The sequence below is a fragment of the Streptomyces sp. NPDC032822 genome (genome assembly GCF_055578825.1).
Map to the genome: position 1 here is coordinate 277,951 of NZ_JBVIOL010000008.1, position 56,134 is coordinate 334,084.

Below are 56,134 nucleotides of genomic sequence, written 5' to 3' on the forward strand. Positions count from 1 at the left end.
ACCGCGCAACCGTCCGGGGTGATGGCTCCCGGCCCCGTCCCCTGATGTCCCGTTCGCATTTTCAGCTCCATGCCCGCCCAACGGACCGCGCCCGCACACCCGTTCCCACCCGGCACAGGTTCACCCGTTCGAGCTACTCCGCAACTCGACAGCGCCCAAAGGGACTTCAGCCGCGGCCGGTGGAACCCCGCCGCGCCCAGGGGGCTCGGCACCGCCCTGCGGCCGGGGAGTCCACCCCCGCCGGCCTACAGCGGGAACCAGCCGTGCCCGATGTACCAGTGCCGGCCCGCTCGCAGGTGATCGCCCACCGCCCGCTCCACCGAGGTGCGCCGCGGCAGGTCCGCCACGGGCAACTCCGGGTCGCCGAACACGAACTGGACCGGCTCGGTGTCGGCCGGTTCCGTGTCCTCGCGGGCGACCCGGAAGCGCTCCTGGAACCGGACGATGTGGGAGTCGGCCGCCAGATACTCCTTCAACTGCGGGTCGAGCAGCCAGGAGTGGCAGAGCGCGGACCGGTACTTCTCCTCGGGGAAGTGGCGCGCGAAGAACTCGTCGGCCAGTGCCAGCGAGCGGTCGCAGGCGGCCGGCAGCAGCGGGCCGAGGAAGTCGGGGATGTGGATGTTCAGACAGGGCGTACCGCGGGCCACGTCCAGCCCGGCCGCCGCGAGGACCCGCGCGGTCCGCTCGCCGTGCCGCGCCCGCTCGAACTGCAGCCGGCCCAGTTGGTACAGCTCGCCCCGGAAGTGGTGGGTGAGCCAGAACGGGGACTGCACCCCTGTGATGCCGTGCCGTCTGCGGTACACGGCCACGTTCCGTCCGAGGTCGGCGAGGGTGCGCCGGGAGACGTCGGCCGGGATTCCGCGCTCGCGGTGGTACGCGCGGGTGTGGGGCAGCGCCGCCACGAACACGTACACGGGGAAACACCGCTGCAGGGCGCCCGTGGCCCAGTCGAGTTCGAGCAGGTCGACCGCGGCGCCCACCTCGCCCATCCCCTGGACCAGCTCCTCGACCGAGGCCTCCAGCAGTCTCAGCAGTTCCGGGTCGTCCATGACCCGTCTGCCCATCCGCACGAGTGCGTTGATGTCCTCGTGCGGCACGGCCAGGTCCAGCAGAACCTCGGCCAGCTCATCGGCATCCGGAAGCACGCCCGCCCCCTCTGTTCGGACTTCTTTGATGAACGTCCGCCCTGAAGGGTACGTTCCAAGGAGGAGTCGTGATCCCGATGCGTACCGGCAGTGAACCGACGACAGCGCGCAGTGCTCTGCGGGTGCGGTTCTGGCTGAGCGTGTGGGGGCTGGTCTGGTCGGTCTTCGGGACGGCCGCCTTCGCACTGGCCGGACGGCCGGGGTGGGCGATCGCCTGCGGGGTGCTGTGGCTGGTGGTCACCGTGGACATGGCCATGATCCTCAGGCACCTCCGCCAGGGCCCCCACTATCAGCCGGGCCCCGACATCCCGCCCTACCGCCCCCCGGAGGACCGTCGGCCTTAGGACTGTCGGCCTCAGGGCCGCCGGGCCCGCCCACCGCCGCCCCGCGACCGCTGTCCCGGCCCGACCCTCACGACTCGAAGCGGGCGGCCCGCAGGTACTGCGGGTTCGGGTCCAGTGCCGCCGCCAGGCGGAAGTGGCGCCTGGCCTGTTCGGGCCGGGCCTGCCGCTCATAGGTCCGGGCGAGCGCGAAGTGTGCGAACGCGTTGTCCGGCTCCCGCTCCAGGACGATGGTGAACTCCAGCTCGGCGGGCCTCAGTTGCGCGGCGGCGAAGAACGCGCGGGCACGCAGCAGCCGGGCGGCGGTGTTCTCCGGGTGTACGGCGATCACCGCGTCGAGCAGTTTCACCGCGCCCCGCGGGTCCCGTGCGGCGAGCAGGTGCTCGGCGGCACGGAAGTCGATGACATGCGTCTCCGGAGTACGTCCGGTCGAACCGCTGGTGTCGGGCACGGCAGAGTCCTTCCCTCACTCAGCGGGTTCAACGCCCGGACCGGGGGCGCTATTCCTGAGGCTGCCGGGGCGAGGGCCCTCGCGTGTGGGCTCGGTGCACGAGGTCGGCCCAGACCTCCTTGACCCGCTGCTCCAGCTGCTCCAGCGGTACGTCGTTGTCGACGACGATGTCCGCGATCTCCAGGCGCTGGTCGCGGGTCGCCTGCGCGGCCATGCGGGCGCGGGCGTCCGCCTCGGTCATCCCGCGCCGCCCGACCAGGCGGTCGAGCTGGGTCTCGGGGGGCGCGTCGACGACGATCACGACGTCGTACAGCGGCGCGAGGCCGTTCTCGGTGAGGAGGGGGACGTCATGGATGACGACGGCGTCCTCGGCGGCGGCCGATTCGAGCTCGCGGGAGCGGGTGCCCACCAGGGGGTGCACGATCGAGTTCAGGACGGCGAGCTTCTCGGGGTCGGCGAAGACGATGGAGCCGAGCCGGGGGCGGTCCAGTGTTCCGTCGGCGGCGAGCACCTCCGCGCCGAAGGCCTCGACGACCGCGGCGAGCCCGGCCGTACCCGGCGCGACCACCTCGCGCGCGATCCGGTCCGCGTCGACCAGCACGGCACCGCACGCGACGAGCAGCCGTGACACCTCACTCTTACCGGCACCGATGCCGCCGGTCAGGCCCACCTTCAGCATGAGCCGAAGCTTAGGGCCTGCCACCGACAACGCACCCGGCGGGAGGCAAGAGAGCGGCTAGCCCTCGCCCTCCCGCTCCGCCAGGAACTTCTCGAACTCCAGCCCGATCTCGTCCGCCGACGGGATGTCGACGGGCTCGGCGAGCATGTTGCCGCGGGTCTCGGCGCCCGCGGCGGCGTCGTACTGGTGCTCCAGGCCCTGGACGAGGGCGACGAGTTCCTCGTCGCCCTCCTGGATCTGGCGGTCGATCTCGGTCTGGGTGCGGTGCGCGTCCGTGCGCAGGGCGTGCGCGATGCCGGGCAGGACCAGCCCGGTGGCGGCCGTGATGGCCTCCAGGACGGTCAGCGCCGCGTCCGGGTACGGGGAGCGGGCGATGTAGTGCGGGACGTGCGCGGCGACGCCCAGCACCTCGTGTCCGGCCTCCATGAGGCGGTACTCGACCAGGGCCTCGGCGCTGCCGGGCACCTGGGCCTCGTCGAAGGGGCTGCGGTGGCCCGGGACGAGGTCGTTGCGGTTGCCGTGCGGGGTGAGGCCCACGGGGCGGGTGTGCGGGACACCCATGGGGATGCCGTGGAAGTTCACCGCCAGGCGGACGCCGAGGCGCTCCACGATCTGTTGGACGGCCGCGGCGAAGCGCTCCCACTCCACGTCGGGCTCGGGCCCGGCGAGCAGCAGGAAGGGTGCCCCGGTGGCGTCCTGGACGAGGTGCACCTCGATGGTGGGCTCCTCGTACTCGACCCAGCGGTCGCGCTTGAACGTCAGCAACGGGCGGCGGGCACGGTAGTCCACCAGCCGGTCGTGGTCGAAGCGGGCGACGACCTGGTGCGGCAGCGTGTCGAGGATCCGGTCGACGATCTGGTCGCCGGTCTCGCCCGCGTCGATGTAGCCGTCGAAGTGGTAGAGCATGACAAGACCGGCCGACTCCTGGGCGAGCGCCATGTCGACCACGGCGAGGCCCTTCGGCTCCCATGCGTACAAACCCTGCGGATCAAGCACTGTGACCGCTCCTCCTCGTGTTCGTACTGCACAACGCGGTGCAGAGCGTGGGCATTCCCGCCCGCGCCCCTGATCAGGCACCTCTTACAGCCTTTTCATGTGCCACTGCGGTGTGTCACCGCCTCAAGAGGGCTCCACGCGCGCGTGGAGTGCGGTCACGGCCTTCCGCGCGGAGGTGAATGGCCCCGGTGCTGCCGGGCGTCGGTGTGGACGCATCTCGAACGGCCGGATACGGCCCGGCGGTTACGCGTGTGCCGCGCAGGTATCCGCACGGGTGGCGGCGCACGCACCGAGGGCCCGTATCCCAGTGGGATACGGGCCCTCGGCTATGAAGAGCTACTCCGAAGAGCTACTGCTCGGTGATCAGCTCTGGCCGCCGGCCAGCTTCTCACGCAGAGCGGCAAGCGCCTCGTCCGAAGCAAGCGCGCCGGAGTTGTCCGGACCCTCGGAGGAGTACGAACCGCCGCCGCCGCCACCGCCGCTGCCACCGGCCGCGGCCGGAGCCGCAGCCTCGCTGCCGCCCTCGGCGGCAGCGGCCTCGTCCGCCTCGCGGGACTTGATGACCTGAGCCTGGTGCTGCTCGAAGCGCGTCTGCGCCTCGGCGTACTGGGTCTCCCAGACCTCACGCTGCGACTCGAAGCCTTCGAGCCAGTCGTTGGTCTCGGGGTCGAAGCCCTCGGGGTAGATGTAGTTGCCCTGGTCGTCGTACGACGCGGCCATGCCGTACAGCGTCGGGTCGAAGTCGACCGCGGACGGGTCGGCACCGAAGGCCTCGTTGGCCTGCTTCAGCGAGAGGCTGATGCGACGGCGTTCGAGGTCGATGTCGATGACCTTGACGAAGATCTCGTCGTTGACCTGGACGACCTGCTCCGGGATCTCCACGTGGCGCTCGGCCAGCTCGGAGATGTGGACCAGACCCTCGATGCCCTCGTCCACGCGGACGAACGCACCGAACGGAACCAGCTTCGTGACCTTGCCGGGCACGACCTGGCCGATCTGGTGGGTCCGGGCGAACTGCTGCCACGGGTCTTCCTGCGTCGCCTTCAGTGACAGGGAGACACGCTCGCGGTCCATGTCGACGTCGAGAACCTCGACGGTGACTTCCTGGCCGACCTCGACAACCTCGGAGGGGTGGTCGATGTGCTTCCAGGAAAGCTCGGAGACGTGCACGAGACCGTCGACGCCACCCAGGTCCACGAAGGCACCGAAGTTGACGATCGAGGAGACCACGCCGGAGCGGACCTGACCCTTCTGCAGGGTCGTGAGGAACGTCTGGCGGACCTCGGACTGGGTCTGCTCCAGCCAGGCACGGCGGGACAGGACCACGTTGTTGCGGTTCTTGTCCAGCTCGATGATCTTGGCCTCGAGCTCCTTGCCCACGTAGGGCTGGAGGTCGCGGACACGGCGCATCTCGACGAGAGAAGCCGGCAGGAAGCCACGGAGGCCGATGTCGAGGATGAGACCACCCTTGACGACCTCGATGACGGTACCGGTGACGATGCCGTCTTCTTCCTTGATCTTCTCGATGGTGCCCCAGGCGCGCTCGTACTGGGCGCGCTTCTTCGAGAGGATCAGGCGGCCTTCCTTGTCCTCCTTCTGGAGAACAAGGGCTTCGATCTCGTCGCCGACCTTGACGACCTCGTTCGGGTCGACGTCGTGCTTGATCGAGAGCTCGCGGCTCGGGATCACGCCTTCGGTCTTGTAACCGATGTCGAGCAGGACCTCGTCCCGGTCGACCTTCACGATGACGCCGTCGACGATGTCGCCGTCGTTGAAGTACTTGATCGTCTCGTCGATCGCGGCGAGGAATGCTTCCTCGTTACCGATGTCGTTGACCGCTACCTGCGGAGTGGTAGAGGTGGTCTCGGTGCTGCTCGTCATGTGGGAAAGGGCTCCGGTACGGACGGTGAGTCGTAGGTACTGCTCACGCCGGGAGCCCGTTTCGCACTGTAGAAGGCCGGACAGCCAAGGAAGCGCGCCTCCGGCAGAACCGGTGATACGCCTCAAGAACCGAGGGGACATACATACAGATGCGAGCGCGACCTGCTACGTCTGAGGTGCGCAAGCCCGCAGCGCAACTTGTAGCATACGGGGGCAGCCGAGCAGGGTCAATGCGCGAAGGCGCACACCCGGGGCGGATCGCCGCATACCCGGCACAAAACCAGTCTCACGAGGCCACAGGGGCCCTTCGGGGTCCCCTTCGTGACGCCCGCCGGGACAGGTTGGGCGGAAGAGGCCGCAGACTAATACGACAGGAGCCGATCATCCAAGAGCCCGAAGCCACCGAGCGCGAAGCCACCGAGCCGGAAGAGGCCGAGCCCGAGGCCACCCGGCGTTCGGCCGATGTCACGGAGAGCTCCCGGGCCAACCGGGGCTGGTGGGACCGCAACGCGGACGACTACCAGGTCGAGCACGGCACGTTCCTCGGCGACGACCGCTTCGTGTGGTGTCCCGAGGGCCTCGACGAGGTGGAGGCCGAGCTGCTCGGCCCGCCCGAGGAGCTGAAGGGCCGGGACGTCCTGGAGATCGGCGCCGGCGCGGCCCAGTGCGCGCGCTGGCTGGCCGCTCAGGGTGCCCGGCCGGTGGCCCTGGATCTCTCCCACCGCCAGCTCCAGCACGCGCTGCGCATCGGCGGATCGTTCCCGCTGGTGTGCGCCGACGCGGGCGCGCTGCCGTTCGCGGACGGCTCCTTCGACCTGGCCTGCTCGGCGTACGGCGCGCTGCCCTTCGTCGCCGACCCGGTGCTGGTCCTGAAGGAGGTGCGCCGGGTCCTGCGACCCGGTGGCCGTTTCGTGTTCTCGGTGACGCACCCGGTCCGCTGGGCGTTCCCGGACGAGCCGGGCCCGGAGGGACTGTCGGTCTCCGCCTCGTACTTCGACCGCACGCCGTACGTCGAGCAGGACGACGACGGCCGCGCGGTGTACGTCGAGCACCACCGGACGGTCGGCGACCGGGTGCGGGACGTGGTGGCCGGGGGGTTCCGTCTGGTGGACCTGGTCGAGCCGGAGTGGCCGGCCTGGAACACCGCCGAGTGGGGCGGCTGGTCCCCGCTGCGCGGGAATCTGATCCCGGGGACGGCGATCTTCGTGTGCGAGCGGGACTGATCCTCGTGTGCGAGCGCGACTGAGGGAACACACGCGCGCGGGGAGGCCGTCCTCCCGGACGTACGACACTGGGGGCGTGATCCGTTACGACGCTCTCGACGCCCTGCCCGTACGCGGTGCCCTGTCCGCTCTGGACGAGGCCCTGGACGGGCACGGCACCGCCGTGCTTGTCGCGCCGCCCGGCACCGGCAAGACGACGCTGGTGCCGCTGGCCCTGGCAGGCCTGCTGGGTGAAGGGCCGGCGCGGCGGGTGGTGGTGGCGGAGCCGCGGCGGATCGCGGCGCGGGCGGCGGCCCGGCGGATGGCGTGGCTGCTGGGCGAGAAGGTCGGCCGGAGCGTCGGCTACACCGTGCGCGGTGAGCGGGTCGTGGGGCCACGCGCGCGCGTGGAGGTCGTCACGACCGGTGTGCTGTTGCAGCGGTTGCAGCGGGACCAGGAGCTGGCCGGGGTCGATGTGGTGGTGCTCGACGAGTGTCACGAGCGGCATCTGGACGCGGACACGGTGGCGGCGTTCCTGTGGGACGTGCGCGAGACGCTGCGGCCGGAGCTGCGGCTCGTGGCGGCGTCCGCGACGACCGACGCGCAGGGGTGGGCGCGGCTGCTGGGCGGGGCTCCGGTGGTCGAGGCGGCGGGGATCTCGTACCCGGTGGAGGTGGTGTGGGCGCCGCCGGTGCGTCCGGTACGGCCGCCGCACGGCATGCGGGTCGATCCCGTGCTGCTGACCCATGTGGCGTCGCTGGTGCGGCGGGCGCTGGCCGAGCGTGCGGGGGACGTGCTGTGTTTCCTGCCGGGGGTCGGCGAGATCGCGCGGGTCGCCGGGCAGCTCGGCGACCTCGGCGCGGTGGACGTGTTGCAGGTGCACGGGCGGGCGCCCGCCGCCGTGCAGGACGCGGTGCTGACTCCGGCGGGGCGGCGGCGGGTGGTCCTGGCGACCGCCGTGGCCGAGTCCTCGCTGACGGTTCCCGGTGTCCGGGTGGTCGTCGACTCGGGGCTGGCCCGGGAGCCGCGGGTCGACCACGCGCGCGGGCTGAGCGCGCTGACGACGGTACGGGCCTCGCAGGCGGCGGGCCGGCAGCGGGCGGGGCGGGCCGGACGGGAGGCGCCGGGTGCGGTGTACCGGTGCTGGACGGAGGCGGAGGACGCCCGTCTGTCGCGTTTCCCCGCTCCGGAGATCAAGGTGGCCGACCTGACGGCGTTCGCCCTGCAGACGGCCTGCTGGGGCGATCCCGGGGCGGCCGGGCTGGCGCTGCTGGATCCCCCGCCGGGTGGGGCGATGGCGGCGGCCCGGGAGGTGTTGACGGCGATCGGGGCGGTCGACTCCGCCGGGCGGGCCACGCGGCGGGGTCTGCGGCTGGCGCGGCTGGGGCTGCATCCCCGGTTGGGGCGGGCTCTGCTGGACTCGGCCCCGGCGGTGGGGGCGGAGCGGGCCGCGGAGGTGGTGGCGTTGCTGAGCGATGAGCCGCCCCGGGAGTACGGCGACGATCTGGCGGCGGCGTTGCGGGCCGCGCGGCGCGGGGGTGAGGCGTATGCCGGGCGGTGGCGGGCGGAGGTCCGCCGGCTGCGGGCCGTCGCCGAGGAGAGTTCCCACCCGCCCACCGGTTCTCCTTCTCCGGTGCGGGCGGAGGAGGCCGAGGGGCCGGCGGCGAAGGCGCCGGACGGTGTGCCGGTGAAGATGACGGAGGACGGGCTCGTGGGGCTCGTCGCCTCTCTCGCGTTCCCCGAGCGGGTCGCCCGGGCCGACGGCGGCTCCTATCTCATGGTGTCCGGAACCCGTGCCGAGGTCGCGGAGGCCACCGGACTGCGCGGGGCCGCCTGGATCGCCGTGGCCGTCGCCGACCGTCCCGTCGGCAAGGGGCACGCGCGCGTGCGGCTCGGGGCGGTCGTCGACGAGGGCGTCGCCCGGCTGGCCGCGGGGACGCTGGCCCGGACGCGGGACGAGGTGCACTGGGCCGACGGGGACGTCGTCGCACGGCGGGTGGAGCGGCTGGGGGCCGTCGAACTCTCGGTGCGCCCGCTCAGGAACGCCGCCGCCGGTCTCGTACGGGAGGCCCTGCTCGAAGGGTTGCGGCAGGACGGGTTCGGGCTGTTGCGGTGGTCGCCCGACGCCGTCGTACTGCGCCGGCGGCTCGCCTTTCTCCGTCTGCGCCTCGGCGAGCCGTGGCCCGAGGTCTCCGACGAGGCGCTGCACGCGCGCGTGGACGAGTGGTTGGAGCCGGAGCTGGGGCGGGCACGGCGGCGGGCCGACCTCGCGCGGATCGACGCCGGGGCGGGGCTCGGCCGGCTGCTTCCGTGGGCCACCGGGGAGGCCGGGCGGCTCGACGAGCTGGCGCCCGAGCGGATCACCGTGCCCAGTGGGTCCAGGATCCGGATCGACTACGGCAACCCGGAACAGCCGGTTCTCGCCGTGAAGTTGCAGGAGATGTTCGGGTTGCAGGAGTCGCCGTCCGTGGCGGGGGTTCCCCTGCTGGTCCACCTCCTCTCCCCCGCGGGCCGGCCCACCGCCGTCACCGCCGACCTCGCCTCCTTCTGGAAGGAGGGCTACAAGGGCGTGCGGGCGGAGCTGCGGGGCCGGTATCCCAAGCACCCGTGGCCCGAGGACCCGGCCGGGGCGGAGCCGACGCGGTACACCAAGGCGCGGCTCAGGCCGTGACCGGTTCCGGTTCGGTGGTCTCGGCGGGGGCCGGGTCGTCGGGGCGGCGGCCTCGGGCCTCCAGATAGAGCGACAGGGACAGCAGGAGCGCGCCGAGGACCAGGAAGCCCCAGGGCAGGTACGAGGTCATCAGCAGGACCAGGGTGCGGTTGGACTTGACCAGGTCGACGGTGTGCTCGATGTAGTCCTCGCGCATCTTCACGTGGCCGGCGAACGCCGTCACCTTCTCGCGCCCGCCGAGCAGGCTGCCGCCGCGCAGTTCCTCCCTGTGGATCTCCTCGCCGTACACGGGGGCGCCGGTGAGGGGTTCGACCCAGAACTTGCGGACCGTGGTGTACCAGCGGGTGGTGCCGGTCTTGGCGACGGACTCGGGGGTGATGCCGGCGACGGGCATGGTGCGGGGGAAGGACACCTGGGTCCAGGGGATGGTCTGCTCGAAGTAGTAGACCTCGACGCCGCGGAAGTCGCGGGTGCCCTGGTAGTGGATGGGGGCCGTGACGCGGGCCTGCGCGTCGAAGTACTCGTAGTCCCGTTTCTCCGTCAGGAACGGCCACTTGAACTCGATGCCCTGGCGTCTGACCGGGGCGCCGTCGACCATCTCGCCGGTGGCGTGCACGGGTTCCTGGGTGTGGGCGTCGAAGATGTACCGCTCGGGAATCTTGGAGACCATCTTGCCGTCGGGTCCCTGGACGTAGGACAGGCCGTCCCAGACGACGACGTCCCGGCCCGCCGTCTTCTCGATCCGCTCGGAGGCCTCCACGTTGCCCTTGAGGGTCTGCACGATGGTGACCTTGGGGACCTTCTTCGCCTTCATCGTGCCGTAGTCGAGGAGGGTGGCGTCCTTGGCCTCCAGGACCATGTCCTGGTACTGGCCCGCCGGGATCTTCGCCAGGCGCGGGAAGGCGTACCAGCGCAGCAGGGGGGACAGCGCCGCGAAGAACACGGCGAGGGCGAGCAGGACGAGACTGGTTCTACGGCGCATCTCGGTCTCCCTCCCGAGTCGTCACGGGTGTGATGGCACCGTCGTCAGCAGCGGTTTCGGGGAGGTCCCGCCCGTCGGCGCCCCGAGGGCGGTGAGGGTGAGCACCAGGGCGAACGCGGCGGCCAGACCGGTCGCGGCGGCGATCAGGGCACGCATGCCTGCCTCCCGGCGAGCTGGAACTGATACAGCGTCAGGTCCGGCACCGTAGCAACGGGCGGGCGAGATGAGAACACGTTGCACACACAACGACGGCGCCCCCTCGGGAAAGGGGGCGCCGTCGTCGTACCGGGTCGTATCGAGTCGTACCGGGTCGTGCCGACTCGTGGGAGAGGCCGCTACGCGGAGGGACTGGCCGACTCGCTCGGGGAGGCCGAGGTCTCCGCCTCCGCCGCCGCCACGGTCAGCATGACGTTCAGTGCGGCGCCGCCCGTGGTCTCGATGCGGAGCATGAACGTGCCGGTGATGTCGTCGGAGTACAGCTTCGGCAGCTTCAACAGGCCGTTCGCGTCCGTCTTCAGGCCGGTCAGGGTGCGTACGGTCTTGCCGTCCGCGCCCTTGAAGTAGGGGCCCTTGTCGCTCTCGGTGGGGTCGAGCGCGGACTTGATCAGCGTGGCGGTGGCCGCCACCTTGTCGGCGACCGCGCCGTCGTACGTCGCCTTCACCTCGACGCGGTCGGCGAACTCGCCGCCCGGGGTGCAGGTCAGCGCGGTGTCACTGGTGCGGGTGAGGGTGTCGGCGGCGCGCTCGGCGACGGTGGCCCGGTAGTCGAGGCCGCTGATCGAGCGGCCCACGACGGTTGCCCGGACGGTGACGTCGCCGGTCTTCTCGCCCGCCTTCAGCGCGGGCGCCACGGCCACGCCGCTGCTGTTGGTGACGACCGTGGCGACGCTCTCGCCGCCGGTGAAGGTGGTGTCGGTGGCACCGACGATCGTGAAGCGGATCCGGACCTTGGCGACGGCCACACCGGCCTTGGTCTCGGCCCGGCTGCTGATCTTCTCGGTGAACGCGTCGCCCGCCTGCGCGGTGAGGTCGCTGGTGCCCGCGTCCTCCAGGTGGTCCACCGTGTCGGTGGGGGTGGGGGGCGTGGTCGGCGGCTTGGTCGACGGGGGTGTCACCGGCGGGGTGGGGCTCGGAGAGCCCGTGCCGGGCTTGTCGGGCTTGGGGCTGGGCTTGACCGAGGCCGGCGGCGAGGGCCGGGGGCCGGTCGTGCCGCCGCCGACGCTGTCGCTGTCGTCGCTGCGGTTGTCGGGCAGGGTGCCGGTGCCGTCGGGGACCTCGTGGGTGCCCTTGCGGTAGTACTCCAGCCACGTCATGACCGTGTTGAGGTAGTCCTGGGAGTTGTTGTAGCTGAGGATCGCGCTGTCGAGGTCGGTCTGGGTGGACAGGTCCCAGTCGAAGCGGCACAGGTAGTGGCCGGCGGCGAGCGCGGCGTCGTAGACGTTGTTGGGGTCCTTCTTGCCGTCGCCGTTGCCGTCGCGGCCCGCCCACTCCCAGGTGGAGGGGATGAACTGCATGGGGCCGACGGCGCGGTCGTAGGAGCTGTCCCCGTCGTAGGCGCCGTTGTCGGTGTCGCTGATGCTCGCGAAGCCGTTGCCGTTGAGCTGCGGGCCGAGGATCGGGGTGGTCGTGGTGCCGTCCGCGCCGACCCGGCCGCCGCCGGCGTGGCCCGACTCGACCTTGCCGATGGCGGCGAGGAGTTCCCAGGGCAGGTTGCAGCCGGGCTTGGCCGACCGCAGTTCGGTCGCGGCCTTCTTGTAGGCGTCCAGGACGGTCGCGGGGATGCCCGCCTCGGTCTCGGGCAGGGAGGCGGGCGTGCCTATGGTCGGCGAGGGGTTGGGGCTGTTCAGCGGCGGCAGGTCCGTGTAGTACGGCGAGTTGCCGGTCGCGCCGCCGTCGTCGGCGGCCGCGTCGGGCGTGGTCTCGGCGCCGGTGGTGGCGGTTCTGTTGCCCTGGTCGTCGGCCATCGCGCCGGGCCCCTGCGAGGCGGACAGTGCCGCGACCGCGAGCGCGGCCACGGCGGTGGTAGCCGCACCCTTGCGCAGCCTCCTGCCGAATTGCGCCGCCATAAGGTGAATCCCTCCCGTGGACGCCCGAGCGCCCGTCTCTGCCTGCCGCGCCGTCTGCCGCGCTTGTCCTCGCCCGTCTGGCACGCGTCTGTCGCATGTCAGTCGCACTCGACCTGTTGTGACGATCGAGATGCCGGGACGGTTGCCCCCTCGCGGCGACGTTCATGCGCTGTCCACCGCTCCGACGGAAATCCCCGGCACGGTGGCCCAGGCGACCCTACGACAACTTCCTTTCCTCGGGCACCCGTTCGTGCCCGATTTTCACCGGTTGGCCATGTGCGATCGTGGCGTGTCGGCCACTCACGCCCAAGGAGCCCCGTTGCCGTTCACTTTGAGCCATGCGGCAGCGGTACTGCCCGCCGTGCGCACCGACGGAACGGGCCGGGGTCCCCTGGTGCCGGCCGCGCTCGTGGCGGGCTCCTTCGCGCCCGACATGACCTACTACGCGGCGAGTGTCCTGCCCGGGGCCATGGAGTTCGGCGAGTTCACGCACTCCTTCACCGGGGTCTTCACCCTCGACGTGCCGGTCGCCTGGGCCCTGGTCGGGCTGTGGCTGCTGGTCCGGGAACCGCTGGTGGCGCTGCTCCCGCCGGCCCGGCAGCGGCGGGTGGCGACGCTGACGCGCTGCGGGGCGCCACGCGCGCGCGTACGGCCCGGTGCGGTGGCGTGGTGGTACGTGTCCGCCGTGCTGGGCGCGCTGACCCATGTCGTGTGGGACGCGTTCACCCATCTCGACCGGTGGGGGATGCGGCTCTTCCCCGTCCTCGGCGAGACGGTGACCGGCTCCCCTCTGTACTGGTATCTGCAGTACGGCGGTTCCGCACTCGCCGCGGTCGTGATCGCCGTGTTCGTCGCCTGCGCGCTACGGCGGACGCCCGCGGCCGATCCGGTGGGGGTGCCGGCGCTGTCGGCACGGGACCGGTGGTGGGCCGGTGCGGTGATCGGCGGCTGCGCGGTGGTCGGGGCGGTGCAGCGGGCGACGCGGTGGTGGGAGTACTGGGGGTCCACCGCGAAGCCCTGGGAGCTGATCCCGACGCTGTGCTTCGGGGCGGGCGCGGGCCTGTTCCTCGGGCTCGTGCTGTCCGCCGCGGGGATCAGGCTGTGGCGTCCGGCCCGGGCCGGTGAAGGGCCCGCGGTGGGCGAGGAGACGCGGAGCGGGCAGACCGCGCGCTGACGGCCGTGAACACCGTGAACGTGCCCATCGGGCGGGAGCGGGGCAGCAGCGTGAGCGCCAGGGCCAGATAGCCGCGGCCCAGATCGGCCCACAGCCGCCAGGCGGACGCCTCGCCCTCCTGTCGTACGGTGTCCCGCTCGCGGCGGCCGAGTCGGCGCCGGGTGCCCGCGGCGGCGTGCCGCAGGCCGGCCGTGAGGCCGCGGGGGACGCGGGCGACGGTCGCTCCGCGCAGGGTGGCGGCCAGCTCCGTGGGGGCGGTGGCGACCGCCCGGCGCAGGGCCGTGGCCGGGTCGGTGGGAATGCGGGCGGTACTCGCGGCGACCGCGAACGCCGGGACCGACGGCGGGGGCGGCGCCGGCGGGGCCGCGTCGGCGTGCGCCGGGGTGTTGGCCGTCCGGCGGTGGAGCGTGCGTATACCCATGGCCGCATCCTTACGGTCGGAGCGGCCGGGGGGCGTCCTCGCGGGGGCCACGCGAGTGACGGATTCCTCCGGGGGTGGCGTTCGGCCGTTCCGCTGCGCGCCGAGCCGCCTCGCAGGGTGGGCGCGGGACCGTGCCCGGCGGCCGGCGCCCCGTCTCCGCCGTACCGCCGAACGCACCCTCCGCGCCCCGCCCCCCCGGGCCGGCCCCGCCCCGCTCCGGCTCAGCACTGCCTGCTGCCTGCTGCCTGCTGCCTGCCGAAGGAGGGCACGTTCGTCGCCCCGCGCGCCACGAACGCCCCTCCATCGAACCGCCGGAGGCTAGTGCGCTGCCGATTCCCAGTCCGGGCCGACACCCACCGAGACGTCCAGGGGGGCCCGGAGGTGGACGGCGTCGGCCATTTCGTGGCGCAGGAGTTCCTCGGTGGCCGCCCGCTCGCCGGGGGCGATCTCCAGGACGATTTCGTCGTGGACCTGGAGCAGCATGCGGGACTTGAGGTCCGCCTTCTCCAGCGCCCGGCCCACATTGAGCATGGCGATCTTGACGATGTCCGCGGCGGTCCCCTGGATGGGCGCGTTGAGGGCCATCCGCTCGGCGGCCTCGCGGCGTTGACGGTTGTCGCTGTTGAGGTCGGGGAGGTAGCGGCGGCGCCCGAAGAGCGTCGCCGTGTAGCCGGTCGCCCTCGCCTCGTCCACGGCCCGGCGCAGATAGTCCCGTACGCCGCCGAAGCGCTCGAAGTACGCGTCCATCAGGGCACGGGCCTCACCCGCGTCGATGTTCAGCTGCTGGGAGAGGCCGAAGGCGGAGAGGCCGTACGCGAGGCCGTACGACATCGCCTTGATCTTGCGTCGCATCTCCGCGTCCACCGCGGCGGGCTCCACCCCGAACACCTGGGCGGCGGCCGTGGTGTGCAGGTCCTCACCGGAGGTGAACGCCTCGATGAGGCCCGCGTCCTCGGACAGGTGGGCCATCACGCGCAGTTCGATCTGGCTGTAGTCGGCGGTCATGAGGGACTCGAAGCCCTCGCCGACGACGAAGCCGCGCCGGATCGCCCGCCCCTCGTCGGTGCGGACCGGGATGTTCTGCAGGTTCGGGTCCGTGGACGACAGCCGGCCGGTCGCCGCGACCGTCTGGTTGAACGTGGTGTGGATGCGGCCGTCCGCCGCGACCGTCTTGATGAGGCCCTCGACGGTGACCCGCAGCTTGGCCTGTTCCCGATGCCGGAGCATGATCACCGGCAGTTCGTTGTCCGTCTGCGTCGCCAGCCAGGCGAGCGCGTCGGCGTCGGTGGTGTAGCCGGTCTTCGTCTTCTTCGTCTTCGGCAGGCCCAGTTCCCCGAAGAGGACCTCCTGGAGCTGCTTGGGCGAGCCCAGGTTGAACTCGTGCCCGGCCGCCGCGTGCGCCTCCTTCACGGCCTGCTGGACGGCGCCGGCAAACATCTGCTCCATGGCCTCCAGGTGGGCCCGGTCCGCGGCGATGCCGTGCCGCTCCATCCGGGCCAGCAGGGCCGAGGTGGGCAGTTCCACGTCACGCAGCAGGTCCGCGGCGCCGACCTCCTCCAGGCGGCCTTCGAAGGCCTCGCCCAGGTCGAGGATCGCCCGGGCCTGGACCATCAGGGCCTCGGCCTCGGCGCCGTCGTCCGCGCCGAAGGCCAGCTGCCCGTCGGCGGTCGCGGCGGGGGCCAGCTCCCGGTGCAGGTACTCCATGGACAGCGCGTCCAGGTCGAAGGAGCGACGGCCCGGCTTGACCAGGTAGGCGGCGAGCGCGGTGTCCATGCGGACGCCTTCGACGCTCCAGCCGTGCTCGACGAAGACCCGCATGACGCTCTTGGCGTTGTGGAGGACCTTCGGCCGGTCGGCGTCGGCGATCCAGGCCGCGAACGCCCTCTCGTCGGCCTCGTCCAGCTGGGACGGGTCGAACCAGGCGGCCGCCCCGCCGCCCGCGGCGAGCGCGATCTCGGCGACCGAGCCGGTGCCGAGCGCCCAGGTGTCGACGGTGGCCATGCCGAGGACCTCGGTGCCGTGCTCGGTGAGCCAGCCGGCCAGCTCGCCCGTGCCGAGCACGGTGCCGTCCAGCTCCACGCCACCGGTGACGACCGGGGCCGGCTCGGCCTCCTCCGCGCCCGGGTCGACGGCCAGCAGCCGCTCCCGCAGCGAGGGGTTCCTGATCTCCAGGGTGTCGAGGACCATCGCGAGCGCCGGGCGGTCGTACGGCGCGCGCTCCAGCTCGGTGACCGTCTTCGGCAGCTCGACGGTGCGGACCATCTCGGTCAGCCGGCGGTTGAGCTTGACGGCGTCGAGGTGGTCGCGGAGGTTCTGCCCGGCCTTGCCCTTGACCTCGTCGACCCGCTCGACCAGTTCCGCGAACGAACCGAACTGGTTGATCCACTTCGCGGCCGTCTTCTCGCCGACGCCCGGGATGCCGGGCAGGTTGTCGGACGGGTCGCCGCGCAGCGCCGCGAAGTCCGGGTACTGCGCGGGCGTCAACCCGTACTTCTCGACGACCTTCTCCGGGGTGAAGCGGGTCAGCTCGGAGACGCCCTTCGTCGGGTACAGCACCGTGGTGTGCTCGCTGACCAACTGGAAGGAGTCACGGTCGCCGGTGACGATCAGCACGTCGAACCCCGCGGCCTCGGCCTGCGTGGCGAGGGTGGCGATGACGTCGTCCGCCTCGAAGCCGTCGACCGCGAAGCGCTGCGCGTGCATCGCGTCGAGGACCTCGCCGATCAGCTCGACCTGGCCCTTGAACTCGTCCGGCGTCTTGGAGCGGTTCGCCTTGTACTCGGTGAACTCCTCGGAGCGCCAGGTCTTGCGGGACACGTCGAACGCCACCGCGAAGTGCGTGGGCGCCTCGTCGCGCAGGGTGTTGGCCAGCATCGACGCGAAGCCGTAGATCGCGTTCGTCGGCTGGCCCGTCGCCGTCGTGAAGTTCTCCGCGGGCAGCGCGAAGAACGCGCGGTAGGCCAGTGAGTGCCCGTCCATGAGCATCAGGCGGGGCCGGTCGCCGCCGGAGGGGTGTGCGGTCGTCTTCGATGCTGTTTCTGCCACGACACCGATCCTGCCACGCCCCACTGACACTCGGCCCCGCCCGCCACCGACGGCCGCCGCCGAGCCGCATCGCCGCCCTGCCCGCCCGCGCCCCGGCACGCCCGCCCGCGACTGTTGTCGGCGGCGCGTGCGAGGATCGTAGATGTACTCCACACACGTACGCGGCCGGGCAACGAGCCGGGGAACACCGGAACACACCGGGACCCGTCGGGACCCACCGGGAAACAAGGAGAGCGCGCGATGGCAACGAAGCCGCCCAAGGCAGATCCGGTCCAGGACGCGCCCCAGGTCGCCGAGCCGAAGCACGCGGCCGCGGGGATCCCGGCGATCGGCCACACCCTGCGCATCGCCCAGCAGCAGATGGGAGTGAAGCGCACCGCGCTGACCCTGCTGCGGGTCAACCAGAAGGACGGCTTCGACTGCCCGGGCTGCGCCTGGCCGGAGCCGGAGCACCGGCACGCGGCGGAGTTCTGCGAGAACGGCGCGAAGGCGGTCGCCGAGGAGGCCACCCTGCGCCGGGTCACCCCGGAGTTCTTCGCCGCGCACCCCGTCGCCGACCTCGCGAGGCGGAGCGGCTACTGGCTGGGCCAGCAGGGCCGGCTCACCCACCCCATGTACCTCCCCGAGGGCGGGGAGCGCTACGAACCGGTGAGCTGGGAGCGCGCCTTCGACATCGTCGCCGGGGAACTGAACGACCTCGCCTCCCCGGACGAGGCCCTCTTCTACACGTCCGGGCGCACCAGCAACGAAGCCGCCTTCCTCTACCAGCTGTTCGCCCGCGAGCTCGGCACCAACAACCTGCCGGACTGCTCCAACATGTGCCACGAGTCGTCCGGTTCGGCCCTGTCGGAGACGATCGGCATCGGCAAGGGCAGCGTCCTGCTCGAAGACCTCTACAAGGCCGACCTGATCGTCGTCGCCGGCCAGAACCCCGGCACCAACCACCCGCGGATGCTCTCCGCGCTGGAGAAGGCCAAGGCCAACGGCGCGAAGATCATCAGCGTCAACCCGCTGCCCGAGGCGGGCCTGGAGCGCTTCAAGAACCCACAGACCCCGCAGGGCATGCTCAAGGGCGCCGCGCTCAACGACCTGTTCCTGCAGATCCGCATCGGCGGCGACCAGGCCCTCTTCCGCCTCCTCAACAAGCTGATCCTTCAGACCGAGGGCGCGGTCGACGAGGAGTTCGTCCGCGAACACACCCACGGCTACGAGGAGTTCGTGGCCCAGGCGCAGGCCGCCGACTGGGACGAGACGCTCACGGCGACCGGTCTCACGCGCGCGGAGATCGAGGAAGCCCTGCGCATGGTCCTCGCCTCACAGCGCACCATCGTGTGCTGGGCGATGGGCCTCACCCAGCACAAGCACTCCGTGCCGACCATCCGCGAGGTCGTCAACTTCCTTCTCCTGCGCGGCAACATCGGCCGCCCCGGCGCGGGCGTGTGCCCGGTCCGCGGCCACTCGAACGTGCAGGGCGACCGCACCATGGGCATCTTCGAACGCCCCGCGCCCGCCTTCCTGGACGCCCTGGAGAGGGAGTTCGGCTTCGCGCCGCCCCGCGAGCACGGCTACGACGTCGTCCGCGCCATCCGCGCCCTGCGCGACGGCGAGGCGAAGGTCTTCTTCGCCATGGGCGGCAACTTCGTCTCCGCCTCCCCCGACACCGAGGTCACCGAGGCGGCCATGCGCCGGGCCCGGCTGACCGTGCACGTGTCGACCAAGCTCAACCGCTCGCACGCCGTCACGGGGGCGCGTGCCCTGATCCTGCCGACCTTGGGCCGCACCGAGCGCGATCTCCAGGGCGGCGGCGAGCAGTTCGTGACCGTCGAGGACTCCATGGGCATGGTGCACGCCTCCCGCGGCCGCCTGGAGCCGGCGAGCGCCCATCTGCTGTCCGAGCCGGCGATCGTGTGCCGCCTGGCCCGCCGCGTCCTCGGCGACCGATCCCGCACTCCCTGGGAGGAGTTCGAGAAGGACTACGCCACCGTCCGCGACCGCATCGCCCGGGTGATCCCCGGCTTCGAGGACTTCAACGCGCGCGTGGCCGACCCCTCCGGCTTCGCCCTCCCGCACGCCCCGCGCGACGAGCGCCGCTTCCCGACGGCCACCGGCAAGGCCAACTTCACCGCCGCGCCCGTCGAGTACCCCGCACTGCCCGAGGGCCGGCTGCTGCTGCAGACGCTGCGCTCCCACGACCAGTACAACACCACGATCTACGGCCTGGACGACCGCTACCGGGGCATCAAGAACGGCCGCCGGGTGGTGCTGGTGAACCCCGAGGACGCACGGACACTGGGGGTCGCCGACGGCTCGTACGTCGATCTCGTCGGCGAGTGGAAGGACGGGGTCGAGCGGCGGGCACCGGGGTTCCGCGTCGTGCACTACCCGACGGCCCGGGGCTGCGCCGCCGCCTACTACCCCGAGACCAACGTCCTGGTCCCCCTCGACGCCACCGCCGACACCAGCAACACCCCGGCCAGCAAGTCCGTCGTCATACGTCTGGAACAATCGGCAACCGACTGAGCGTTTGCTCAGCGGGCGGGTGGCCCTGCCACAGCCGCACCGACCACGACGTAGCGATCACGACGAACGGAGCCGGACGCATGGGCGAGCAGCAGCACGTGAAGTTCCCCCAGGAGGTCATCGACGAGTACGCCGCGCTCGGCGTCGACCTGCGGGCGCTCTTCTCCGCGGGACACCTCGGGACCCGGATGGGCGTACAGATCGTGGAGGCCTCGGCCGAGCGCGTCGTCGGCACCATGCCGATCGAGGGGAACACCCAGCCGTACGGCCTGCTGCACGGAGGCGCGTCCGCCGTGCTCGCCGAGACCCTCGGGTCGGTGGGCGCGATGCTGCACGGCGGCAGCTCGAAGCTCGCGGTCGGCGTCGACCTCAACTGCACCCACCACCGGGGCGCGCGGTCGGGCCTGGTGACCGGGGTCGCGACACCCGTGCACCGGGGCCGGTCCACGGCCACGTACGAGATCGTCATCAGCGACGAGGCCGAACGACGGGTCTGCACCGCACGGCTGACCTGCCTGCTGCGGGACGTGAACCCGGCCGACGCGGCCGCCCTGCGCCCCGCCGAGTGACCACGCGGACCGGCCGACCGAAGGGGCGGATGGCTCGATGCGGCGCCGACGAGGCGCCGCCCGCACCCGCCCCGGCTACCGTTTCCCCATGAGGCTGCCGCCATGACGGGCACCGGCCCCGTCGAGCCGGTCGAACCCGTCGAGCCCGCCAACTCGTCCGAGACAAAAGACAGTCACGACACCGGCACCACCGACGTCATCGGTGGTGCCGGCTCCGAGGCACCACGGCTCACCGACCGGCTGGGCGAGCGCCGGCGCGCCCTCCCCGCCCGCACCCGCCGAGCCGCCCTCGCCGCGGTGGCGGCAACGGCCGCCGCAGCGGCCGGAGTTCTCCTCGCGCCCGCCCGCACCGCCGCCCCCGACCGACCGGACCCGCCCGCCCCCGTCCCCTGGCCCGCCAACGTCACCACATGGCACTACCTGGGCCCCGCGGGCCCCGCACCGGCCGCCGCCTCCCCCACCGCGCGCTTCCGCTTCGCCGTCACCGTCGACCACGGCCCGCCCGTGACCCTCACCGTCACCGGCACCTCCTCCCCCGGCCTGCACGCCCGCACCACCCCCGAACCGGACGTCACCGTGCCCCCCGGACCACCCCGCCGCATCACCGTGGAGATCACCGTCGCCGACTGCGCGGGCCTCCCCCTGAGCGCCGACCTCCCTTTTCTCGACGTAACGCTGCGTAACACGTACGCAATGCAGCGCCACAGTTTCATCTTCGGACACGCGTTCCCACGGGACCTTTCCGAGCTCGTCCGAACGGCCTGCGCCCAGGTCAGGGCGTCAACGACCCCATGGCCAAGCGGAAGTGCACGTTCTCAGAATGCGGACCGAACGGAAAATCCACCAAAACGTTCCTAAGCACCCTTCGGTGAAGCGATCCGTCCATCACGTCATAACAAGAAAGTCACAAGCCAGCTGACGACGATGCTCCCAGCTACACACCGGGCTTAGAGTCACGGCCAGTCACCGCTCCATCGGGAGTTCGGTACCAGCGCGGCACCCACCACCCCCCACAGGGGCGGCTGTGCTTGCGGAAAGGACTGATTGTGCGACGTTCCATGGTGATACTTACCTCCGTCCTCGCGACTGGAGCTCTGACGCTCACCGCCTGCGGCTCCCGAGACGACGACGGCGGCGACAGCGGCGACAGCGACGGCGGCACCACCCTCACCATCGGCGTGGACGCCCCGCTCTCCGGCGAGAACTCCACCACCGGCCTCGGCATCCAGTACGGCGCCCAGATCGCCGTCGACGACGCCAACAAGGCCAAGCTCGTCGACGGCGTCACATTCAAGATCAAAGCCCTCGACGACAAGGCCCAGCCCGCCACCGGCCAGTCCAACGCCACGTCCATCACCGGCGACAAGACCGCCGTCGGCGCCGTCGGCCCGCTGAACTCCGGCGTCGCCCAGACCATGCAGCAGGTCTTCGCCTCCGCCAACATGGTCCAGATCTCCCCGGCGAACACCAACCCCGAACTGACCCAGGGCAAGAACTGGCAGACGGACAAGAAGCGGCCGTACAAGACGTACTTCCGCACCGCCACCACCGACGAACTCCAGGGCAGCTTCGCCGCCGGCTACGCCTTCAACAAGCTCAAGAAGAAGAAGGTCTTCGTCGTAGACGACAAGCAGACCTACGGCGCCGGCCTCGCGAAGATCTTCGCCGAACAGTTCAAGAAGGCCGGCGGACAGGTCGTCCAGACCGACCACGTCAACACCGGCACCAAGGACTTCGGCTCCCTCGTCACCAAGATCAAGAACTCCGGCGCCGACCTCCTCTACTACGGCGGCCAGTACGACGAGTCCGCACTGATCACCAAGCAGCTCAAGGACGCCGGCGTCAAGATCCCCCTCTTCGGCGGCGACGGCATGTTCGCCTCCACCTACATCGAGGCCGCCGGCGCCTCCTCCGAAGGCGACCTCGTCACCGCCATCGGCGTCCCCGCCGACACCCTCCCCGCCGCCAAGACGTTCATCGAGACGTACAAGGCCAAGGGCTACAAGGGTGACTACGGCGCCTACGGCGCCTACGCCTACGACGCCACCACCGCCATCATCAAGGCCGTGAAGGCAGCCGTGGACGCCAACGGCGGCAAGGTCCCCACCGACATCAACGCCCTGCGCTCCTCCGTCGTCGACGACGTCCAGAAGTCCGACTTCGAAGGCATCACCGGCAAGGTCGCCTTCGACCAGTACGGCGACACCACCAACAAGCAGCTCACCGTCTACCAGGTCGAAAAGGGCGTCTGGAAGGCTGTCGAGACCGGCACCGCCGAAGTCAACTGACCCAGCCCCCAGCACACCTCACCACGGGCCGCGCGGAAGGAGGACCCCGACCGCGCGGCCCGTTCCCACACCCAGACACCCGCACACCAGTGCACCCCCGCCCCCGCACACCACCAGTGCACACGACCACCAGCGACATGGAGGCCACGCGGTGAACACCCTGCCGCAGCAGCTGGCCAACGGGCTGCTCCTAGGCTCGATGTACGGGCTGATCGCCATCGGCTACACGATGGTGTACGGCATCGTCCAGCTCATCAACTTCGCGCACGGCGAAATCTTCATGACCGGGGCCTTCGGCGCCCTCACGGTCTACTTCTACATCCTCCCCGACGGCACAGCGATGGCCCTCGCCATCCCCCTCATGCTGATCGGCGGCGCCATCGTCGCCATCCTCATCGCCGTCGGAGCGGAACGGTTCGCCTACCGACCACTGCGCGGAGCACCCCGGCTAGCACCACTCATCACCGCGATCGGCCTCTCCCTGGCACTCCAGGAAGTCGTCCGCAACTTCTACCCCGGCGCCGACCGCACCCGCTCCTTCCCCGGCCTCGACACCATCCACCACATCGGCTCCGTCACCATCAAGGACGCCGACATCTTCCTCGTCGTCGCCGCCATCGTGTGCATGTCCGGCCTCGCCCTCTTCGTCCGCAGAAGCCGCACCGGCCGCGCCATGCAGGCCACCGCCCAGGACCCGGACACCGCCCAGCTCATGGGCATCGACACCAACCGCATCATCGTCATCGCCTTCGCCATCGGCGGCTTCTTCGCCGCCGTCGCAGCCGTCGCCTACGGCCTCAAATACGGCAACATCGACTACCGCATGGGCTTCCTGATGGGCCTCAAGGCCTTCACCGCAGCCGTCCTCGGAGGCATCGGCAACATCTACGGCGCCATGCTCGGCGGCCTCGTCCTCGGCGTCGCCGAAACCCTCGCCTCCGCCTACATCGACGGGATCCCCGGCATGCAGCAGCTCGGCGGCCAGGGCTGGTCCGACGTCTGGGCCTTCGCCCTCCTCATCCTCGTCCTCCTGCTGCGGCCACAAGGCCTGCTCGGCGAACGCGTCGCGGACAGGGCGTGAACACCATGACCGACACCACCAAAACCACGCCCGCCACCCGCGGCCTGCTCCCCCTCCCGGAAGCCGCCGCCCGCGCCCTCCTCCTCGTCGGCGGCATCGCCACCCTCGCCTCCGCGTTCCTCGCCTGGACCTGGACCTCCGAATTCCCCGGCGACCTCACCATCACCGGCTACCCCGGCGGCCTCCAATGGCTCACCTTCACCGCCGGCCTCCTCACCACCCTCTTCACCCTCGCCCTCTACGGCGTCCGCGGCCTCGGCTGGCTCCTCCCCGCCCGCAACAACGCCCCCCTCGTCCTCACCGCCCTCGGCGCCTTCGGCACCACCTGGTTCACCGTCATCGCCATCGCCAACAAACTCGGCGGCGTCGTCAACCTCGAACCCGGCGGCTGGATCGCGGCCATCGCCTCCCTGCTGCCCGTCCTCGGCGCCCTCGCCCTCCCCCAACAGGGCGTCGGCCAGGACAGCACCAAGGAAAGCCTCAAGGCCTACATCAGCAAACCCGACACCATCCCCGCCGCCCAGCCCCTCACACCCTGGCTGGAACGCGCCCTCATCACCCTCGCCACCATCCTCGGCCTCGGCATCTTCACCTACGGCATCGACACCGAGTACGGCGAACTCTTCATCGGCTACCTCATCGTCGTAGCCACCTCGCTCTGGGCCCTCAACACCGCCGGCATCAACGACCGGTTCTCCCGCCTCGTCGCCCACAACCGCAGCTTCACGCTCGCCATGGGCTTCCTCGCGGCCATCGCGTTCCCCTTCACCCAGACCGACGACCACTACGCCAACATCGGCGTCAACATCCTCATCTTCGGAACCGTCGCCCTCGGCCTCAACATCGTCGTCGGCCTCGCCGGCCTCCTCGACCTCGGATACGTCGCCTTCCTCGGCGTCGGCGCCTACACCGCCGCCCTCGTCTCCGGCTCCGAGTTCTCCCGCTTCTCCGGCGTCCAGTTCCCCTTCTGGGCCGCCGCCCTCACCGGCGCCGCCGCATCCCTGGTCTTCGGCATCCTCATCGGCGCCCCCACCCTGCGACTGCGCGGCGACTACCTCGCCATCGTCACCCTCGGCTTCGGAGAAATCTTCCGCATCGCCGTCAACAACATGGACGGCGACTCCGGCCCCGACATCACCAACGGACCCAACGGCATCCCCTCCATCCCCGACCTCAGCTTCTTCGGGTTCAACCTCGGCGAATCCCACGACATCGCCGGCATCACCCTCGGCCGCTTCGCCAACTACTACCTGCTCATGGTCCTCATCATGGCCATCGTCGTCCTCGTCTACACCCGCGCCGCCGACTCCCGCATCGGCCGCTCCTGGATCGCCATCCGCGAAGACGAAACCGCCGCCACCGCCATGGGCATCAACGGCTTCCGCGTCAAACTCATCGCCTTCGCCCTCGGCGCCTCCCTCGCCGGCCTCGCCGGCACCGTCAGCGCCCACGTCACCTACAGCGTCGTCCCCACCCCCTACCAGTTCGCCGGCGCCACACCCCCCAACTCCGCCTTCCTCCTCGCCGCCGTCGTCCTCGGCGGCATGGGCACCGTCGCCGGCCCCATCCTCGGCGCCGCCCTCCTCTACCTGCTCCCCGAAAAACTCGTCTTCCTCCAGGACAAGTCACTCCTCGCCTTCGGCATCGCCCTCATCCTCCTGATGCGCTTCCGCCCCGAAGGAATCATCGCCAACCGCCGCCGACAACTCGAATTCCACGAGACCGGCCAACTCGCCGTACCGGACAAACCAACGCTGACCGACGAACCGGCCACCGTGACCAAGGCGGGGGCGTGACCGACATGACGACACCAGTACTCCAAGCCCGCGACGTCACCATGCGCTTCGGCGGCCTCACCGCCGTCCGCTCCGTCGACTTCACGGTCAACACCGGCGAGATCGTCGGCCTCATCGGCCCCAACGGCGCCGGCAAAACCACCTTCTTCAACTGCCTCACCGGCCTCTACATCCCCACCGAAGGAACCGTCTCCTACAAGGGCACGGTCCTCCCCCCCAAACCCCACCTCGTCACCCAGGCCGGCATCGCCCGCACCTTCCAGAACATCCGCCTCTTCGCCAACATGACCGTCCTGGAAAACGTCCTCGTCGGCCGCCACACCCGCACCAAAGAAGGCCTCTGGTCCGCACTCCTACGCGGCCCCGGCTTCAAGAAAGCGGAAAAGGCCAGCGAAGAACGCGCCATGGAACTCCTGGAGTTCATCGGTCTCGCCCACAAACGCGACCACCTCGCCAGGAACCTCCCCTACGGCGAACAGCGCAAGCTCGAAATCGCCCGCGCCCTCGCCTCCGAACCCGGCCTGCTCCTCCTCGACGAGCCGACCGCCGGCATGAACCCCCAGGAGACCCGAGCCACCGAAGAGCTCGTCTTCGCCATCCGCGACATGGGCATCGCCGTCCTCGTCATCGAGCACGACATGCGCTTCATCTTCAACCTGTGCGACCGCGTCGCCGTCCTCGTCCAAGGCGAAAAACTCGTCGAAGGCACCTCCGAGGTCGTCCAGGCCGACGAACGCGTCATCGCCGCCTACCTCGGCGAACCCTTCGAAGGCGACCCCGGCCAGGCCGAAGCCGCGGAGGTCGAGGCCGCCGAAGCAGCACAGAGCACCACCGGCACCAAGGGAGAAACCCAGTGACCACACTGCTGGAGGTCGAGGACCTCCGCGTCTCCTACGGCAAGATCGAAGCCGTCAAGGGCATCTCCTTCAGCGTCGAAGCCGGCCAGGTCGTCACCCTCATCGGCACCAACGGCGCCGGCAAGACGACCACCCTCCGCACCCTCTCGGGACTCCTCAAGCCCACCTCCGGAAAGATCATCTTCGACGGCAAACCCCTCACCGGCGTCGCCGCCCACAAGATCGTCTCCCTCGGGCTCGCCCACTCCCCCGAAGGCCGCCACATCTTCCCCCGCCTCACCATCACCGAAAACCTCCAACTCGGCGCCTTCCTCCGCAAGGACAAAGAAGGCATCGAAAAGGACATCCAACGCGCCTACGACCTCTTCCCCATCCTCGGAGAACGTCGCAAGCAAGCCGCAGGCACCTTGTCCGGCGGCGAGCAGCAGATGCTCGCCATGGGCAGGGCCCTCATGTCCCAGCCCAAGCTCCTGATGCTGGACGAGCCCTCCATGGGCCTCTCCCCGATCATGATGCAGAAGATCATGGCCACCATCTCCGAGCTCAAGTCCCAGGGCACGACGATCCTCCTCGTCGAACAGAACGCCCAGGCAGCCCTCTCCCTCGCCGACCAGGGACACGTCATGGAAGTCGGCAACATCGTCGTCTCCGGCACCGGACAGGACCTCCTCACCGACGAATCCGTCCGCAAGGCATACCTCGGCGAGGACTAGAACACCCCCGCCCGCCACACGAAGAGGCCCGCGCCCCCCACCAGGGACGCGGGCCTCTCGCCATACACGGGCAACCGGCGTGTCAGCCCTTACCGTTCTTCTTCTCATCCGCATCCTGAATGACCGCCTCGGCCACCTGCTGCATCGACATCCGACGATCCATCGACGTCTTCTGGATCCACCGGAACGCCGCCGGCTCCGTCAGCCCGTACTCCGTCTGAAGAATCGACTTCGCCCGGTCCACCAACTTGCGGGTCTCCAGCCGCAGCGTCAGATCCGCGATCTCGTTCTCCAGCTCACGCAACTCCGTGAACCGGGACACCGCCATCTCGATCGCCGGCACGACATCACTCTTGCTGAACGGCTTCACGAGATACGCCATCGCACCCGCGTCCCTCGCCCGCTCCACCAGATCCCGCTGAGAGAAGGCGGTCAGCATCAGCACGGGCGCGATACGCTCCTCGGCGATCTTCTCGGCCGCGGAGATGCCGTCCAGCTTCGGCATCTTCACGTCGAGGATCACCAGGTCCGGCTTGTGCTCACGGGCGAGTTCGACGGCCCGCTCACCGTCACCGGCCTCGCCGACCACGGAGTAGCCCTCTTCCTCCAGCATCTCTTTGAGGTCGAGCCGGATCAGGGCCTCGTCCTCGGCGATGACGACACGGGTCGTCAGCGGAGGCACGTGCGACTTGTCGTCGTCGGGCACGTCTACGGGCTGGGGCGACTCGGGGGCGGTCACGGGGGCTCCTTGTTGCGGGCCGGGCAGGTACTGCTGCGTAAGCAGCCTACCTAGGGGCGGGCAGCCGCGGTGACCCGGTATGCTTCCCGTCAGCTACACAGCTTGCCCGGTTGGAGGAACTGGTCAGACTCGCGGCACTCAAAATGCCGTGCCCTTTGGGCATGTGGGTTCGAATCCCACACCGGGCACTTTCAGGAAGAAGCGGATGCTCACGTTCTCGTGAACATCCGCTTTTCGCTGCATGCCGTCACAATCAGTGACACAGAGTGTCCGCATGAACTTTCACGGCACTGAGGTTCGACAAAAGGCACTCACGCTCCTGCGCAATGGCGCGACGAACGCGCACGTCGCCCGGACCCTAAGCGTCCCGATCGGGACAATCAGCTATTGGAAGCACCGGGACCGAGCGAAACGCGGCGAGTGTCCCGGCAAACACGACCCCAGGTGCCCTCGTTGCGATGGACGTGAACTCGATAGGCCCGCGTACAGCTACCTGCTGGGCCTCTACCTCGGCGATGGACACATCAGCCACCCCTCCGAGCACCGAGTGCCCAACCTTATGATCACCTGCGCCGATTCGTGGCCCGGCCTCATGGACGACTGCGAGCGGGCGATGCGCACGGTCTTCCCCGACAACTCCGTATGCCGCGTCCGCAAGATCGGCTGCCGCAACGTAAAGGTCTATTCGAAGCACCTGCCCTGCCTCTTCCCTCAGCACGGCCCCGGCAAGAAGCACGACCGGCACATCGCCCTCGAACCCTGGCAGCAGGCCATCGTCGACGCGCACCCCTGGGAATTCATCCGCGGCCTCATCCACTCCGACGGCTGCCGCATCACCAACTGGACGACCCGCCTGGTGGCCGGGGAGCGCAAGCGCTACGAATACCCGCGGTACTTCTTCACCAACAAATCGGACGACATCAGGAAGCTCTTCACCGACACCCTCGACAGCGTCGGTGTCGAATGGACCACGCTCGCTCGCGGCAGTGACCCGTTCAACATCTCCGTCGCCCGCAAAGCCTCAGTCGCCCTCATGGACACTCACGTAGGCCCCAAGTACTGACCGACCGGCCTACTTGTCGTCCTCCCCGATGTGATGCACCCGGACCAGGTTCGTCGACCCGGAGACCCCGGGCGGCGAGCCGGCCGTGATGACCACGACGTCACCCTTCTTGCAGCGGCCGTACTTCAACAGCAGCTCGTCCACTTGGTCGACCATCGCGTCGGTCGAATCCACGTGTGGGCCGAGGAACGTCTCCACGCCCCAGGTCAGGGTGAGTTGGGCGCGTGTCGCCGGTTCCGGGGTGAAGGCCAGGACCGGGATCGGCGAGCGGTAGCGGGAGAGGCGGCGGACGGTGTCGCCGGACTGGGTGAAGGCGACGAGGAAGGTGGCGCCGAGGAAGTCGCCCATTTCGGCTGCGGCGCGGGCGATGGCTCCGCCTTGGGTGCGGGGTTTGTTGCGTTCGGTCAGTGGGGGCAGGCCTTTGGCGAGGATGTCTTCCTCGGCCGCTTCGACGATTTTGGCCATCGTGCGGACGGTTTCGATGGGGTGTTTGCCGACGCTGGTTTCGCCGGAGAGCATCACGGCGTCGGTGCCGTCGATGACGGCGTTGGCCACGTCGCTGGCTTCCGCCCTGGTCGGGCGGGCGTTGTCGATCATGGAGTCGAGCATCTGGGTGGCGACGATGACTGGTTTGGCGTTGCGTTTCGCCAGTTTGATGGCGCGTTTTTGGACGAGGGGGATTTGTTCGAGGGGCATTTCGACGCCGAGGTCGCCGCGGGCGATCATGATGCCGTCGAAGGCGGCGACGATGTTGTCGATGGCGTCTACGGCTTGGGGTTTTTCGATCTTGGCGATGACGGGGAGGCGGTGGCCTTCTTCGTCCATGATGCGGTGGACGTGCTGGATGTCGCGGTCGGTGCGGACGAAGGAGAGGGCGATGATGTCGCAGCCGGTGCGGAGGGCCCAGCGGAGGTCGTGTTCGTCTTTGTCGGAGAGGGTGGGGACGGAGACGGTGACGCCGGGGAGGTTGAGGCCTTTGTGGTCGGAGACGATGCCGCCTTCGATGACGGTGGTGTGGATGCGGGGGCCGTCGATGGAGGTGACTTGGAGGCGGACTTTGCCGTCGTCGACGAGGATGTGTTCGCCGGTGGTGATGTCGGTGGCGAGGCCGGTGTGGGTGGTTCCGCAGGTGTGGCGGTCGCCTTCGGTGTTTTCTTCGGTGGTGAGGGTGAAGGTGTCGCCGCGTTCGAGGAGTACGGGGCCTTCGGTGAAGTGGCCGAGGCGGATCTTCGGGCCTTGGAGGTCGGCGAGGATGCCGATGCTGCGGCCGGTTTCGTCTGCGGCTTTGCGTACGCGCTGGTAGCGCTCCTCGTGTTCGGCGTGGGTGCCGTGGCTGAGGTTGAGTCGGGCTACGTCCATTCCGGCTTCGACCAGGGCTTTGATCTGGTCGTAGGTGTCGGTGGCGGGGCCCAGGGTACAGACGATTTTTGCTCGGCGCATGTTTCGAGCCTAGGGCTTACCGGTGGGTAGGGAATTGGTGTGGTGTGACTGCTCAACGGCCTTTGGGTGACGTGCTGTTGACAAGTGTTGAATGGTGCGCCGGGGTGCTCTGATGAGCATTTCGGGGTGCCCCGGCGCTTTCTTATGACTATTTCCGGCGGCTGGTGCCGGTGATTGCTGTTTACAGCTGTGGTGGGGCCATGGTGAAGCGGGCGTTGACCTGGGCGTGGACGTGTTGGCGTTGGGGTTCGAGGTCGAGGGGGGCGGCGGCGGTGTCTTCGGCGGTGTAGGCGGCGGAGCGCATGCGGTTGCCGGGGGCGGAGAGGTGGGTTGGTGGGGTGTTCTCGGCGCCGATGTCGGCGAGTTCGACGAGGGCGGCGAGGGTGGTGCCGAGGGCTTCGGCGTATTCGCGGGCGCGTTGGACGGCTTCGTGTACTGCTTGTTGGCGGGCTTGGCGGTGGGCGGGTGAGTCGGGGCGTAGGTCCCAGGAGGGGCCGTCGACGCGGGTGAGGTCGAGGTCGGCGAGGCGTGTGGTGAGTTCGCCGAGGGCGGTGAAGTCGGTGAGTTCGGCGGTGATGTGGACGCGTCCGTGGTAGGCGTGGATGCGTTCGCCGCGGCCTTCTTTGAGTTGTGGGGTGAGGGAGAAGGAGCCGGTTTCGAGTCGTTCGACGGCTTGGCCGTAGGTTTTGATGAGGTCGAGGGCGGTGGTGTTGCGGCGGGTGAGGTCGTCGAGTGCGGTGCGGCGGTCTTTGCCGCGGGCGGCGACGGTGATGCCGATGCGGGCGATCTCGGGGTCGACTTCGAGGTGTGCTTCGCCGCGGACGGCGATGCGGGGGGCGTCGGGGGTGCCGTAGGGGACGGCGGGGCGGGGCTCCTCCGGTGATGGGGTGGTCATACGTCCCACTCTGTCACCGCTTACCTGCTTGACGCCCCTGCCGGTCATCAGATCGAAACCTGCGGGGTCTGTCGCGGTGCGGCGTGTCCGGGTCAGAATCTACGCGCGTCGTTGACCGTTCCCCGAGGAGAATCAGACATGCCGTTGAACCGCCGGAAGTTCCTGAAGAAGTCCGCTGTGACCGGGGCGGGGGTTGCGCTGGCCGGTGCGGTGGCGGCTCCGGCGGCTGAGGCCGCGGAGGGGCGGAGGCCTTCGAAGCCGGTCAAGCGGTATGCGCTGACGGTCATGGGGACGACCGATCTGCACGGGCACATTTTCAACTGGGACTATTTCAAGGACGCGGAGTACACGGACGCGCAGGGTAATGCGCAGGGTATGGCGCGTATCTCGACGCTGGTGGAGCAGGTCCGTAAGGAGAAGGGTCGTTGTAACACGCTGCTGCTCGACGCGGGTGACACGATCCAGGGCACGCCGTTGACGTACTACTACGCGAAGGTGGATCCGATCACGGCGAAGGGTGGTCCGGTTCATCCGATGGCTCAGGCGATGAACGCGATCGGGTATGACGCGGTGGCGCTGGGCAATCACGAGTTCAATTACGGTATCGAGACGTTGCGGAAGTTCGAGGAGCAGTGTGATTTCCCGCTGCTGGGTGCGAACGCGTTGGATGCGAAGACGTTGAAGCCGGCTTTTCCGCCGTACTTCATCAAGACGTTCCGGGTGAAGGGTGCGCCGCCGGTGAAGGTGGCGGTGCTGGGTCTGACCAATCCGGGGATCGCGATCTGGGACAAGGCGTATGTCCAGGGGAAGTTGGTGTTCCCGGGGCTGGAGGAGCAGGCGGCGAAGTGGGTGCCGAAGCTGCGGTCGATGGGTGCGGACGTGGTGGTGGTGTCGGCGCACTCGGGTTCTTCGGGGACGTCGTCGTACGGTGATCAGTTGCCGTACGTCGAGAACTCGGCGGCGTTGGTGGCGCAGCAGGTGCCGGGGATCGACGCGATTCTGGTGGGTCATGCGCACACGGAGATCGCCGAGTTGAAGGTGACGAACGAGAAGACGGGGAAGACGGTCGTGCTGTCGGAGCCGTTGGCGTACGCGGAGCGGCTGTCGCTGTTCGATGTGGAGCTGGTCTTCGAGAAGGGTCGTTGGTCGGTCGAGTCGGTGGCGGCGTCGGTGCGTGATTCGAAGACGGTCGCCGACGACCGGAGGATCACGAAGTTGTTGAAGGACGAGCACGACATCGTGGTGGCGTACGTCAACCAGGTGGTGGGTTCGGCGACGGAGACGTTGACGACGGTGGACGCGCGGTACAAGGACGCGCCGATCATCGACCTGATCACGAAGGTGCAGGAGGACGTCGTCAAGGCGGCGCTCGCGGGTACGGAGTACGCGTCGGTGCCGGTGATCGCGCAGGCGTCGCCGTTCTCGCGGACGTCGGAGATTCCGGCGGGTGAGGTGACGATCCGGGATCTGTCGAGTCTGTATGTGTATGACAACACGTTGGTCGCGAAGTTGATGACGGGTGCGCAGGTCAGGGCGTATCTGGAGTATTCGGCGCAGTATTTCGTGCAGACGGCTGCGGATGCGGTGGTCGATGTGGCGAAGCTGACGAATGCCGGTGGGCGTCCGGACTACAACTACGACTACGTGTCGGGTCTGACGTACGAGATCGACATCGCGGCGGCGGCCGGGTCGCGGATCAAGAACCTGTCGTACGGCGGTGCGGTGTTGGATGACGCGCAGCGGTTCGTGCTGGCGGTGAACAACTATCGGGCCAATGGTGGTGGTGCGTTCCCGCATGTGGCGGCGGCGCCGGAGTTGTGGTCGGAGTCGACGGAGATCCGGACGCGGATCTCGGAGTGGGTGACGGCGAAGGGTGTGCTGGATCCGAAGGACTTCGCGTCGGTGGACTGGAAGTTGACGCGGGGCGGTACGCCGGTGTTCTAGGCGGGGTGGACGGGGGCGGCGTCGGTGCTTCGGCATCGGCGCCGTTTTGTTTTGTCGCCTGTGTGGTCGCCTGTGCCGTCGGGTGGGTTGTCGGTGGGGTTGTGTTGTCGGTGGTGTCGTCAGCGTCCTTCGACCAGCGGGGTGAGGGTGGGGGTCTGTCGGGCGGGTGGGATGTGGGGGCGGGGTTCGAGTCCGAAGGTGGTGAAGGCGGTTCGGGTGGGGAGGGGGTAGGGGGTTTTGGCGGTGAGGGAGTTGAGGATGGTGGCGCTGCGCCAGGCGGTGAGGCCGAGGTCGGGGGTGCCGACGCCGTGGGTGTGGCGTTCGGCGTTCTGGACGTAGACGGTGCCGGTGACGGAGGGGTCGAGGGTGAGGCGGTACTGCTGGTCGATGCGGGGGCGTTCGCGGCTGTCGCGGCGGAGGTAGGGGTCGAGTCCGGCGAGGATGCGGTCGAGGGGGCGGTCGCGGTAGCCGGTGGCGAGGACGACGGCGTCGGTGGTGAGGCGGGAGCGGGTGTTCTGCTGAGTGTGTTCGAGGTGGAGTTCGACTTTGGTGGTGGCGATGCGGCCGGCGGTGCGGACGCGGACGCCGGGGGTGAGGACGGTGTCGGGCCAGCCGCCGTGGAGGGTGCGGCGGTAGAGCTCGTCGTGGAGGGCGGCGATGGTGTTGGCGTCGATGCCTTTGTGGAGTTGCCATTGGGTGGTGGTGAGGCGGTCGCGGGTGCCTTCGGCGAGGGCGTGGAAGTAGCGGGTGTAGTCGGGGGTGAAGTGTTCGAGGCCGAGTTTGGAGTACTCCATGGGGGCGAAGGCTTCGGTGCGGCCGAGCCAGTGGAGTTGTTCGCGGCCGGCGGGGCGGTGGCGGAGCAGGTCGAGGAAGATTTCGGCGCCGGACTGTCCTGAGCCGATGACGGTGATGTGGTCGGCGGCGAGGATCGTGTCGCGGTGGGTGAGGTAGTCGGCGGCGTGGACGACGGGGACGGTGGGGGCGTCGACGAGGGGTTTGAGGGGTTCGGGTACGTACGGTTCGGAGCCGATGCCGAGGACGATGTTGCGGGTGTAGGTGCGGCCGAGGGCTTCGGCTTCGCCGTCGGTGTCGAGTTGGGTGAAGTCGACTTCGAAGAGGTCGCGTTCGGGGTTCCAGCGGACGGCGTCGACCTGGTGGCCGAAGTGGAGTGCGGGGAGGTTTTCGGAGACCCAGCGGCAGTAGGCGTCGTATTCGGCGCGTTGGATGTGGAAGCGCTCGGCGAAGTAGAAGGGGAAGAGTCTTTCGCGGGTTTTGAGGTAGTTGAGGAAGGTCCAGGGGCTGGCGGGGTCGGCGAGGGTGACGAGGTCGGCGAGGAAGGGGACTTGGATGGTGGTGCCTTCGATGAGGAGGCCGGGGTGCCAGTCGAAGGCGGGGTGTTGTTCGTAGAAGGCGGTGTCGAGTTCGGCGAGGGGGTGGGCGAGGGCGGCGAGGGAGAGGTTGGCGGGGCCGATGCCGATGCCGACGAGGTCGCGGGGTGCGTCGGGCGCGTGGTGTGGGGGGTGGGGCGTCGGGTTCATCGGGGGGTGGTTCCTTCCAGGCGTTCGGGGAGTCCGGTCAGGTGGTCGGGCCGGGGCGGGGCTGGGTGTGTTTGTGGGGTCGGCCGTGGCGCTGGGCAGAGGGGGTTCCAGCTTGTACGTGATGGTGGGGTCGCGCCCGGGAAGCCCAACGAAGGGAACCCGAAAGGGGGTACGTCCGTGCGGGAAAACGGGTCGGGGCACGGCCGACGGCTGTTGTCGGTCGTGCCCCGGTGCGGGTCCTGTTTGTGGCTGTCTTCTGTGTCCGCCTATGCCCGTGTTCTGTGTCCCTCTGTGGCCGTCATTTCTGTCTATGCCTCGCGTACGCGCAATGCCCGTGCCAGGTCGTCCAGTTGGTCGGCGAGTTTGCGGCGGAGGGCGGGGATGGGTTCGCCGTCGTTCAGGCACTGTTCGCCGAGGCGGAGGGTGTGCGGGTCGACGGCGTGGACGGGGAAGGCCCAGCGGCCGGCGGCGTCGGCGATGGCGGGGCCGCGGCGGGCGGCGAGGGTGACGGCGTCCTGGAAGTAGCGGGGTACGTACTGGGCCACGAGGTCGGCCTGTTCGGGTTGCCAGAAGCCTCGGGCGGTGGCGGTGAAGAGGTAGTTGGAGAGGGTGTCGTCGGTGAACATCGCCTCCCAGGCGCGCTGTTTGGCCTGCTCGTCGGGGAGGGCGGCCCGGCAGCGGGCGGCGCCTTCCTGGCCGGTGGCGCTGGGGTCGCGGGCGAGTTCGGCGGCGATGGCCCTCTCGTCGGTGGCTCCGAGGGCGGCGAGGCGGGCGAGGACGCGCCAGCGGAGTTCGGGGTCGAGTTCGGGGCCGCCGGGGACGGTGCCGTCGGTGAGCCAGGCGGCGATGGTGTCGGGGTGGGCGGCGACGTCGATGCGGTGGCGTACGGCGATGAGGCGCAGGCCGGGGTGGTCGCCGTCCTCGGTGCGGCGGATGAGGTCGCGGCACAGGGTGTTGAGGGTGGCGAGGGCGGCGGGGCGGTCCTCGGGGGTGAGGTAGCGGTCGGTGATCTGGGTGGTGGCGAAGGCGAGGACGCCTTGGACGAGGGCGAGGTCGGTTTCGCGTGGGAGGTGGGTGCGGGCGGCGTCCAGGTAGGCGGCGGCGGGGAGTTCGCCGTCGCGGACGGCGTCTCGCAGGGCGTTCCAGACGACGGCGCGGGTGAGGGGGTCGGGCAGGCCGGAGAGGGCTGTCTGGATGGTGTCGAAGGAGCGGGTGTCGAAGCGGACCTTGGCGTAGGTGAGGTCGTTGTCGTTGAGGAGGAGCAGGGCGGGGCGTTTGCCGATGGGGTGGGGTTCGCCTGGTGCGGTCTGCGGGATGTCGAGGTGGAGGCGTTCGCGCAGGACGAGGCGGCGGTCCTCGCCGGTGACGTCCTGGTCGTAGAGGCCGACGGCGATGCGGTGGGGGCGGGTGCCGGTGTGGTCGACGGTGAGGGTGCAGGTGCCGTCGTCGCCGGGGGTGATGTGGGGGGTGAGGGTGTCGACGCCGGTGGTGCGGAGCCAGGTGTGGGCCCAGGCGTGGACGTCGCGGTCGGTGCTCGCGGCGAGGGAGTCGATGAAGTCGGCGAGGGTGGCGTTGGCGAAGCGGTGGCGGGCGAAGTGGGTGTTGATGCCGGCGAGGAAGTCCTTCTCGCCGAGCCAGGTGACGAGTTGGCGCAGGGCGGAGGCGCCCTTGGCGTAGGAGATGCCGTCGAAGTTGAGCATGGCGGACGCGGTGTCGGGGACGGCGTCGGGGTCGGGGGCTACGGGGTGGGTGGAGGGGCGCTGGTCGGCGTCGTAGCCCCAGGCTTTGCGGACGACGCCGAAGTCGGTCCAGGTGTCGGTGAAGCGGGTGGCTTCGGTGAGGGTCTGGTAGCCCATGTATTCGGCGAAGGACTCGTTGAGCCAGATGTCGTCCCACCATTGGAGGGTGACGAGGTCGCCGAACCACATGTGGGCCATTTCGTGGGCGATGACCATGGCGCGGGTCTGGCGTTCGGTGTCGGTGACGGCGGAGCGGTAGACGAATTCGTCGCGGAAGGTGACGAGTCCGGGGTTTTCCATGGCGCCGGCGTTGAACTCGGGGACGAACGCCTGGTCGTAGGAGTCGAAGGGGTAGGGCTCTTCGAACTTCTCGTGGTAGCGGTCGTAGCACTGCTTGGTGATCTCGAAGAGTTCGTCGGCGTCCGTGTCGAGGTGGGGGGCCAGGGAGCGGCGGCAGTGGAGGCCGAAGGGCAGGCCGCGGTGTTCGGTGCGTAGGGAGTGCCAGGGGCCGGCGGCGACGGCGACGAGGTAGGTGGAGATGAGGGGGGTGGGGGCGGCCTGCCAGCGGCCGTCGCCGAGGTGTTCGGTGGTGCTGTTGGCGAGGACGGTCCAGGCTTCGGGGGCCTTCACGGTGAGTTCGAAGACGGACTTGAGGTCGGGTTGGTCGAAGGCGGCGAAGACGCGTTGGACGTCTTCCATGAAGAGCTGGGTGTAGAGGTAGGTCTCGCCGTCGGTGGGGTCGGTGAAGCGGTGCATGCCTTCGCCGGTGCGGGAGTAGCGCATGGTGGCGGCGATGTGCAGTTCGTGGTCGCCGGCGGTGAGGTGGGTGAGGGGGAGGCGGTTGCCGTCGAGGGTGGCGGGGTCGAGGGGGTGTCCGTCGAGGGTGGCGGAGGTCAGTTCGGCGGGCTTGAGCTCGACGAAGGTGTCCGCATCGGCGCGCGCGGTGAACCGGATCGCGGTGTGGGAGGTGAAGGTGTCGTCCCCGGCCGTCAGATCGAGGTCGATCGTGTAGCGGTGAACGTCCAGGAGTTTGGCACGGGTCTGCGCTTCGTCGCGCGTCAGTACGGACATGCAGGACATGCTGCCTGATGGCGCTGACATGGCACAGAGGCGGATCGGTACGCGGCTTATGTCCGGTCCTGTTCGAGCTCTCCGGTGTGCGTTCCCTGGCCGCGTTGGACGGGGACCCGGGCGTCCGGGTGGGGCAGGGCGGCGCGGCCGGGGGGTTCGTCGGGTTCGGTGTGGCCCTTGATGAGGGCGTGCAGTTCGCGGACCTCGTGTTCGAGGGCGAGGTGGCGTTGGTGGGCGTCGAAGAGGTAGCGGACCTTGGTGCGCAGGGCCCAGGGGTCGATGGGTTTCATGACGAGGTCGGCGACGCCGAGTCCGAAGGCGGTGGAGGTGAGTTCGTGGTCGGCGCCGAAGCCGGTGAGGAGGATGACGGGAATGTGCTGGGTCTGTTCGAGGCGGCGCATGTAGCGGACCACGTCGAGGCCGCTGACGCCGGGCATGCGGACGTCGAGGAGGAGGAGGCCGACCTGGCCGCGCAGGACCTGTTTGAGGGCTTCGTCGCCGCTGGTGGCGCGGGCGAGGCGGTAGCCCAGTGGGGCGAGGGCGCTTTCGAGGGCGTACAGCGTGTCCTCGTGATCGTCGACGATGAGGATCCTGGCATCCGACGGCATGGCCCGACGTCCCTCCCTCGTGGACAGCTGGACGACCCAGTTTATGTCCGAGGAGCTGACGGGCAGTGCTCGTCAGCTGACAAGGAGTGCACAGCGCAGCATGCCCCTCGCGGGCCCCCGTGTCACGTCCCCGGGGGTGTCGTGCGAGGTCAATTCGCCAAGGGCGGAGTGGTGTTGGTGGTGTCCTCGGCGATGCGCTCGTGGTGTCTGATCACTTCGGCGATGATGAAATTCAGGAACTTCTCAGCGAAGGCCGGGTCGAGCTTGGCGTTCTCGGCGAGCGTGCGCAGGCGTTCGATCTGGCGGGCCTCGCGGGCCGCGTCGGCGGGCGGCAGTCGGTGTCCGGCTTTGAGGTGGCCGACCTGCTGGGTGCATTTGAAGCGTTCGGCGAGCATGTGGACGACGGCGGCGTCGATGTTGTCGATGCTGTCGCGGAGTCGGGCGAGTTCCTCGCGGACCGCGGGGTCGACGGCGTCGGTGCGGGTGTTGCTGGTGGTCATGGGCGACCACATTACGGGGCGGGTGGGCGTTCGATCATGGGTGGATCGTCGGGATCGGGGACCTGGTTGCTCCAGCCGCCGGGGACGAGGCGGCTCTCCTGGGCGCGGAAGCGGACGGGTGGCATGCCGACGCGGCGGGTGAAGAGGCGGGAGAAGTAGGCGGGGTCGTCGTAGCCGACGCGGCGGGCGACGGCGGCGACGGGCAGTTCGGTGGCGGCGAGGAGTTCATTGGCGCGGCCGAGGCGGATGCCGAGGAGGTAGTCCTTGGGGCTGCAGCCGGCGCCGCGGCGGACGGCGGTGCGCAGTTCGGCGGTGGTCATGCCGTGCCGGGTGGCGTGGTCGGCGACGGTCAGGGGGGTGAAGGCGTCGCGGGCGAGGGCTTTGAGGACGAGGTCGCCGTCGGGGGCGAGGTCGGCGCGGGCGCGGCGGAGGGCGACGAGGAGTTCGTGGACGGCGGCGCCGGTCTCCACTTCGAGGAGGGGGTTGTCGCGGCGGGCGGCGCGGGCGATGCGGGCGATGACGGCGCGTGGGCCGGTGGCGTCGGAGAGGGGGACGAGGGGGCGGTCGGGTTCGATGTAGCCGAGTTCGGTGTAGGAGGCGGTGGCGGGGCCGGCGAAGCCGACGAAGCCCTCGTCCCAGCCGGCGCCGGGGTCGGGTGCGTAGTGGTGCGGGATGCCGGGGGTGAGCCAGAGCAGGGCGGGGGCGGTGACGGGGGTGCGGCGGCCGTCGGGGGTGGCGTACCAGCCGGTGCCGGAGCTGATGACGACGGCGACGTGGCTGTCGAGGGTGCGGGGGCCGACGGTGGGCAGGGCGCCGTACTGGAGGCCGACGCCGAGACAGACCAGGCCGAGCCGGTGGTGGGCGGGGCCGGGCGTGAGGAACCGCATCCAGGTGTGGTACATCCGTGCTCCTCCCGGCGGTGCTGTGGGCGGTGGTGTGGGCGATGGTCCGGGGCGGGCCGGCGGTCGCCTTTGTGTCCAAGCGGTGCCGGTCTTTGTCCATGGACCTGATCACCGGCAGGCCCGAGGGTGGAGTGTATGAGCGAGTTCACGGTGGGGGACACGGACTTTCTGCTGGACGGGCGGCCGGTGCGGCTGTTGTCCGGTGCGCTGCACTACTTCCGGGTGCACGAGGCGCAGTGGGGGCACCGGCTGGCGATGCTGCGGGCGATGGGCCTGAACTGCGTGGAGACGTATGTGCCGTGGAACCTGCACGAGCCGCGTCCGGGCGGGTTCCGGGACGTGGCGGCGCTGGGCCGGTTCCTGGACGCGGCCCGGGAGGCGGGGCTGTGGGCGATCGTGCGGCCGGGGCCGTACATCTGTGCCGAGTGGGAGAACGGTGGGCTGCCGCACTGGCTGAGGGGGCGTCCCCGCACGCGTGACGCGCGTTTTCTACGACCTGTGGAGGACTGGTTCCGGCGGCTGCTTCCGGAGGTGGTGTCCCGGCAGGTGGACCGGGGCGGTCCGGTGATCATGGTGCAGGTCGAGAACGAGTACGGCAGCTACGGGTCGGACGCGGAGTATCTGGTCCGGCTGGTGGATCTGCTGCGGGCGGCGGGAATCACGGTGCCGCTGTTCACGTCGGACGGCCCGGAGGACCACATGCTGACCGGCGGCTCGGTCCCGGGGGTGCTCGCCACGGTGAACTTCGGCTCCCACGCGCGCGGGGCGTTCCGGGCGCTGCGGCGGCACCGCCCGGACGGGCCGCTGATGTGCATGGAGTTCTGGTGCGGCTGGTTCGACCACTGGGGTGGCGAGCACGCGGTGCGGGATCCCGGCGAGGTGGCGGCGGAGCTGCGGGAGATCCTGGAGTGCGGTGCCTCGGTGAATCTGTACATGGCGCACGGCGGCACCAGTTTCGCGGGCTGGTCGGGGGCCAACCGGGGTGGCGGTGAGTTGCACGACGGGCCGTTGGAGCCGGATGTGACGTCGTACGACTACGACGCCCCGGTCGACGAGTACGGCAGGCCCACGGAGAAGTTCTGGCGGCTGCGCGAGGTCCTCGCCGGGTACGCGGAGGGCCCGCTGCCCGAACCGCCGCCCGCGCCGCCGGTGTTGGCCGGGCCGGCCGAGGTGCGCCTGGACGGCTGGGCGTCGCCGGCGTCCGTCCTCGACGCCCGTGGCGGCCCGGAGGGCACCTACGCCGTGCCGCCGACCTTCGAGGAGCTGGACGTGGACCGGGGGCTGGTGCGGTACGAGGTGACGGTGCCGGGGCCGCGGCGGCCCTACCCGCTGACCGTGCGCGGACTGCGGGACCTGGCGGTGGTGTACGTCGACGGGGAGCGGGCCGGGGTGCTCACGGAGGACGACGACCGGCTCAAGGAGCCCGTCGCGGGGCACGCGCGCGTGGAGCTGTGGGTGGAGTCCCTGGGGAGGGTCAACTACGGTCCGCGTTCCGGTGAGGCCAAGGGTGTCACGGGGGGCCTCCTGCACGAGCGGCAGTTCCTGCACGGGGTCCGCGCGCGGGGGCTGCGTCTGGACGCCCTGGACGACATCGGGGGCATCGCCTTCGGGGAGCCGCCCGGTGACGGCGGCCCCGGCCTGTACCGGGGGACGGTCACCGTGCGCGGTGCCGGGGACGCCTGTCTGGAGCTGCCGGGCCGGATCCGCGGCTTCGTGTGGATCAACGGCTTCAACCTGGGGCGGTACTGGTCCGCGGGCCCGCAGCGGTCGCTGTATGTGCCGGGTCCGGTCCTGCGGGAGGGGGAGAACGAGGTGTGGGTGCTGGAGTGGGAAGGCGCGTCGGCGACACCGCCCGTGCTGCGGCCCCTGCCGGTGGATCCGGCCGGGGGGAATCCGCCCGCGTCGCCGTAGGGGCGGGTCGCCGTAGAGTGGAATCGGGTTCACGGCCTCTTGGGGGTACGGGCGTGGCGAACGACGGACCGGTCGAGCACGGCTACCCGCATCTGGAGACGGTGCGGGCCGCCGTCACCGCGCTGTACAAGCGGTTGTCGTACGACACCGTCCAGACGTTCGCGAGCAGTGTGGCCCCCGTCGACGTGGCGTTCTGCGACACCGACGACCTGCATCTGGGGGCGCAGCGGGTGGCGCGTGAGCTGGTGCGGCACTACCGGCTGCCCGATGCCCGTATGGTCGTGGGCTTCCGGGAGATGAAGCATGCGGCGAACGTCGAACTCGCCGCGGGCCCCGAGTACTTCGTCGAGTTGAACGACCGGTTCCGCACCCATCGGCGGGACATCGGCGCGGCCCTCGCCCACGAGGTGATGCACGTCTATCTGCACCGCCTGGACCTGTCGTTCCCCGGCACCCGGGACAACGAGATCCTCACCGACACGGCGGCGGCCTATCTGGGCGCGGGCTGGCTGCTGCTGGACGCCTACCGGGAGGACGCGGCGTCGTCCCAGAAGCTCGGCTATCTGACGCCGGAGGAGTTCGGTTACGTCCTGGCCAAGCGGGCCCTGGTGTTCGGCGAGGACCCGTCGGTGTGGTTCACCAGCCCGCAGGCCTACACGGCGTACGTCAAGGGCATGGCCCGGGCCCGCCAGGACGAGCAGCAGCCTCCGCTGACCGCGGCCGGCTGGGCGGGGCGCCGCCGCTATGCCCGCGACCGGCGCCACGCCCCCGGGGCCGGTCCCGGGACCGGCCCCGGGCCGGGCGTCCCCTACAGCTTCACCCCCGACACCGGCGGCCGGCTCCGGGTCTCCTTCCCCTGCCCGACCTGCCACCAGCGGATCAGGGTGCCGGTGCGGGGCAGGGTGCGGGCGCGGTGCTCGCTGTGCCGGACTGTGCTGGAGTGCGACACCTGAGGCCTGCCCTCGTGGACCCGTGCCTGCCGCCGTCCGTCCGCGCCTGCCCCGCCGTGGTCCCGTGTCTGCTTCCGTCGGCCAGTGGCTGTCCCCCGGCAGCCAGGTCCCCTCCTCGGGCAGCGTCCACCCGGCGCAGGCTGTCGCTGCTCGGTGCGCAGTGCCGTGGCCGTCCGTGCCTGCCGCCGTGGTCCCGTGTCTGCTTCCGTCGGCCAGTGGCTGTCCCCCGGCGGCCAGGGCCCCTCCCCCGGCAGTGTCCGTCCGGCGCAGGCTGTCGCTACTCGGTGCGCAGTGCCGTGGCCGTGCGGGCCTTCGCCGCCCAGCCCGCCGGGAGCAGTGCGCCCAGCAGGGCGATGGTGAGGCCGGCCAGCCCCAGCAGGACCAGCGGCCCGGGGTCGTAGACGTCGAGGACCGAGGACGGCAGGTCGGTGCCCGCGGCGTGGCCCATCAGCGGCACCACGTAGGCGTGCAGCGCGTATCCGGCCGGTACGCCGACGAGTCCGCCGAGGACGCCGATCCCGGCCACCGAGGCGAGGACGAGGCTCACGGTCTGCCGGGGCGACATGCCGATCGCCTTGCAGACGCCGAGGTCGTGGACGCGTTCGCGGGTGTCGAGGACCACGGAGTTGAGGACGCCGAGGCCCGCCACGGAGACCAGCATCAGGGTGAGCAGTGCGGCCATCGCGTTCAGGATGAGGACGAAGTTGTCCTGCTCGGAAGCGGAGTTGACATGCGCGTCGCCGCCCAGGGGCTGGACCGTCGCGGCGAGTTCCCGGGCGTAGTCACTGGCGGAGACGCCCGGTTTCACGTCGACGAGGTACACGCCGGGCTCGGCCGCCGGGAAGTCGGCCATGTCGGCGTAGATCTCCAGTTCGTCGTCCGAGGAGTTGCCGAAGGCCTCGCCGACGATGCGCAGGGTCCGTGTCTGTGCGGCCTGGGTGACGCGGAGCGGGTCGCCTAGCTCCTTGCCGGTCTTCTTCAGGAAGCCCGAGGGCACGACGGCCTGCCCGGTGCCGGTGAGCCAGTGGCCGGAGATCATCTCGTAGGCGCCGGAGCGGGAGTCGCCCTGGTAGAGGGTGGCCCGGGCGGGGCCGGAGAACCCGGCGACGGTGACGTCCGCCTGGCCCTTGCCGTAGGAGGAGGCGGTGCCGTCCTGCGCCGCGATGGCGGCACGCACGCGTGCCGGGTCGGCGGCGTCCGGTGTCTGCGACGTGCCCGCGGCGGGGCCGGGGCCGGGGCCGGTCTGCGGGGCGTTGGGTCCGGCGCCGGTGAAGACGCTGACCGCCGCCTTGTTCTCGGGGTCCTGTGCCGCGCCGACCGCGTTCAGGGACGAGGTCAGCCCGACCGCGAAGGTCGCCGCGACCGTGCCGAAGGCGACCGCGAGCATCATCGCGGCGGTCCGGACCGGGTGGGCGAAGGGGGCCGCGAGGCCGTAGGTCACCGCCCGGGGCAGTGGCAGCCGGCCCGCCGTCCGGTGCGCCCACTGGCCGCGTCCGGTGCGGGGCGCGCGGCCGACCGCGATGGCCTCGACCGTGCTCAGCCGTCCGGCCCGCAGGGCGGGGACCAGCGCCGCGATGCCCACGACGAGCAGTGCGGCGGCCGGGACGAGGACGTCCACCCACCAGGCCACCGTCAGCGAGGGCGTGCCGTACGCCTCTCCGGTGTCCTCCAGCAGCGGTAGGGCCAGCAGGTTGCCCAGGACGACACCGAGCGCGATGCCGACGCCGGCCGGCAGGAGTGCCTGGGCGACATAGGCGCGGACGACCTCGCGCGGGGTGAAGCCGATGGCCTTGAGGATGCCGATCCTGCGCAGGCTGGTGCCGACGGCGCCGCTGACCACACTGCTGACGATGATCAGCGACATCGCGATGCCGAGGACGCCGAACGCGATGAGGAACGGGATGGTGGGCGCCGCGTTCGAGTCGGCGGCGCGCTTGGTCTCCAGGTAGGACGTGGTGCCCAGGAGCGCTCCCTTCGGCAGGGCGGCGGCGATCTCCTTGCGGGCGGCGGTGATCTGGCCGCCGGTGTCCGCGGAGTCGAAGCGGTAGAGCATCTGGGAGGTGACCTGGGTGTCCTTCGACGCGAGTGCCCTGACCTGGGCGGGGGTCGCCCAGGCGTCGGCGGTCCGGCCGGCCGAGACGGCGATGCCGACGACCGTCAGGGTGGTGGCGTCGGCGGCGTCCGAGGTCTTCAGTTCGGTGCCGAGGGTGAAGACGGGCCCGGCGACCTGGCTGGTGAGCACGGTCTCGCCGGGCTTCGTCGGCCAGCGGCCCGAGGACAGGTCGAGGTCGTCCACGTCGGCGTGCGGGGTGGAGCGCCCGACCAGGGTGATGGGCCGCAGATGTCCACCGCCCCCGTCCGTCGGGCGGATGCTCGTGGCGGGGTAGGGTCCCGCGGTCGCGGTGACGCCGTCGAGCCGGCCGGTGGCCTCCAGTTGGGCCGTGCTCACCTTCGCCGGGTCGTACTCCGCGGTGAGATGCGGGCCGTGCTGCCGGGCGAAGGCCTTGTCGAAGGGCGCGTCCGCGGCGACCATCAGCGAGCCGGCGACCACGGCCGAGGCCACGGCCATCATCACGGCCACCGCGATCACCACGGTCTGGACGCGGCGCCAGCCCACCCCGGAGCGGACGACCCGGCCGAGCGGGCCGGTGCCGAGACCGCGCAGGCGTCGCGTGTGCTTCGCCGGGGTGCCGCTCGTCGGAGCGCCGTCCGCCGAGGTGCCGCTCGTCGGGGTGGCGTTTTCCGGAGTACCGCTGGTCGAGGTGGCGCTCGGGGTGCCGCCCGCCGGAGTGCCTCTCATCGGGTTGCGCCTCATCGGACGGCCTCCGCCTCGGTGTCGAGGGCGAGATGGCCGTCCACGAGGTGGATCGTGCGGCTCGCGCACGCCTGTGCCAGGGCCAGGTCGTGGGTGACCAGGACGATGGTCTGGCCGCTGCGGTGCAGGTCCACCAGCAGATCCCGGACGTCCTTGCCCGAGGCGGTGTCGAGGGCGCCGGTCGGCTCGTCGGCGAGCAGCAGCGCGGGCCGGTTGACCAGGGCGCGGGCGACCGCGACCCGCTGGCGTTCGCCGCCGGAGAGCCGGCCGGGGTAGGCGCGGGCGTGTTTCTGGATGCCGAGGACCTCCATCAGCTCGCCGGCGCGGGCGGCGGCCTGGCGGCGTGCGGTGCCGGTGAGTTGGGCGGGGAGCTGGATGTTGTCGGTGACGGTGAGGTCGTCGAGCAGGTTGAAGAACTGGAAGACCATGCCGATGCGTTCGCGGCGGAACCGGGCCAGCGCGTGTTCGCTCAGCCCCTCGACGCGCCGCCCGGCGACGGTGACCGTGCCCTCGGTCGGCCGGTCGAGACCGGCGACGAGGTTCAGCAGGGTGGACTTGCCGCTGCCGGAGGGGCCGGTGACGGCGAGTGCCTCGCCCTGGGCGACGGAGAGGTCGAGCGGTCCGAGCGCGGGCCGGCCGGCGCTGTCGTAGCGCTTGGCCACGCCCGCCAGTTCGATCACAGGGGTCATGGGAGTCGTCCGTCCTTACGGTCGCCCGGGCCGGCGCGGGTGTGCCGGTCCCGGCGAAGGTAGGGGCGGCGGCTCCTCGGGCGCGTCGGCCGGGGCACCGACATGCGGCCCTTCCCGCGGAGGACCCGGCCGGAAGGTCATCCCTGCGAAGTACGCCTGGGGGGCGGCGTGATGGGCGTCCTGGTCGTCCAGGCGGACGCGGCCGGGGCGTGGGGGCCACACAATGAGCCGATGGAGACGGAGGAGCGGCCCGGTCGGCGCCGCCAACTGCGGGACACGCTGAGGGAATCGCTGCGGCCGGAGGCGAAGGGTGCCCCGCTGTCCCGGCGGGCGGCGACCGCCGACGTGGTGCTGGCGGTCGTACTCACTGTGTTCGCGCTGGTCTTGGCGGCGCGGTATCCCGGGGACGGGCCGGCGTTCGTCGTGCCGAGGGACGAGTTCGGGGTGCCCGTCCCGCCCTATCCGCCGGCGCCGGGGGTGCGGATCGTGCCGGAGCCGGACTCCGGCCTGCCCTGGCCGCTCGTGCTGATGTCGGCGCTGCCGCTCGCGGCCCGGCGCCGGTATCCGCTGGCGGCGTTCGGGGTGGTGCTGGCCGGGGCGCTGGGCATCGGGGACCGGGCCACCTGGATCACGGTGCTGACCTGTGTCATCGGCGCGTACAGCGCGGTGAAGCACAGCCGGTACCGGGGGCTGGCGGTAGCCGCTCTGGCGGTCGCCGCGCTGCCGGCCGGTCTGGCGTTCCGGCGGACGGATCCCGTGCTGCCGGGGTGGTCGAGTCCGGTGGTCGTGCTGCTGGTCGCCGGGATGCTGGCCGGGACGGTCCGGTTCTGGCAGCGGCGGCTCGCGGCCGGCCGGGACGAGATCGCGGAGCTGGAGCGGGCGCAGGCGCAGTCCATGCGCCGGGCGGTCGAGGAGGAACGGGCCCGGATCGCGACCGAGTTGCACGATGTCGTGACCCACAATGTGAGTGTGATGGTCATCCAGGCGGGGGCGGCCCGCAAGGTGATGGACGTGGCACCGGACCGGTCGAAGGAGGCGTTGCTCGCGGTGGAGGCGGGGGGCCGGGCCGCGATGGCCGAACTGCGGCATGTGATGGGCCTGTTGGCGGCCCCGGACACCGGGCAGGCCGACAGTCCCGCGGACGGTCTGGAGCCGCAGCCCGGGCTCGGCCGGCTCGACGCGCTGATCGAGCGGGTGCGCGCGGCCGGGACCCCGGTCGGGGTCGCGGTGTCGCTGCCGCCGCAGCCGCTGCCGCCGGGGGTGGACCTGGCCGCGTACCGCGTGGTGCAGGAGGCGCTGACCAACACGATCAAGCACGCTCCGGGCGCCGACGCCGACGTCACGATCGGCTACACCGATCACCGGCTGGAGATCGAGGTGACCGACACCGGCGCCGTCCGTGACGCCTCCCCGGCCGACGGCAACGGCCGCGGGCTGATCGGGCTGCGCGAACGTCTCGCGGTCTACGACGGTGAGCTGACCGCCGGTCCGACCCTCGCCGGCGGCTACCGGGTCAGGGCCCTGGTTCCGTGGCGGTCGGTGTGAAGGGGCCCCCGGCGCTGCGCGCGGTCATCGCCGACGACCAGGCCCTGGTCCGGACCGGCTTCGGGATGATCCTGGCCGCGGACGGCATCGAGGTGACGGCCGAGGCGGCCGACGGGGCGGAGGCGGTCGACGCGGTCCGGCGCACCCGGCCCGACGTGGTCCTCATGGACATCCGGATGCCGGGGATGGACGGCATCGAGGCGACCCGACGGATCCTCGCCGACAGAGACCGGGGTGTTGGCAGAGACGTCGGCAGAGACATCGGCAACGGCAGCGGCGGGGACGACGCCGGGGTGTCCCCGCTGCGCGTCATCATCCTGACCACCTACGACCTCGACCACTACGTCTACGCCGCGCTCACCGCCGGTGCCAGCGGCTTCCTGCTCAAGGACGTCACCCCCGAGCACCTGGTGGCCGCCGTGCGCCTCGTGCAGTCCGGCGACGCCCTTCTCGCGCCCGCCATCACCCGCCGTCTCATCGAGCGCTTCGCCCACCGCGAGGAGCTCCGGCCGCCGGCCCCGCACCGTGACCTGTCCGGCCTGACCCCGCGTGAGCTGGAGGTGCTGCGGCTTCTCGCGACGGGCCTGAGCAACGCCGAGCTCGCGGACCGGCTGTTCCTCAGCCCGACCACGGTCAAGACCCACATCGGCCGCATCCTGTCGAAGCTGGACCTGCGGGACCGGGTGCAGGCCGTGGTGCTCGCCTACGAGACGGGGCTGGTCGCGCCCGGGGACCCGACCGGGAACGGCTGACACGGCTACCCCGCCCCGTACACCGGGCCCGGAACCTCCGCCCGCGCCAGGAGTTCCCGCGTGACGTCGCCGGCCTCGGCCGGCGTCCACCGTGCGCCCTTGTCCGCGCTCGGCCCCGGCCGCCAGCCCTCCATGACGGTGATCCGGCCGCCCTCGGTCTCGAAGATCCGCCCGGTGACCCCGGTGCTCGCCGCCGAGCCGAGCCAGACCACCAGCGGCGACACGTTCTCGGGGGCCATGGCGTCGAACCCCGACTCGGGTGCCGCCATCGTCCCCGCGAAGGTCTCCTCGGTCATCCGGGTCCGGGCGGCCGGGGCGATGGCGTTGACCTGGACGCCGTAGCGGGCGAGTTCGGCGGCGGCGACGAGCGTCAGGGCGAGGATCCCGGCCTTCGCCGTGCTGTAGTTCCCCTGTCCGAGCGAGCCCAACAGCCCTGCCCCGCTGCTGGTGTTGACGACCCGTGCCACGGGTGTCCGGCCCGATTTCGCCTCCGTCCGCCAGTGTGCCGCGGCGTGCTTGAGCGGCAGGAAGTGGCCTTTCAGGTGGACGCGTACGACCGCGTCCCAGTCGTCCTCGTCGAGGTTGACGAGCATCCGGTCGCGCAGGAACCCGGCGTTGTTGACGAGGGTGTCGAGGCGGCCGTACGTCTGCAGCGCGGTGCGGACGAGGGAGGCGGCGCCCTCGGTGGTGGCGATGTCGGCGCCGTGGGCGAGAGCCTCGCCGCCCGCCGCGCGGATCTCGGCGGCGACCTGGGCGGCCGGGCTGTCGGCGCCGAGGGTGCCGGCCGTGCCGTCGAGGCCGACGCCGAGGTCGTTGACGACGAGGCGGGCGCCCTCGGCGGCGAACGCGAGGGCGTGCGCCCGCCCGAGCCCGCGTCCGGCGCCGGTGACGACCACCACCCTGCCCTCGCAGATTCCTGTCATCCCACGTCTCCTCTCACGTCTCCTCCTTGTTGGCGGTCGCGGCGTCGAGGAACGCGGGCCGCTCCCCTCCCCCGTGCACGTGCAGGCTCGCCCCGCTGATGTACGCGGACGCGTCGGAGGCGAGGAAGACGGCCGCCGCGCCCACGTCGGCGGGCTGGGCGAGCCGGCCGAGCGGGACGGTGCGCGAGACGGCCTCGACGCCCTCGGCGCCTCCGTAGTGGAGGTGGGCCAGTTCGGTGTGGACCATGCCGACGACGAGGGTGTTGACCCGTACCTCGGGCGCCCATTCCACGGCCATCGAGCGGGCGAGGTTCTCCAGTCCCGCCTTGGCGGCTCCGTAGGCCGCGGTGCCGGGCGAGGGGCGGCTGCCGCTGACGCTGCCGATCATCACGACCGAGCCCCGGGCGCGTCTGAGGTGTGCGTGGGCGGCGAGGGAGACGGTGAGCGGGGCGAGCAGGTTGAGCTCGATCACGCGTGCGTGGCGCTCGGGTTCGGCGTCGGCGAGTCTGCGGTAGGGGGCGCCGCCCGCGTTGTTGACGAGGACGTCGAGCCGGGGCAGTTGGGCGAAGAACTCCCGTACGGCGTCGGTGTCCCGTACGTCCAGTGCCCTGAACTCGGTTCTGGGCAGGGGGACTTCCGGTGGCCTGCGGGCGCAGACCACGACCTCGGCGCCCGCCCGTGCGAAGGAGCGTGCGATGCCGGCGCCCACGCCCCGGGTGCCGCCCGTGACGACGGCGACCTTCCCGTCCAGCTCCATTCGCTGCTACCTTTCCACCTAACAAACGTTTGGTGGAAAGGTAGCTGATGCTTCCATGGGTGTCTCCACCTCGTCCCCGGAAAAGGGGCCCGAAAAGGGAATCGCGGTAGTCACGGTCGATTTCCCGCCCGTCAACGCCCTGCCGGTGCACGGCTGGTTCGCGCTCGCCGACGCGGTGCGCGCGGCCGGCCGGGATCCCGACATCCGGTGTGTGGTGCTGGCCGCCGCGGGGCGGGGGTTCAACGCGGGCGTGGACATCAAGGAGATCCAGGCGCGCGGCCGGCAGGCGCTGATCGGCGCCAACCGCGGCTGTTTCGAGGCCTTCGCGGCGGTGTACGAGTGCGAGGTGCCGGTCGTCGCGGCCGTGCAGGGCTTCTGTCTGGGCGGCGGGATCGGGCTCGTGGGCAACGCGGACGCGATCGTGGCGAGCGAGGACGCCGTCTTCGGGCTGCCCGAGCTGGACCGGGGCGCGCTGGGCGCGGCCACCCACCTGGCCCGGCTGGTCCCGCAGCACCTCATGCGCGCGCTGTACTACACCTCGCGTACGGCGACCGCCGCCGAGCTGCACGCGCACGGCTCGGTGTGGCGGGTGGTGCCGCGCGGTGAACTGACGGCGGCGGCACTGGAGTTGGCGGGGGAGATCGCCGCCAAGGACGGGGAGCTGATCCGGCTGGCCAAGGCGGCCATCAACGGCATCGACCCGGTCGACGTGCGCCGCAGCTACCGCTTCGAGCAGGGCTTCACCTTCGAGGCCAACCTCGGCGGGGTCGCCGACCGGGTACGCGACACCTTCGGCAGGGAAGGCAACGAGGGGGGTTCGGGTGAGTGACAAGACGATGACCGCCGAGGAGGCCGTCTCCCGGCTGGAGAGCGGCATGACCCTCGGCATCGGCGGCTGGGGCTCACGCCGCAAACCGATGGCCCTGGTACGGGCGCTGTTGCGGTCGGAGGTCACCGACCTCACCGTGGTGTCGTACGGCGGCCCGGACGTCGGCATGCTGGCGGCGGCCGGGCGGATCCGCAGGCTGGTCGCCGCCTTCGTCACCCTCGACTCGATCCCCCTGGAACCGCACTACCGCGCGGCCCGTGAGCGCGGTGCCTTCGAACTGACGGAGATCGACGAGGCGATGTTCATGTGGGGGCTGCGCGCCGCCGCCAACCGGCTGCCGTTCCTGCCGGTGCGGGCCGGTCTCGGCTCGGACGTGATGCGGGTCAACCCCGGTCTGCGTACGGTGACTTCACCGTACGAAGACGGGGAGACGTTCGTCGCGATGCCCGCCCTGCGCCTGGACGCGGCCCTGGTGCACGTCAACCGGGCCGACCGGCTGGGCAACGGGCAGTACCTGGGCCCGGACCCGTACTTCGACGACCTGTTCTGCGAGGCGGCGGACACGGCGTACGTGTCCTGTGAACGGCTTCTCGACACGGCCGAGTTGACGAAGGCGGCCGCACCGCAGACGTTGCTGCTCAAGCGGCATGTGGTGACGGGGGTCGTGGAGGCCCCCGGCGGCGCGCACTTCACGTCCTGCGCCCCCGACTACGGACGGGACGAGGCGTTCCAGAAACGGTATGCGACCACGCCCTGGCCGGAGTTCGCGGCGGGCTATCTCGCCGGGGACGAGCGGGACCACCGGGCAGCGTCCGGGGAGGAGTCGTGAGCGAGGTGGCCAAGGGGACCGGAGCGGCCGAGGAGACCACCCGGGGGGCCTGGGCGGCGGAAGCGGCCGGGGTGACCCGTGCCGAGTACTGCGTGATCGCCTGCGCCGAGGCCTGGCGGGACAGCGGCGAGATCCTCGCCAGTCCGATGGGCCTGATCCCGGCCGTCGGGGCCCGCCTCGCCAAGCGCACCTTCTCGCCCGACCTGCTGCTGACCGACGGCGAGGCGATGCTCGTCGGCCTCGACGGCACACCGGAGGGCTGGCTGCCGTACCGGCAGCATCTGGCGATGGTCACCGGCGGGCGGCGGCACGTGATGATGGGGGCGAGCCAGATCGACCGCTTCGGCAACCAGAACATCTCCTGCGTCGGCGACTGGGCCAGGCCCGCGCGCCAGCTGCTCGGGGTGCGCGGCGCGCCGGTCAACACGCTCAACAACCCGACCAGTTACTGGATCCCCAGGCACTCGACGCGGGTCTTCGTGGAGCGCGTCGACATGGTGTGCGGAGTGGGGTACGACCGTGCCGCCGCCGCGGGCCCCAGCGCCACCCGCTTCCACCGCGTCCCGCGTGTGGTCAGCGACCTCGGCGTCTTCGACTTCGCCACCCCGGACCACGCGATGCGCCTCGCCTCGCTGCACCCGGGTGTCACCGTCGAGCAGGTGCGGGAGGCGACGGGGTTCGCGCTGCACGTCGGGGACGAGGTGCCGTACACCCGTGAACCGACCGCCCAGGAGCTGGAGTTGATCCGCGAGGTCATCGACCCGAAAGGCACCAGGTACCGCGAGGTCGCCGACCCGGAGGCGACCCTGCGTCGCGAGGCCCGGGACTGATGGAGACCGCGCTGACCCGGCTCGTCGGGGTCCGCCACCCGATCGTGCAGACCGGTATGGGCTGGGTGGCGGGGCCGCGCCTGGTGTCCGCGTCGGCGAACGCGGGCGCGCTGGGCGTTCTGGCGTCCGCGACGATGACGACCGACCGGCTGCGGGACGCCGTACGCGAGGTCAAGTCCCGTACGGACGAGCCGTTCGGGGTAAATCTGCGGGCGGACGCCGGGGACGCGGGCGACCGGGTGCGGATCCTCGTCGAGGAGGGGGTGCGGGTCGCGTCCTTCGCCCTCGCGCCCTCCGCCGAGCTGATCGCCGAGCTGAAGGAGGCGGGGGTCGTGGTGATCCCCTCCGTCGGCGCCCGGCGTCATGCCGAGAAGGTCGCGGCGTGGGGCGCGGACGCGGTGATCGTGCAGGGCGGCGAGGGCGGCGGGCACACCGGCGAGGTGGCGACCACGGTCCTGCTGCCGCAGGTGGTGGACGCGGTGCGGATCCCGGTCGTCGCGGCGGGCGGTTTCCACGACGGGCGGGGCCTGGTCGCGGCGCTGGCCTACGGGGCGGCGGGCGTCGCCATGGGCACCCGCTTCCTGCTGACCTCGGACTCGACGGTGCCGGACGCGGTGAAGGCCCGCTATCTGGCGGCGACGGTGAAGGACGTGACGGTGACCCGGGCGGTCGACGGCCTGCCGCACCGCATGCTCCGCACCGACCTGGTGGACGCGCTGGAGCGCGCCGGGCGTACGAGGGCCCTGTTCCAGGCGGTGCGCAGGGCGGCCGGCTTCCGCAAGCTGTCCGGACTGACCTGGCACCAACTGGTCCGCGACGGCCTCGCCATGAAGCACGGCAAGGACCTGACCTGGAGCCAGGTCCTGCTCGCCGCGAACACGCCGATGCTGCTGAGGTCGGCGATGGTGGACGGCCGTACGGATCTGGGGGTGATGGCGTCCGGGCAGGTCGCCGGGGTGATCGACGACCTGCCGTCGTGCGCGGAGCTGGTGGAACGGATCATGAAGGAGGCGACGGAGGTCCGGGCCCGGCTCACAGCCTCTCGATGATCGTCACGTTCGCCTGTCCTCCGCCCTCACACATGGTCTGCAGTCCGAACCGGCCGCCCGTGCGCTCCAGTTCGTGCAGCAGGGTCGTCATGAGTTTGACGCCGGTGGCGCCGAGGGGATGGCCCAGCGCTATCGCGCCGCCGTTGACGTTGACCTTCTCCGGGTCCGCGCCCGTCTCCTTCAGCCAGGCCAGGACCACCGGTGCGAAGGCCTCGTTGATCTCGACGAGGTCGATGGCGTCCAGGGAGAGACCGGTCTTCTTCAGGGCGTGGGCGGTGGCCGGGATGGGCGCGGTCAGCATGCGGATGGGGTCCTCGCCGCGCACGGAGAGATGGTGCACGCGCGCGCGGGGCGTGAGGCGGTGCTCGCGTACCGCCCGCTCCGAGGCCAGCAGCATGGCCGCCGCCCCGTCGGAGACCTGCGAGGAGCAGGCGGCGGTGACGGTGCCGCCGTCGATGACGGGCTTCAGGGCGGCCATCTTCTCCAGTGAGGTGTCCCGGCGCGGGCCCTCGTCGACGGCGACCTGGCCGTAGGCCACGATCTCCCGTTCGAAGCGGCCCTCGTCGACGGCCCGCAGGGCCCGCCGGTGCGAGCGCAGTGCGAACTCCTCCTGGTCCTGCCTGCTGATGCCCCACTTGCCGGCGATCATCTCGGCGCCGGCGAACTGGTTCACCGCCCGGTCCCCGTACCGCGCCCGCCAGCCCTCGCTGCCCGCGAAGGGGCCCTGGGTGAAGCCGAGGGGCGCGGCGGCCTGCCGGGTCGCGTAGGCGATCGGGATCTGCGACATGTTCTGCACGCCGCCGGCGACGACCAGGTCCTGCGTCCCGGACAGCACGGCCTGCGCGGCGAAGTGCACGGCCTGCTGGGAGGAGCCGCACTGCCGGTCGACGGTCACCCCTGGCACTTCCTCGGGCAGTCCGGCGGCCAGCCAGCAGGTCCGCGCGATGTCCCCGGCCTGCGGTCCGACGGCGTCCAGGCAGCCGAAGACGACGTCCTCGACGGCGCCCGGGTCGACCCCGACGCGCCCGACCAGCTCTTTGAGGACATGCGCGCCGAGGTCGGCCGGATGGACCGCGGCGAGTCCTCCCCCGCGCCGCCCGACGGGCGTCCGGACCGCTTCGACGATGTAGGCCTCGGCCATGGCAACTCCCTCACGTAAAGGGGCACTTGAAAGGTGTCATTCGCGTACGGCGATCCCGTCCAGCACCATCGAGAGGTACTGCCGGGCGATCTCCTCCGGGCTGTGCTGTCCGCCGGGCCGGTACCAGGACGCGGCGACCCACACGGTGTCGCGCACGAAGCGGTAGGTGAGCCGGACGTCGAGGTCCGCGCGGAACACCTCGGCGGCGACCCCGCGCTCCAGCGTGGCCAGCCACGCCTTCTCGAACCTGCGCTGCGAGTCGGCGAGGAACGCGAACCGCTCCTGCGCGACCAGGTGCTTGCTCTCCTTCTGGTAGATCGCGACGGCGGCGCGGTGCCGGTCGATCTCCCGGAACGACTCGGTGACCAGGGCTTCGAGGGTCTCGCGCGGCCCGAACTCGCCGTCGAGGACGGTGTCGTAGCCGTCCCAGAGCTCGTCGAGGAAGGTCCGCAGGATCTCCTCCAGCATCGATTCCTTGGAGTCGAAGTGGTAGTAGAGGCTGCCCGCGAGCATGCCCGCGTGGTCCGCGATCTTGCGGACGGTGGTGGCGTTGTAGCCCTGCTCGGCGAAGACCTCGGCGGCGGTGTCGAGGAGTTCGCGGCGGCGCGCGGGCGCGGCGGTCACCTGGGGGTTCTTCTTGGTCGGCACGGGCCCATTGTCCTAGGCATGCTGGCTCCGGTCGTCACGCGTGCTGGCTGCTGACGGAGACGACCTCGCCCGTCAGGTACGAGGAGTAGCCGGACGCCAGGAACACGATCACGTTGGCCACCTCCCAGGGTTCGGCGTGCCGCCCGAAGGCCTCCCGTGCGGTCAGTTCCTCCAGCAGTTCCGCCGAGGTCACCTTCACCAGGTGCGGGTGCAGGGCGAGGCTCGGCGACACGGCGTTGACGCGCACCCCGAACTCGGCGGCCTCCATGGCCGCGCACCGGGTCAGCGCCATCACGCCCGCCTTGGCCGCGGCGTAGTGCGCCTGCCCGGCCTGGGCGCGCCAGCCGACGACGGAGGCGTTGTTGACGATCACCCCGCCGGTGTCGCGCATCAGGCGAAGGGCTGCCCGGGTGCAGCGGAAGGTGCCGTTCAGGGTCACGTCCAGCACCCTCGACCACTGGTCGTCGGTCATGTCGACCAGGGTCGACGTCCCGCCGAGGCCCGCGTTGTTGACGACGATGTCCAGTCGGCCGTGTTCCTGTACGGCGGTGTCGAACAGGGTCCGCACCTGTGCCTCGTCGGTGACGTCACAGGGGACCGCCGCCACGGCCCCCGGGAACGCGCGGCTCAGTTCGGTCTCGTGCTCCTTGAGCCGCCGGGCGTGCGCGTCGCTGATCAGGACGCGTGCGCCCTCCTCCAGGAAGCGGCGGGCGGTCGCTCCGCCGATCCCGGCGCCGGCCGCCGCGGTGATGACGGCCGTGCGCCCGCCGAGCAGTCCGTGCCCGGGAACGTAGGCCGGAGCCTCGACGTCTGTCATGGCAGCACGCTAACCTACCAAACACTTGTTAGGGAAGGTCTTGTCGAGGGTCTCACGCGAAGGAGGCGACCGTGGATCTGGCCCACTCCCCCGCCGACGAGGAGTTCCGCGCCGAGGCCCGGGCCTGGCTGGACGCGCATGTGCCGGCCACCGCCCTGCCCTCCCTGGAGACCGAGGAGGGCTTCGCCGCGCACCGCGCGTGGGAGGCCGAACTCGCGGCCGCCCGCTGGGCGGTCGTCAACTGGCCCGCGGAGTACGGCGGCCGGGACTCGGGTCTGATCCGCTGGCTCCTCTTCGAGGAGGAGTACCACGCGGCGGGCGCCCCCGGCCGG

General features: G+C 70.8%; 49 protein-coding genes and 1 tRNA gene (2 of these 50 running past the window's edge). 24 read left to right on the forward strand and 26 right to left on the reverse strand.

Features of this window, described 5'->3' with window-relative positions:
- Both ACZ5VD_RS24155 and ACZ5VD_RS24160 read right to left on the reverse strand, forming a co-directional pair.
- A protein-coding gene (locus tag ACZ5VD_RS24155) for a class I SAM-dependent methyltransferase (RefSeq protein ID WP_468549525.1) crosses the window boundary here: on the reverse strand, nucleotides 1–59 show its 5' portion. Its footprint begins 622 nt before the window's first position; the window shows 59 of its 681 coding nt (coding positions 1–59); it begins with the start codon at nucleotides 57–59; its stop codon lies beyond the left edge, outside the window.
- Between the two features lie 186 nt (nucleotides 60–245).
- A complete protein-coding gene (locus tag ACZ5VD_RS24160) occupies nucleotides 246–1,145 on the reverse strand; it encodes an acyltransferase domain-containing protein (protein ID WP_468683240.1) in 900 nt (299 codons plus the stop codon).
- Nucleotides 1,146–1,222: 77 nt separating this feature from the next.
- Here ACZ5VD_RS24160 and ACZ5VD_RS24165 point away from each other — a divergent pair, with 77 nt between their 5' ends.
- Nucleotides 1,223–1,489, forward strand: coding sequence for a DUF6343 family protein (locus ACZ5VD_RS24165; RefSeq protein WP_468549609.1), 267 nt, complete (start codon nucleotides 1,223–1,225; stop codon nucleotides 1,487–1,489).
- Nucleotides 1,490–1,556: 67 nt separating this feature from the next.
- Here the strand turns inward: ACZ5VD_RS24165 and ACZ5VD_RS24170 are convergent, their stop codons facing one another.
- From ACZ5VD_RS24170 to rpsA, 4 genes are all read right to left on the reverse strand, one after another.
- The gene (locus ACZ5VD_RS24170; RefSeq protein ID WP_468549523.1) at nucleotides 1,557–1,937 is read right to left on the reverse strand and encodes a tetratricopeptide repeat protein; all 381 of its coding nucleotides are present in this window, start codon (nucleotides 1,935–1,937) and stop codon (nucleotides 1,557–1,559) included.
- Nucleotides 1,938–1,986: 49 nt separating this feature from the next.
- Nucleotides 1,987–2,616 carry a dephospho-CoA kinase gene (gene coaE / locus ACZ5VD_RS24175; RefSeq protein WP_468683242.1) on the reverse strand — a complete coding sequence of 210 codons (630 nt, stop codon included), beginning with the start codon at nucleotides 2,614–2,616 and terminating at the stop codon, nucleotides 1,987–1,989.
- 57 nt (nucleotides 2,617–2,673) lie between these two features.
- Nucleotides 2,674–3,612: a PAC2 family protein gene (locus ACZ5VD_RS24180; protein ID WP_468549521.1), complete on the reverse strand. Its 939-nt coding sequence runs from the start codon at nucleotides 3,610–3,612 to the stop codon at nucleotides 2,674–2,676.
- Between the two features lie 363 nt (nucleotides 3,613–3,975).
- Nucleotides 3,976–5,493: a 30S ribosomal protein S1 gene (gene rpsA, locus ACZ5VD_RS24185; protein WP_468549520.1), complete on the reverse strand. Its 1,518-nt coding sequence runs from the start codon at nucleotides 5,491–5,493 to the stop codon at nucleotides 3,976–3,978.
- Between the two features lie 341 nt (nucleotides 5,494–5,834).
- Between rpsA and ACZ5VD_RS24190 the strand changes: the two genes are divergently transcribed.
- Together ACZ5VD_RS24190 and hrpB are read left to right on the forward strand one after the other, a co-directional pair.
- Nucleotides 5,835–6,716: a class I SAM-dependent methyltransferase gene (locus ACZ5VD_RS24190; RefSeq protein ID WP_468549519.1), complete on the forward strand. Its 882-nt coding sequence runs from the start codon at nucleotides 5,835–5,837 to the stop codon at nucleotides 6,714–6,716.
- A gap of 76 nt (nucleotides 6,717–6,792) precedes the next feature.
- Nucleotides 6,793–9,366: an ATP-dependent helicase HrpB gene (gene hrpB / locus ACZ5VD_RS24195; protein WP_468683243.1), complete on the forward strand. Its 2,574-nt coding sequence runs from the start codon at nucleotides 6,793–6,795 to the stop codon at nucleotides 9,364–9,366.
- Here the strand turns inward: hrpB and pgfA are convergent.
- The 3 genes from pgfA to ACZ5VD_RS24210 form a co-directional block, all read right to left on the reverse strand.
- The gene (pgfA, locus tag ACZ5VD_RS24200) at nucleotides 9,356–10,348 is read right to left on the reverse strand and encodes a cell envelope lipid trafficking protein PgfA (protein WP_468683245.1); all 993 of its coding nucleotides are present in this window, start codon (nucleotides 10,346–10,348) and stop codon (nucleotides 9,356–9,358) included. The two genes, hrpB and pgfA, sit on opposite strands and share 11 nt — an antisense overlap.
- Nucleotides 10,349–10,369: 21 nt before the next feature.
- Nucleotides 10,370–10,504, reverse strand: coding sequence for an SPW_0924 family protein (locus ACZ5VD_RS24205; protein ID WP_468549516.1), 135 nt, complete (start codon nucleotides 10,502–10,504; stop codon nucleotides 10,370–10,372).
- Nucleotides 10,505–10,683: 179 nt separating this feature from the next.
- Nucleotides 10,684–12,414, reverse strand: a complete 1,731-nt coding sequence (locus ACZ5VD_RS24210) for a lytic transglycosylase domain-containing protein (protein WP_468683247.1) — start codon at nucleotides 12,412–12,414, stop codon at nucleotides 10,684–10,686.
- Between the two features lie 319 nt (nucleotides 12,415–12,733).
- Here ACZ5VD_RS24210 and ACZ5VD_RS24215 point away from each other — a divergent pair, with 319 nt between their 5' ends.
- Nucleotides 12,734–13,588: a DUF4184 family protein gene (locus ACZ5VD_RS24215; RefSeq protein ID WP_468683249.1), complete on the forward strand. Its 855-nt coding sequence runs from the start codon at nucleotides 12,734–12,736 to the stop codon at nucleotides 13,586–13,588.
- Here the strand turns inward: ACZ5VD_RS24215 and ACZ5VD_RS24220 are convergent.
- On the reverse strand, nucleotides 13,509–14,009 hold the full coding sequence (locus ACZ5VD_RS24220) for a hypothetical protein (RefSeq protein ID WP_468683250.1): 501 nt from the start codon (nucleotides 14,007–14,009) through the stop codon (nucleotides 13,509–13,511). The genes ACZ5VD_RS24215 and ACZ5VD_RS24220 overlap by 80 nt on opposite strands.
- A gap of 318 nt (nucleotides 14,010–14,327) precedes the next feature.
- Nucleotides 14,328–17,054 (reverse strand): DNA polymerase I, encoded by a 2,727-nt coding sequence (gene polA / locus ACZ5VD_RS24225; protein WP_468683251.1) that lies wholly within the window; start codon nucleotides 17,052–17,054, stop codon nucleotides 14,328–14,330.
- A 240-nt stretch (nucleotides 17,055–17,294) separates the two neighbouring features.
- Between polA and ACZ5VD_RS24230 the strand changes: the two genes are divergently transcribed.
- The 8 genes from ACZ5VD_RS24230 (at nucleotide 17,295) to ACZ5VD_RS24265 (ending at nucleotide 26,878) form a co-directional block, all read left to right on the forward strand.
- Nucleotides 17,295–19,574 (forward strand): FdhF/YdeP family oxidoreductase, encoded by a 2,280-nt coding sequence (locus ACZ5VD_RS24230; RefSeq protein WP_468549512.1) that lies wholly within the window; start codon nucleotides 17,295–17,297, stop codon nucleotides 19,572–19,574.
- Nucleotides 19,575–19,654: 80 nt separating this feature from the next.
- Entirely contained in the window at nucleotides 19,655–20,143 is a 489-nt protein-coding gene (locus tag ACZ5VD_RS24235; protein ID WP_468549511.1) for a PaaI family thioesterase, read from the forward strand.
- Nucleotides 20,144–20,245: 102 nt separating this feature from the next.
- Entirely contained in the window at nucleotides 20,246–21,001 is a 756-nt protein-coding gene (locus ACZ5VD_RS24240; protein WP_468683252.1) for a hypothetical protein, read from the forward strand.
- Between the two features lie 200 nt (nucleotides 21,002–21,201).
- Nucleotides 21,202–22,431 carry a branched-chain amino acid ABC transporter substrate-binding protein gene (locus tag ACZ5VD_RS24245; RefSeq protein WP_468549509.1) on the forward strand — a complete coding sequence of 410 codons (1,230 nt, stop codon included), beginning with the start codon at nucleotides 21,202–21,204 and terminating at the stop codon, nucleotides 22,429–22,431.
- Between the two features lie 151 nt (nucleotides 22,432–22,582).
- Complete coding sequence (locus ACZ5VD_RS24250) at nucleotides 22,583–23,512, forward strand: branched-chain amino acid ABC transporter permease (protein ID WP_468549508.1); 930 nt, start codon at nucleotides 22,583–22,585, stop codon at nucleotides 23,510–23,512.
- A 5-nt stretch (nucleotides 23,513–23,517) separates the two neighbouring features.
- The gene (locus ACZ5VD_RS24255; RefSeq protein WP_468683358.1) at nucleotides 23,518–25,308 is read left to right on the forward strand and encodes a branched-chain amino acid ABC transporter permease; all 1,791 of its coding nucleotides are present in this window, start codon (nucleotides 23,518–23,520) and stop codon (nucleotides 25,306–25,308) included.
- A 5-nt stretch (nucleotides 25,309–25,313) separates the two neighbouring features.
- Nucleotides 25,314–26,165, forward strand: coding sequence for an ABC transporter ATP-binding protein (locus tag ACZ5VD_RS24260; RefSeq protein WP_468549608.1), 852 nt, complete (start codon nucleotides 25,314–25,316; stop codon nucleotides 26,163–26,165).
- Nucleotides 26,162–26,878: an ABC transporter ATP-binding protein gene (locus ACZ5VD_RS24265; protein ID WP_468549506.1), complete on the forward strand. Its 717-nt coding sequence runs from the start codon at nucleotides 26,162–26,164 to the stop codon at nucleotides 26,876–26,878. Before ACZ5VD_RS24260 ends, ACZ5VD_RS24265 begins: the two co-directional genes overlap by 4 nt.
- Before the next feature lie 82 nt (nucleotides 26,879–26,960).
- Here ACZ5VD_RS24265 and ACZ5VD_RS24270 read toward each other — a convergent pair whose 3' ends face one another.
- Nucleotides 26,961–27,617: an ANTAR domain-containing response regulator gene (locus ACZ5VD_RS24270; protein ID WP_468549505.1), complete on the reverse strand. Its 657-nt coding sequence runs from the start codon at nucleotides 27,615–27,617 to the stop codon at nucleotides 26,961–26,963.
- A 104-nt stretch (nucleotides 27,618–27,721) separates the two neighbouring features.
- On the opposite strand from ACZ5VD_RS24270, the gene ACZ5VD_RS24275 reads away from it, so the two are divergent.
- Nucleotides 27,722–27,805, forward strand: a tRNA-Leu gene (locus ACZ5VD_RS24275).
- 86 nt (nucleotides 27,806–27,891) lie between these two features.
- Nucleotides 27,892–28,680, forward strand: coding sequence for a helix-turn-helix domain-containing protein (locus ACZ5VD_RS24280; RefSeq protein ID WP_468683253.1), 789 nt, complete (start codon nucleotides 27,892–27,894; stop codon nucleotides 28,678–28,680).
- 9 nt (nucleotides 28,681–28,689) lie between these two features.
- Here the strand turns inward: ACZ5VD_RS24280 and pyk are convergent, their stop codons facing one another.
- Complete coding sequence (gene pyk / locus ACZ5VD_RS24285) at nucleotides 28,690–30,120, reverse strand: pyruvate kinase (protein ID WP_468683254.1); 1,431 nt, start codon at nucleotides 30,118–30,120, stop codon at nucleotides 28,690–28,692.
- 181 nt (nucleotides 30,121–30,301) lie between these two features.
- Complete coding sequence (locus tag ACZ5VD_RS24290) at nucleotides 30,302–31,015, reverse strand: SIMPL domain-containing protein (RefSeq protein ID WP_468549502.1); 714 nt, start codon at nucleotides 31,013–31,015, stop codon at nucleotides 30,302–30,304.
- 138 nt (nucleotides 31,016–31,153) lie between these two features.
- Between ACZ5VD_RS24290 and ACZ5VD_RS24295 the strand changes: the two genes are divergently transcribed.
- Nucleotides 31,154–32,959: a bifunctional metallophosphatase/5'-nucleotidase gene (locus tag ACZ5VD_RS24295; protein ID WP_468683255.1), complete on the forward strand. Its 1,806-nt coding sequence runs from the start codon at nucleotides 31,154–31,156 to the stop codon at nucleotides 32,957–32,959.
- Between the two features lie 119 nt (nucleotides 32,960–33,078).
- Here the strand turns inward: ACZ5VD_RS24295 and ACZ5VD_RS24300 are convergent, their stop codons facing one another.
- The 5 genes from ACZ5VD_RS24300 to ACZ5VD_RS24320 all read right to left on the reverse strand — a co-directional run bounded on the left by ACZ5VD_RS24300 (nucleotide 33,079) and on the right by ACZ5VD_RS24320 (nucleotide 39,317).
- A complete protein-coding gene (locus ACZ5VD_RS24300) occupies nucleotides 33,079–34,497 on the reverse strand; it encodes a lysine N(6)-hydroxylase/L-ornithine N(5)-oxygenase family protein (RefSeq protein WP_468549500.1) in 1,419 nt (472 codons plus the stop codon).
- A gap of 308 nt (nucleotides 34,498–34,805) precedes the next feature.
- Complete coding sequence (gene pepN, locus ACZ5VD_RS24305; protein WP_468549499.1) at nucleotides 34,806–37,307, reverse strand: aminopeptidase N; 2,502 nt, start codon at nucleotides 37,305–37,307, stop codon at nucleotides 34,806–34,808.
- Between the two features lie 56 nt (nucleotides 37,308–37,363).
- Nucleotides 37,364–37,915, reverse strand: coding sequence for a response regulator (locus tag ACZ5VD_RS24310; protein ID WP_468549498.1), 552 nt, complete (start codon nucleotides 37,913–37,915; stop codon nucleotides 37,364–37,366).
- Between the two features lie 149 nt (nucleotides 37,916–38,064).
- Nucleotides 38,065–38,415: a chorismate mutase gene (locus ACZ5VD_RS24315; protein ID WP_468549497.1), complete on the reverse strand. Its 351-nt coding sequence runs from the start codon at nucleotides 38,413–38,415 to the stop codon at nucleotides 38,065–38,067.
- Nucleotides 38,416–38,426: 11 nt separating this feature from the next.
- Nucleotides 38,427–39,317, reverse strand: coding sequence for a helix-turn-helix domain-containing protein (locus ACZ5VD_RS24320; RefSeq protein WP_468683257.1), 891 nt, complete (start codon nucleotides 39,315–39,317; stop codon nucleotides 38,427–38,429).
- Between the two features lie 135 nt (nucleotides 39,318–39,452).
- Here ACZ5VD_RS24320 and ACZ5VD_RS24325 point away from each other — a divergent pair, with 135 nt between their 5' ends.
- Both ACZ5VD_RS24325 and ACZ5VD_RS24330 read left to right on the forward strand, forming a co-directional pair.
- Entirely contained in the window at nucleotides 39,453–41,228 is a 1,776-nt protein-coding gene (locus ACZ5VD_RS24325; RefSeq protein ID WP_468549495.1) for a glycoside hydrolase family 35 protein, read from the forward strand.
- 53 nt (nucleotides 41,229–41,281) lie between these two features.
- Complete coding sequence (locus ACZ5VD_RS24330; RefSeq protein ID WP_468683259.1) at nucleotides 41,282–42,181, forward strand: hypothetical protein; 900 nt, start codon at nucleotides 41,282–41,284, stop codon at nucleotides 42,179–42,181.
- A gap of 274 nt (nucleotides 42,182–42,455) precedes the next feature.
- Here the strand turns inward: ACZ5VD_RS24330 and ACZ5VD_RS24335 are convergent, their stop codons facing one another.
- Both ACZ5VD_RS24335 and ACZ5VD_RS24340 read right to left on the reverse strand, forming a co-directional pair.
- Complete coding sequence (locus ACZ5VD_RS24335; RefSeq protein ID WP_468683261.1) at nucleotides 42,456–44,978, reverse strand: ABC transporter permease; 2,523 nt, start codon at nucleotides 44,976–44,978, stop codon at nucleotides 42,456–42,458.
- A gap of 11 nt (nucleotides 44,979–44,989) precedes the next feature.
- Entirely contained in the window at nucleotides 44,990–45,682 is a 693-nt protein-coding gene (locus tag ACZ5VD_RS24340; RefSeq protein ID WP_468549492.1) for an ABC transporter ATP-binding protein, read from the reverse strand.
- Between the two features lie 231 nt (nucleotides 45,683–45,913).
- Here ACZ5VD_RS24340 and ACZ5VD_RS24345 point away from each other — a divergent pair, with 231 nt between their 5' ends.
- Together ACZ5VD_RS24345 and ACZ5VD_RS24350 are read left to right on the forward strand one after the other, a co-directional pair.
- Nucleotides 45,914–47,227 (forward strand): sensor histidine kinase, encoded by a 1,314-nt coding sequence (locus tag ACZ5VD_RS24345; protein ID WP_468683262.1) that lies wholly within the window; start codon nucleotides 45,914–45,916, stop codon nucleotides 47,225–47,227.
- Entirely contained in the window at nucleotides 47,212–47,979 is a 768-nt protein-coding gene (locus tag ACZ5VD_RS24350) for a response regulator (RefSeq protein ID WP_468683264.1), read from the forward strand. The genes ACZ5VD_RS24345 and ACZ5VD_RS24350 overlap by 16 nt, the downstream gene beginning before the upstream one ends.
- A 5-nt stretch (nucleotides 47,980–47,984) precedes the next feature.
- On the opposite strand, the gene ACZ5VD_RS24355 is transcribed toward ACZ5VD_RS24350, so the two are convergent.
- Entirely contained in the window at nucleotides 47,985–48,902 is a 918-nt protein-coding gene (locus ACZ5VD_RS24355) for an SDR family oxidoreductase (protein WP_468549489.1), read from the reverse strand.
- 13 nt (nucleotides 48,903–48,915) lie between these two features.
- Nucleotides 48,916–49,659 carry an SDR family oxidoreductase gene (locus ACZ5VD_RS24360; protein WP_468549488.1) on the reverse strand — a complete coding sequence of 248 codons (744 nt, stop codon included), beginning with the start codon at nucleotides 49,657–49,659 and terminating at the stop codon, nucleotides 48,916–48,918.
- A gap of 55 nt (nucleotides 49,660–49,714) precedes the next feature.
- Here ACZ5VD_RS24360 and ACZ5VD_RS24365 point away from each other — a divergent pair, with 55 nt between their 5' ends.
- The 4 genes from ACZ5VD_RS24365 (at nucleotide 49,715) to ACZ5VD_RS24380 (ending at nucleotide 53,196) form a co-directional block, all read left to right on the forward strand.
- Entirely contained in the window at nucleotides 49,715–50,488 is a 774-nt protein-coding gene (locus ACZ5VD_RS24365; protein WP_468549487.1) for an enoyl-CoA hydratase family protein, read from the forward strand.
- Complete coding sequence (locus ACZ5VD_RS24370; protein WP_468549486.1) at nucleotides 50,481–51,317, forward strand: CoA transferase subunit A; 837 nt, start codon at nucleotides 50,481–50,483, stop codon at nucleotides 51,315–51,317. The genes ACZ5VD_RS24365 and ACZ5VD_RS24370 overlap by 8 nt, the downstream gene beginning before the upstream one ends.
- Nucleotides 51,318–51,388: 71 nt before the next feature.
- Nucleotides 51,389–52,147, forward strand: a complete 759-nt coding sequence (locus tag ACZ5VD_RS24375; RefSeq protein ID WP_468683360.1) for a CoA-transferase subunit beta — start codon at nucleotides 51,389–51,391, stop codon at nucleotides 52,145–52,147.
- The gene (locus tag ACZ5VD_RS24380) at nucleotides 52,147–53,196 is read left to right on the forward strand and encodes an NAD(P)H-dependent flavin oxidoreductase (protein WP_468683266.1); all 1,050 of its coding nucleotides are present in this window, start codon (nucleotides 52,147–52,149) and stop codon (nucleotides 53,194–53,196) included. Before ACZ5VD_RS24375 ends, ACZ5VD_RS24380 begins: the two co-directional genes overlap by 1 nt.
- Here ACZ5VD_RS24380 and ACZ5VD_RS24385 read toward each other — a convergent pair.
- From ACZ5VD_RS24385 to ACZ5VD_RS24395, 3 genes are read right to left on the reverse strand one after another with little or no spacing between them, the layout of a single operon-like run.
- Nucleotides 53,180–54,337, reverse strand: a complete 1,158-nt coding sequence (locus ACZ5VD_RS24385; RefSeq protein WP_468683267.1) for an acetyl-CoA C-acetyltransferase — start codon at nucleotides 54,335–54,337, stop codon at nucleotides 53,180–53,182. The genes ACZ5VD_RS24380 and ACZ5VD_RS24385 overlap by 17 nt on opposite strands.
- 36 nt (nucleotides 54,338–54,373) lie before the next feature.
- A complete protein-coding gene (locus ACZ5VD_RS24390; RefSeq protein ID WP_468549483.1) occupies nucleotides 54,374–54,985 on the reverse strand; it encodes a TetR/AcrR family transcriptional regulator in 612 nt (203 codons plus the stop codon).
- Between the two features lie 34 nt (nucleotides 54,986–55,019).
- A complete protein-coding gene (locus ACZ5VD_RS24395; protein ID WP_468549482.1) occupies nucleotides 55,020–55,802 on the reverse strand; it encodes an SDR family oxidoreductase in 783 nt (260 codons plus the stop codon).
- Nucleotides 55,803–55,873: 71 nt separating this feature from the next.
- On the opposite strand from ACZ5VD_RS24395, the gene ACZ5VD_RS24400 reads away from it, so the two are divergent.
- Nucleotides 55,874–56,134: the 5' end (the start) of an acyl-CoA dehydrogenase family protein gene (locus ACZ5VD_RS24400; RefSeq protein WP_468549481.1), read on the forward strand. Its footprint extends 879 nt past the window's final position; the window shows 261 of its 1,140 coding nt (coding positions 1–261); it begins with the start codon at nucleotides 55,874–55,876; its stop codon lies off the right edge, out of view.

Excerpts from the sequence above, each read along its gene's own strand:
- ACZ5VD_RS24165 (WP_468549609.1), top strand. The coding sequence starts at position 1,223 with ATGCGTACCGGCAGTGAACCGACGACAGCGCGCAGTGCTCTGCGGGTG.
- coaE (WP_468683242.1), bottom strand. The coding sequence starts at position 2,616 with ATGCTGAAGGTGGGCCTGACCGGCGGCATCGGTGCCGGTAAGAGTGAG.
- rpsA (WP_468549520.1), bottom strand. The coding sequence starts at position 5,493 with ATGACGAGCAGCACCGAGACCACCTCTACCACTCCGCAGGTAGCGGTC.
- pgfA (WP_468683245.1), bottom strand. The coding sequence starts at position 10,348 with ATGCGCCGTAGAACCAGTCTCGTCCTGCTCGCCCTCGCCGTGTTCTTC.
- ACZ5VD_RS24205 (WP_468549516.1), bottom strand. The coding sequence starts at position 10,504 with ATGCGTGCCCTGATCGCCGCCGCGACCGGTCTGGCCGCCGCGTTCGCC.
- ACZ5VD_RS24210 (WP_468683247.1), bottom strand. The coding sequence starts at position 12,414 with ATGGCGGCGCAATTCGGCAGGAGGCTGCGCAAGGGTGCGGCTACCACC.
- ACZ5VD_RS24220 (WP_468683250.1), bottom strand. The coding sequence starts at position 14,009 with ATGGGTATACGCACGCTCCACCGCCGGACGGCCAACACCCCGGCGCAC.
- ACZ5VD_RS24230 (WP_468549512.1), top strand. The coding sequence starts at position 17,295 with ATGGCAACGAAGCCGCCCAAGGCAGATCCGGTCCAGGACGCGCCCCAG.
- ACZ5VD_RS24235 (WP_468549511.1), top strand. The coding sequence starts at position 19,655 with ATGGGCGAGCAGCAGCACGTGAAGTTCCCCCAGGAGGTCATCGACGAG.
- ACZ5VD_RS24240 (WP_468683252.1), top strand. The coding sequence starts at position 20,246 with ATGACGGGCACCGGCCCCGTCGAGCCGGTCGAACCCGTCGAGCCCGCC.
- ACZ5VD_RS24245 (WP_468549509.1), top strand. The coding sequence starts at position 21,202 with ATGGTGATACTTACCTCCGTCCTCGCGACTGGAGCTCTGACGCTCACC.
- ACZ5VD_RS24255 (WP_468683358.1), top strand. The coding sequence starts at position 23,518 with ATGACCGACACCACCAAAACCACGCCCGCCACCCGCGGCCTGCTCCCC.
- ACZ5VD_RS24260 (WP_468549608.1), top strand. The coding sequence starts at position 25,314 with ATGACGACACCAGTACTCCAAGCCCGCGACGTCACCATGCGCTTCGGC.
- ACZ5VD_RS24280 (WP_468683253.1), top strand. The coding sequence starts at position 27,892 with ATGAACTTTCACGGCACTGAGGTTCGACAAAAGGCACTCACGCTCCTG.
- pyk (WP_468683254.1), bottom strand. The coding sequence starts at position 30,120 with ATGCGCCGAGCAAAAATCGTCTGTACCCTGGGCCCCGCCACCGACACC.
- ACZ5VD_RS24290 (WP_468549502.1), bottom strand. The coding sequence starts at position 31,015 with ATGACCACCCCATCACCGGAGGAGCCCCGCCCCGCCGTCCCCTACGGC.
- ACZ5VD_RS24295 (WP_468683255.1), top strand. The coding sequence starts at position 31,154 with ATGCCGTTGAACCGCCGGAAGTTCCTGAAGAAGTCCGCTGTGACCGGG.
- ACZ5VD_RS24300 (WP_468549500.1), bottom strand. The coding sequence starts at position 34,497 with ATGAACCCGACGCCCCACCCCCCACACCACGCGCCCGACGCACCCCGC.
- pepN (WP_468549499.1), bottom strand. The coding sequence starts at position 37,307 with ATGTCCGTACTGACGCGCGACGAAGCGCAGACCCGTGCCAAACTCCTG.
- ACZ5VD_RS24310 (WP_468549498.1), bottom strand. The coding sequence starts at position 37,915 with ATGCCGTCGGATGCCAGGATCCTCATCGTCGACGATCACGAGGACACG.
- ACZ5VD_RS24315 (WP_468549497.1), bottom strand. The coding sequence starts at position 38,415 with ATGACCACCAGCAACACCCGCACCGACGCCGTCGACCCCGCGGTCCGC.
- ACZ5VD_RS24320 (WP_468683257.1), bottom strand. The coding sequence starts at position 39,317 with ATGTACCACACCTGGATGCGGTTCCTCACGCCCGGCCCCGCCCACCAC.
- ACZ5VD_RS24325 (WP_468549495.1), top strand. The coding sequence starts at position 39,453 with ATGAGCGAGTTCACGGTGGGGGACACGGACTTTCTGCTGGACGGGCGG.
- ACZ5VD_RS24335 (WP_468683261.1), bottom strand. The coding sequence starts at position 44,978 with ATGAGAGGCACTCCGGCGGGCGGCACCCCGAGCGCCACCTCGACCAGC.
- ACZ5VD_RS24340 (WP_468549492.1), bottom strand. The coding sequence starts at position 45,682 with ATGACCCCTGTGATCGAACTGGCGGGCGTGGCCAAGCGCTACGACAGC.
- ACZ5VD_RS24345 (WP_468683262.1), top strand. The coding sequence starts at position 45,914 with ATGGAGACGGAGGAGCGGCCCGGTCGGCGCCGCCAACTGCGGGACACG.
- ACZ5VD_RS24355 (WP_468549489.1), bottom strand. The coding sequence starts at position 48,902 with ATGACAGGAATCTGCGAGGGCAGGGTGGTGGTCGTCACCGGCGCCGGA.
- ACZ5VD_RS24360 (WP_468549488.1), bottom strand. The coding sequence starts at position 49,659 with ATGGAGCTGGACGGGAAGGTCGCCGTCGTCACGGGCGGCACCCGGGGC.
- ACZ5VD_RS24365 (WP_468549487.1), top strand. The coding sequence starts at position 49,715 with ATGGGTGTCTCCACCTCGTCCCCGGAAAAGGGGCCCGAAAAGGGAATC.
- ACZ5VD_RS24380 (WP_468683266.1), top strand. The coding sequence starts at position 52,147 with ATGGAGACCGCGCTGACCCGGCTCGTCGGGGTCCGCCACCCGATCGTG.
- ACZ5VD_RS24385 (WP_468683267.1), bottom strand. The coding sequence starts at position 54,337 with ATGGCCGAGGCCTACATCGTCGAAGCGGTCCGGACGCCCGTCGGGCGG.
- ACZ5VD_RS24395 (WP_468549482.1), bottom strand. The coding sequence starts at position 55,802 with ATGACAGACGTCGAGGCTCCGGCCTACGTTCCCGGGCACGGACTGCTC.